Below are 56,903 nucleotides of genomic sequence, written 5' to 3' on the forward strand. Positions count from 1 at the left end.
GGAATCGAACCCCGGCTACCGCCGTGAAAGGGCGGTGTTCTAACCGCTAAACTATAGGGACTTTGGTGCACCCGGAGCGATTCGAACGCCCGACCCTTTGGTTCGTAGCCAAATACTCTATCCAACTGAGCTACGGGTGCAAAGCTGGCGTCCCCACGGGGAATCGAACCCCGGCTACCGCCGTGAAAGGGCGGTGTTCTAACCGCTAAACTATAGGGACGCTGTAGTGGTGCACCCGGAGCGATTCGAACGCCCGACCCTTTGGTTCGTAGCCAAATACTCTATCCAACTGAGCTACGGGTGCACTGTCTCAAAAAACGTTTTGTCTTTCGAGAGGGCGAACTATACAGATACGGATTTTTGGTGTCAACACTTTTGCACTATTTTTTTCGGCAGCCTAGTATACCTGCTGGGGGCTACTGTTGCAGGCGGCACAGCAATACCGGAATGGCTGCATCGGCAAAGCTGGTGGCACGGTGTAAGATGCGCGTTTGCCTGCCATGGCGCAGCTTGTCTTCCGGGCTGGCCGACCTTTGATGAATTTTCCGACGAGATTGCATGCTGTTTGATATTCCCTGGGCCATTGTCGACCTGGAAACCACCGGCGGCCATATCGGCCGCGATCGCATTACCGAAATCGGTCTCATCCTGCTGGATGGCGAGCAACTGCAGCGCTACCAGACACTGGTCAATCCCTTGCAGCCGATTCCGCCCTTCATCGAGAACATGACCGGCATCAGCAACGCTATGGTGCAGGATGCCGACCCGTTCTCCGTCATCGCCGCACAACTGCTGCCCATGCTGCAGGGGCGTTTGCTGCTGGCGCATAACGTCCGTTTTGACTATGGCTTTTTGCGCAATGAATTCCGCCGCGTCGGCTTGCGTTTGCAAAACGCTACGCTGTGTACGGTCAAGTTGTCGCGGCGTCTTTACCCCCAACACTTCAAGCACAATCTGGATAGCATCATCCAGCGCCATGGCTTGCAGTTGGCCGAGCGGCACCGGGCGATGGCCGATGCCGAAGCCTTGCAGCTATTCTTGCAGTCGGCCTGTGTCGAGCTGGGGGAAGAAGTAGTGCAGGAGGCTATCCGTCATGTGATGGCTCAACCCGAACTGCCGCCAGGAGTGGATGCCGCGCTGGTGGACGACCTGCCCGATCTACCCGGGGTGTACACCATTTGGGGTGAAGACGAACAGGCCCTGTATGTGGGCCGGGCCAGCAATGTACGTGGCAAGGTGGTGTCGCAACTGGCGCAGGATGGAAAGTATGGCAAGGAACCGGCCATCCAGCGCCCGGTCCGGCGTATCAGCTGCCAGGAAACCATTGGCGAGCTAGGGGCTGCGCTGCTGGAGCAGCAGTTGCTGCGTCAACTGAAGCCTTTTTACAATCATCGCAGCCGTCTGCTCAGCGAAGTCTGTTCCATTCAGCTGGATCACAGCCAGGGTGAGTTTGTGCTACCGGTCATCGTGCATGCCGATCAGCTGGATTTCAGCCGTACGGCAGACTTGTACGGCTTGTTCCGTAGCCCGAAGGAAGCGCGCAAGGTACTGGCCGAGATTGCCAGTGGCAACAGTTTGTGTCAGTCCGTACTGGGGGTGGAAGCAGTAACCAGTCGCAAGGGTGCGGGATGCATGGCGCTAAAGGGTGGACGTTGCCGCGGTGCTTGCGTGGGGCGGGAGCCGGCTCCTTCGCACAATATGCGGCTGATGCAGGCGCTGGCGCGTATCCGGGTGAAGGCGTGGGAATATCCCGGCCCGCTAGCAGTGGTGGAAAGTGATGAGGTGACTGGTGCGGCCATCGAGCATGTGTTTGACCGCTGGTGCTATCTGGGCTCGCGCAAGGTGGGCGAGGCTGGCTTGCAAGGCAGGCCCAGCTTTGATATCGATACCTACAAACTGTTGGATGCCTACCTGAAAAAACCGGCAGCAGGCAGCAGCCTGCGTTTGTTGCCGCCGGAAGATTTACCGTTCTGACGCTTACTCGTGCATCGCCTGGAAGCTGCGCAAGCGGCTTTCAATGATGCGCGGGTTCTCACCGTTGGCAATCGCCACCAGGCCTTCCACCACCATTTCCTTGAGGGCGATTTCAACCGCCACCAGATGCTTGAGCTTGTTGGCCACCGGCAGGAAAAACAGGTTGGCCGAGCCTACGCCATACACGGTGGCCACGAATGCCACGGCAATGCCGGCACCCAGCTTGGAGGGGTCGGACAGGTTTTCCATCACGTGAATCAGGCCCAGTACCGCACCCAGAATACCCATGGTGGGGGCATAGCCACCGGCGGATTCCCACACCCGTGCAGCTTGTTTGCGCGCATGCTCGAACATGCCGATTTCCACTTCCATCACGCCGCGCAGCACATCGGGTTCGGCACCATCCACCACCATTTGCAGGGCCTTTTTAGTGAACGGATCCTTTTGCTGGGTGACATAGCCTTCCAGTGACAGCAAGCCGCCGCGCCGCGCGGTCTGGCTCCAGTTCACCACTTCGCGGATCAGCCGTTCATTGTCCTGTGGCGGCGGCTGGAAAATCCACTTGATCATGCGCATGCCGGCAACAAACTGCTTGGGTGTGCTTTGCAGCATGACGGCGCTCATGGTGCCGCCAATCACAATCATGAAGGCAGTCAGTTGCAGCAGGGAGCCGATATTGCCCCCTTCGATGGCCTGGCCTGCAATGATGGCTGTCAGACCCATGACAATGGCGATGATGCTGATCTTGTCCACGCTTGATTCCGTTATCGTTATCCGGGCAGGCCGGTGGCTTTACAGCCATTCCTTCATCTTGGCCCTGATGCGGGCAATGGCCTGGGTGTGTAGCTGGCAAACGCGGGATTCCGACACTTCCAGTACGGCACCGATTTCCTTCAGGTTCAGTTCCTGCTCGTAATACAGCGCCATTACCAGTTGGTCGCGTTCCGGCAGGGTCTTGATGGCATCCACCAGTGCCTGGCGGAAATCGCCATCGGCCAGCACTTGTAGCGGATTGGGCGCATTGCTGTCTTCGATATTGGCAATGGCGTCGTTCAGGGTTTCGCCTTCGCCATCGGAAAAGTCTTCAAAGTGCACCAGGCTCAGGCCTTTGCAGTCGCCCAGCATGCTTTGATAGTCATCCAGTTCCACGCCCAGAGTGGCGGCGATTTCCGACTCTAGCGGCGCGCGGCCCAGCTGTTGTTCCAGCTTGTTGATGCTGTCTTCGATCTGGCGGGCCTGGCGGCGTGCTTGGCGCGGCAGCCAGTCTTCACGGCGCAGCTCGTCCAGCATGGCTCCACGTATGCGCTGGCTGGCAAAGGTTTCAAACTGCACTCCCTGCAGGGGATCGAACTGGCGGGCGGCATCGATCAGGCCGATGATGCCTACCTGGACCAGATCATCCATTTCCACCGAGGCGGGCAGACGGGCCATCAGCATGCCGGCCAGTTTTTTCACCAGCGGCAGGTGTTTCTGTACGTCGATTTCCGGTTGCGAGACTGCACCGGCATAGCCTTTGCGGCGTAGGGACGGTAATGTCATCGTCGTTTTGCTCCATCAGCCTCGGCCCAGTCGCGCGAGGTGGCGATCAGCATGTCCATGAAGCCAGTATCGTTACGTTCGGTTTCCGGGCTGTCCCATTGGGGTAGTACCGCAGCCAACTGGGCAAAGGCTGCCGCGGCTTCACTGTCGGGAAAGGCCTCCATCAGCGGGCGGCGCAGGGCCTGGCTGCGGCGCACTGCATTGTCGGCAGGAACGAAGCCGACCCAGCGCAGCGAGACACTGAGAAACTCGCTGGTGACTGCAGCCAGTCGGTTGAACAAATCGCGTGCTTCTTCCAGATGGCGCACCCGGTTGACCAGAACATTGAAGCGCTGCCGGCCAAAGCCACTGGACAGGCGCTTGATGTTGGCATAGGCAGTGGTCATGGAGTCAGCCGCCGGGCTGATCACCAGTATCAGATTGTCCGCCACGCTGGCCGGGACAGGATCGGTGGCGGTAACAGGCACGTCTATCATCAGCACGCTGCTGTCCCGTTCCAAGGCGGCAAATTCGCTGCCCAGACGCAGCCAGAGCTGGGCGGAAAACAGTGCGCGTTCTTCTGGCCGGGCATACAGGTTGATCAGCTGAATACCCTGGCGCGAGGTGGTCATCATTTCGTCCAGTCCGCCTACGCTGACCATCTGGCTTTCCAGCGTGGCGGTGGTAGGGGTGCCCAGCCTGCGTGCCTGCACCTGACCCAGGCTGCAGTCCACCACCAGCGGGCGATGGCCGGCATAAGCCAGTCCCAGCGACAGCTCGGTCACCAGGGTGCTGGCACCAGCTTTGTCCGAGCCGATGAAGGCAAAGCTGGGCGCCCTGCCGGCCTTGGCTGTCAGCCGGCGCAGACTGGCGGCCTGATCCTGTAGGGCGCTGTTCATTGCCAGCTGGCCTGTGCGGAGTTCAGGATGGACAGCTCATCACCCTGCAGGCTGAACGGCGAGCCTGGCTGTGGTGCGCGCAAGGCCCGGTCAACCAGGAAGGCTGCATTGGCTGAATGCAGGTCTTCAGGTACGCGCTGGCCATTGGTGATGTAAAACAGCTTGAGGCGGTTGCGGATGATGACATCCATGCTGGGCCCCATGCTGACGGCTTCGTCGATCTTGGACAGGATGCAGCCGGCCAGGCCATTGCCACGGTAGTGGCGCACCACGTCTTCCAGTGTGTGGCCGTCGGCATTGGCAGCCAGCAGCAGCAGGCGTTCCACCTGACGGCCAGCACCGCGGAACATTTCGATCTGGCCGGTGACGCGTGCGTCGCGCTGGCTCATGCCGACGGTGTCGATAAACACCAGATGGCGATTGGACAGGTCGGCCAGGGTCAGTTGCAGATCGCCTTCGTTCTGGATGGAGAACACCGGGATACCCAGAATCTTGCCGTAGATGCGTAACTGGTCCTGCGCACCAATCCGGTAGCTGTCGGTGGTGATCAGCGCCACATGCTGTGCACCAAAGCGCATGGTGGCATGGGCGGCCAACTTGGCCACCGTGGTGGTCTTGCCCACGCCGGTGGGGCCGACCAGCGCATACACACCACCCTTGTCCATGATGTCATGGTTGGCGTCGGCACATTTCAGGTTGTGCATCAACGCCGAACGTGCCCATTTGATGGCGATGTCGCCTTCGTACTGGGCTGGCATTTTTTCAATCAGCTGGCGGATCAGGTTGGCAGAGAAACCCATGGCCAGCAGATGCTTGAACAGCTCGATGCGGTTGGGGGTCTTGCCTTCCATGTCCGACCAGGCAAAGCTGGCCAGCTGGCTTTGCAGCAGGCTGCGCAGCAGCTTGATTTCATCACCGATCTGCTTGAGTTCCTGCGCCATGACTTCCGGCTCTTCTTCAGTCGGAGCCGGTTTGTTGCGTGGCGGCGTTGCATGGCCGTTGCTGGCTGGACCGGCTGCCACGGTCTGCATCTTGACCAGTGACTCCGGCACCATGCTGGCCGGAGCAGGGGCAGGACGTGAGGGTGGTGTCTGCGGGCTGACGTTGAAGCTGACTGGCGTACCATCTGCCAGTGATGGCTCGATGCGCTGCTGCGGGCGTGGCGGGGGGCTGTCGATGCGCGGTGGGGCCGGGCTCTCCAGCGGCTCCACCGGCATGGCATAGGTACGGGCAATGGCGCGGTTGGTCGCGCCCGCAGCCGGCGTCGGTGGCGCAACCGGACGGCTCACCGCCGGCGCATTGCGGGCCGGGTGCTTGCTGCCTGGGGTGGACAGATTGGTGGCCAGGTTGGCGACATCTGCATCCGCCACGGCCATGATCTCTACACCGCCCCCCATTGTCGGGCGATTGGACAAGATGAGGGCGTCGGCACCCAGTTCCTCGCGGACCTGTCTGAGTGCATCACGTGTGGTTTTTCCGAAGAATTTTTTTACCACCATTTGCTATCAGCCCTTGCTTCCCCCAATTACCGCAATTATACGAATGGATTTATTGTCAGGTACTTCATTATGCGAGATCACACGCAGTTGTGGGAGTGCTCTTCTCAAGAATCGTGCCAGAAGCGGCCTTAAACCCGGTGGTGTCAGCAATACCGGATTGTAACCCTGAATTTCCACCTGCTCGGCCTGTTGTGCTGCGCTCGATAGCAGGTTTTCTGCCAGACCGGGTTCCAGGCCGCCGCCAGTTTTGGAGTTGACCGCCTGCGACAGCACGTTTTCCAGTGCCGGGTCCAGCGTCATCAGCGGCAGTTCGGTTTCTCCGGGGAACAGCTGCTGCACGATCACCCGTGCCAGTGCGGTACGCACCGAGGAGGTCAGGTCGTCCACATCCTGGGTGGTGCTGATATGATCGGCCAGGGTTTCCAGGATGGTGCGGAAATCGCGGATGTGAATGCCGTCGGTCAGCAGCTGCTGCAGTACTTTTTGCAGAATGCCGATAGGCACCACCTTGGGGACCAGGTCTTCCACCAGCTTGGGTGATTCCTTGGCCTGGTGGTCTATCAGTGCCTGCACTTCTTCGCGGCCCAGTAGTTCGGCGGCGTGGGTTTGCAGCAGATTGGAAATATGGGTGGCCACCACGGTGCTGGAGTCCACCACGGTATAGCCCATCTGCTGGGCTTCTTCGCGCCGGGCAGCATCTATCCATACCGCGGGCAGGCCAAAGGCCGGATCGGTGGTGGGCGTACCCGGCATGGTGCCGTTTACCCGACCGGGGTTGATGGCCAGATACTGGCCGATATAGGCCTCGCCCTGACCGATTTCCACACCTTTGAGCAGGATGCGGTAGGCATTGGGCTTGATTTCCAGATTGTCGCGAATGTGTACGGCGGGTACCAGAAAGCCCAGTTCCTGGGCAATCTTTTTGCGAATGCCGCGAATGCGACGCAGCAGTTCGCCGTCCTGGGTGCGGTCCACCAGCGGAATCAGCCGGTAACCCACTTCCAGGCCCAGTGCGTCCACATGCTGCACGTCGTTCCAGCTGACCTCGGCCATGGGCTGGTCGGGCGGCGCGGCGGCCTGCGCCTGCTGCTGGCTGGCTTGCTCGGCTGCGGCTTTTTCCTTCTTGTCCATGGTCCAGCCCAGAAAACCCAACAGGCTGGCAATCAGCAGGAAAGAAAGGTGTGGCATGTTGGGAATCAGGCCGATCATGCCGATGACGGCTGAGGTGATATACAGCACTTGCGGTTTGGCAAACAGCTGGCCGAAAAACTGCTCCGACATGTCCTTGTCGGTACCCACGCGCGACACCACGATACCGGCCGCGGTGGAGATGATCAGCGCAGGGATTTGTGCGACCAGGCCGTCACCGATGGTAAGCAGGGTGTAGGTCTTGGCGGCGGTGCCGGCATCCAGATCGTGCTGGACCACACCCACGATCAGGCCACCGACGATATTGATCACGATGATCATGATGCCGGCCATGGCATCGCCACGCACGAATTTGGAGGCACCGTCCATGGAACCGAAGAAGTTGGCTTCCTCGGCAATGGTGGCGCGGCGCTTGCGGGCGTCATCCTCGCCGATCAGGCCGGCGTTGAGGTCGGCGTCGATTGCCATCTGCTTGCCGGGCATGGCATCCAGGGTGAAACGTGCGGACACTTCGGCAATCCGGCCGGCACCCTTGGTAATCACCACGAAGTTGATGATGGTGATGATGACGAAGACCACGATACCGATGGCAACGTTGTCGCCGATCAGGAAGTGGGCAAAGGATTCAATTACCTTGCCGGCGGCATCCGGGCCGCTATGGCCTTCCAGCAGGATCACCCGGCTGGAGGCCACGTTCAGCGATAGCCGCAGCAGGGTGGTAACCAGTAGCACAGACGGAAAGGATGAAAAATCCAGCGGCTTGCGCACATTGATGCCCACTAGCAGCACAATCACCGACACCGCAATGTTGAAGGTAAAGAACATGTCCAGCAGCACCGGCGGCAACGGCAATACCATCATCGACAGAATGAGGATGATGAGTATCGGGCCGGCCAGCTTGGTGACGTTGAACTGCTTCAACTGGGTGAGGAAATTATCCATCCGGAATTATGGTCTCGCTTTCGGGGCCGCATCTTGCTGGCGTTTGCTTTCCGGGTCAAGGTCGGCGGGGACTTCCAACTGGTCAGGGTAGACCGGTGCCAGGCCGCCATTGTACTCGTAGGCGCGCAACTGGTAGACGTAGGCCAGGATCTGCGCTGCGGCAGTATACAGCCTGGCGGGGATTTCCCGGCCCAATTCGCCATGGAAATACAGCGCCCGGGCAAAACTGGGCGAGCGCATCACAGTGACCTTGTGTTCCTTGCCGGTGGCGATGATCTTTTCCGCCAGCTTCAGTGTGCCCATGGCCACGATTTCCGGTGCCTGCATGCCTTCTTCGTACTTCAGTGCCACTGCATAGTGGGTAGGGTTGGTCACGATGACGTTGGCCTTGGGAATTTCCTGCATCATGCGCTTGCGGGCCGCCTCGCGCTGCAGCTGGCGGATACGGCCCTTGACCTCGGGCGAACCTTCCATTTCCTTGTATTCCTGCTTGATCTCTTCCTTGGTCATGCGCAGCTGCTTATGGTAGTTCCACAGCTGGAAGGGCACGTCGATCACCACCAGCATCAGCATGGCAGCGGTGACAATGAAAAAGGTGGTGATCAGCATGTCGGTCATCTTCAGGATGCCGGCTTCCAGTGGCATGGATAGCAGGCCAAGGATGTCGGTGCGCTCGCGCCAGATGATCCACACGGCCACGCCGCCAATCAGCATGCTTTTGAGAATGGCTTTCAGGCCTTCGGTAGCGGCGTTGAGAGAGAAGATGCGCTTGATGCCGCTGGCCGGGTTCAGCTTGGTCAGCTTGGGTTCCAGCGGGGCCAGGGTGAAGTTCCAGCCGCCGATCAGGATGGGCGTGGCCACGGCAACGATGGCAAGCCCCCCGAAAATGGGCAGCAACTGCCACAGCATGCCGAACATTGCTTCCTTGAAGCGGATGATGGCCGGTTCGGCTTGCTGCACGGTGTGCTGATCGAATATCAGCAGCTGTTTCATCATCACCATCATGGACGTGCCAAGCTTGCCCCCCTGTGCCATTAGCAGGGCAACTCCGGTCATGGTGACGGCGAAGGTGGACAATTCCCGCGAGCGCGGAATATTGCCATCATCCCGCGCGGTTTGCAGCCGTTTGGCTGACGCGGGTTCGGTCCGTTCGAGATCGGAATCTTCTGCCATTTAGCCCCTGTTTTCTGACGTTGTATTTTAAAGCGGATGGTAGCGTATGCCGGGGGCGGCAGGCCAGCCTCTTTTAGCTTGTGGTTATTGGTGTTGCCGGTAGGAAGGGCTGTGCTGTAGGGCAGGCTAAGGTACAATCTGCCGATTAATCTTGATGGATGGCAGCATGCAACAGTACCTCGATCTGATGCGCCATGTGCTGGAACATGGCCATGACAAGTCCGACCGCACCGGCACCGGCACCCGCTCGGTGTTCGGCTATCAGATGCGCTTTGATCTGCAGCAGGGTTTTCCGCTGATCACCACCAAGAAATGTCATCTGCGCTCCATCATTCACGAGTTGCTGTGGTTTCTCACTGGTGACACCAATATCCGTTATCTGAAGGAAAACGGGGTGTCGATCTGGGATGAATGGGCAGATGAGAACGGTGATCTGGGCCCGGTGTATGGCTATCAGTGGCGTAGCTGGCCGGCACCTGATGGCCGCCATATCGACCAGATCAGCAATGTGGTGGAGATGATCAAGCGCAATCCCGATTCGCGCCGTTTGATTGTGTCGGCCTGGAACCCGGCGCTGGTGGACGAAATGGCGCTGCCGCCTTGCCACAGTCTGTTCCAGTTCTATGTGGCGGACGGCAAGTTGTCCTGCCAGCTGTATCAGCGCTCGGCAGATATTTTCCTGGGCGTGCCGTTCAATATTGCCTCCTATGCCCTGCTCACCATGATGGTGGCACAAGTGTGCGGCCTCAAGCCTGGTGATTTCGTGCATACGCTGGGTGATGCCCACCTGTACAGCAATCACCTGGAGCAGACCCGTCTGCAACTGAGCCGCGAACCGCGCCCGCTGCCGCAGATGAAGATCAACCCGGCTGTGACCGACCTGTTTGCCTTCACCTTTGATGATTTCACACTGGAAGCTTACGACCCGCATCCGCACATCAAGGGAGCGGTGGCCGTATGAGCAAGCCTGTACTGACGCTGGTGGCGGCCAAGGCCCGCAATGGCGTGATCGGCATCAACAACACCTTGCCCTGGCATTTGCCGGAAGACCTCAAGCACTTCAAGGCGGTCACCTTGGGCAAACCGGTGCTGATGGGCCGTAAAACCTACGATTCGATCGGCCGTCCCTTGCCGGGGCGGCGCAATATCGTCATCACCCGCCAGTCAGACTGGCAGGCCGAAGGCGTGGAAGTGGCCCATTCGCTGGAGCAGGCGCTGGCCATGGCCGAGGGCGTGGCGGAAGTCTGCCTGATTGGTGGTGCCGATTTGTACCGTCAGGCGATGGCGGTAGCGGATTGTTTGCGCCTGACCGAGATTGACGCAGCCTTTGATGGCGACGCTTATTTCCCGGAGGTCAGTGCTGCCGACTGGCAGGAAGTGGCGCGTAGCAGTTTCACCAGCGACAAGGGGCTGCAGTATGCCTTTGTCGACTATCAGCGCATCGTGGGCTGAGTCTGCTTGCACATGTCCTTGCTCAGGGCGTGAGGTAAAAAAAGGCCGCAATCATTGCGGCCTTTTTTATAGGGAGTAGCAGGCTAGTGGCTGTTACCGGCCAAGGCTGCTGCCGATTGTTGTGCCAGCTTGCTGTAGTCCTGACCGAATTCCGCCACCATGATGCGCAGGCGGGTGGTGTCACGGGCAATGATGGTCTTGAGCAAGTCATTCAGGAATTGCTGGGTGCGATCCATCTGCGAGCGACCGGCGCGCAGGATGGCATACAGGCAGCGCTGGGTGAGTGGCAGCAGATCCTGCAGCGCCGCACTCATGTAGCGATTGCTGGAAAAATCGTACAGTGCCCGCAGAAATTCCACGCCGCAGTCGAAATAGGCGGGCATGTCATCCTTGCGATGGCATTCGTCCAGCGTGGACATCAGTTCGAAAAAACGGGCCAGATCGTCGTTTTTCCAGTTGCTGGCCAGATTGCACACCACCCGGTCCAGCAGCATGAACCACAGTTCGAAAAAGTCGCGCACGTCGGTGCTGGAAATGCTGGATACCATGGCACCACGCCGCGGGTAGATTTCCACCAGATGGCGGCGTTGCAGAATCAGCAGGGCTTCTCGTACCGAGCCACGGCTGACTTCCAGTTCGGCGGCAATGCGCAACTCCTGAATCCGTTCACCCGGTGCCATTTCACCCTGGATGATCTTTTTACCGAGGTATTGGGCGATTTGCTCGGTGAGCGAATCGTTGGCCTTGAACGTCATCAGTGTCTCCATTATCGAATATTATTATTTTCATATATATTGGCTGACTCGGCAATTGGAATGTGGAATTGTCTGGCAGTCAGTCTGTTGCGCATAGTGGGAGTGTAAGGAATTTACTGTTGCATTTTGTTGATGGATCTGACGGACTTCAGGGAAATTCCTTGTAATGATTTCTGATTTGGTTTTATTATTCGAACGCTTGTTTGAAAATCACTGACACGAGGAATGGGGCTTTCAAACTCGCACTGAGGCCAGCAGTGCTGCGTGTGTGTGGCAGTGTGTGTTCTCACAATCTAGCGGGTTGTTTACCGGTCCTGGACCGGGGGATGATTGGGGGCCTTCGCTGTGGCGAAGGCCTTTTTTTATTTGTGCGGCTGCTGGAAAAAGAAAACCCCTGGCCGGCATCAAGCAGGACAGGGGCAGGCTGAGGGTGGCCGTGCTTACAGGACTGCGCGGCGCGTCGCCATCAGGTAGTTGACCTGAGTGTCATCCCCCAGTGCATAAATCCGGGTGAGCGGGTTGTAGCTCATGCCGCTGACGTTGCTGATTTCCAGCCCGGCATTGCGTGCCATGCGTGACAGCTCGGACGGCTTGAGGAAGCGGGCATATTCGTGGGTGCCGCGCGGCAGCATGTTCAGCACGTACTCTGCACCGACTACCGCGAGCAGGTAGGCCTTGGCATTGCGGTTGAGGGTGGAGAAAAACACCCAGCCACCCGGCTTTACCAGACGGGCGCAGCTGCGCACCACGCTTTCCGGATCCGGCACGTGCTCCAGCATCTCCATGCAGGTCACCACATCAAAGCTGCCAGCGGCTTCCTCGGCCAGGTCTTCCACCGCAATGCAGCGGTACTCGACGTTGACACCGGATTCCAGACTGTGCAGCTGGGCCACTTTCAAGGATTTCTTGGCCAGGTCGATGCCGGTCACCTGCGCGCCGCGCTGTGCCATGCTCTCGGCCAGAATGCCGCCGCCACAGCCCACGTCCAGGACTTTCAGGTCCTTGATGCCGGCAAAGTCATCAATGTAATCCAGGCGTAGCGGGTTGATTTCATGCAGCGGCTTGAATTCGCTGTCCTTGTCCCACCACTTGTGCGCTAGCTGGCTGAATTTGTCGATTTCCAGATCGTCTACATTGCTCATTGCTTACCTCGCCAGAATACGGTTGCGCCACTCTTCGCCGCGCGTCTTGAGTGCGGTTTCATCCAAGGTGGTCAGTTGACGCTGTGTGAGCAGGGCGCGGCCCTTGACCCATACATGGCTGACCTGTTCTCGGCCCGCCGCATACACCACATGGGATACCGGATCGAATGCCGGAGCGGTTTCCAGTGCCGACAGATCGATGGCGATCAGGTCTGCCTGCTTGCCTACCTTGACCGAACCCACCTTGTCGGCAATGCCCAGTGCCTTGGCACCATTGAGCGTGGCCATGCGGATGGCGGTGGCTGCCGGCACTGCGGTCGGGTCCAGCGTGCCCACCTTGGCCAGCAGGGCGGCCAGACGGGTTTCGGCCAGCATGTCCAGCTTGTTGTTGGAGGCCGCGCCATCGGTGCCGATGCCCACGTTCACGCCTGCAGCCAGCAAGGCAGGTACCGGGGCAATGCCGGAGGCCAGCTTCATATTGGACGCCGGGTTGTGGGCAATGGAAATGCCATGACGGGCGGCGGCTTCAATTTCTGCGCTGTCCAGATGCACCATGTGCGCGGCAATCAGCCGCGGCGACAGCAGGCCCAGTTTGGCCAGACGGGCCAGCGGACGTTGCTGGTGTTCCGTCACGCTGCCGGCCACTTCGTCGGCGGTTTCGTGGATGTGGCAGTGAATCAGCATGTCTTCGCGTTCGGCCAGCTCCACCACCTGGCGGAAGGTGCTGTCGGATACGGTATAAGGCGCATGCGGAGCCAGGGTGAAGGTAATCAGCTCTTCGCCCAGGAAGGCCTTGCGTTCTTCCATGCCCTTGCTGATGTATTCATCTGCATTGCTGCCGTAATTGGTGGGGAACTCCAGAATGGAACAGCCAACAAAGGTACGCATGCCGGAGGCCACACCGGCACGGGCCATGGCAGCATGGTAGAAGTACATGTCGTTGATGGTGGTGGTGCCACCGCGAATCATTTCAGCCATGGCCAGGCTGGCACCATCGAACACGAAGTCATCACGCACATGCTTACCTTCGGCAGGCCAGATGTGGTTGTTCAGCCAGTCCATCAGTGCCTTGTCGTCAGCCAGTCCGCGCAGCAGGGTCATGGCGGAGTGACCATGCAGGTTGATCAGGCCCGGCATCAGCACGTGGTTGCCAAGGTCGATTCTTTCTGCGGCCTGCAGACTGGCGCACTGGGCGCTCGGCAGGATCTGGGCTATCCTGCCATCTTTGATGGCAATGGCATGGTTTTCCAGTACTTCGCCGTCCTGTTCAACGGTTATGATCCAGCGCGCTGAAATAAGGGTGTCATATTGCATGTGTGACATCAGAGGCAATTCCGGGTAATTCTGAATGGGGTGGATTGTAGGCTGCTGCCATGGGCATGGCAAATTGGCCTGCTGGCAGTCTCTTTCGTTGTAGAAACTGTCATTTGCATAAAAAAATCGCTTATAACTGAGTAATGTCTGCCTTATCATGCGGACAGTCCTCACTGCCCGCATTGCACAATAATTGAAGCACCGAATTTTGATAGCGGAATATTCCGCGCCATTAACGCATTTTGACCTCCAATACCGATGGCATCCCAAGAAGAAAAGAACCCAGTGACCTCAAGCCTCTCGCTCCGCGCGGTCTTCATGATCGCGGTGGTACTCGGCTTGCTCATTCCCGCCTCCATCATCAGCTATCTGAGTATCAATATTCAGCGGGACAATCTGACGGCCCAGCTGGAGACCGACGAGAAGCGCCTGCTGGACATCGTGGCGCTGGGGATGCAGGAACCGTTGTGGAACCTGAGTCGTCAAGCTGGCAGCCCGCTGATTTCTTCTGTGATGGAAGACGCGCGGGTGGTTTCCATCCGGGTGACCGATACCCAGTCCAACCAGGTTTTCCTGTCGGCACTACGTAGCGAACGTCGTGTGGGCGGCGTGTCCTTCGTGCAGAAGCCGGTGATTTACCGGGGTGAGGAAATCGGCCAGGTGACGCTGGAGTTCGACACCGAACATCTGGCCAATGCCCTGCACAATCAGGTGAAGAACATCCTGCTGATTCTGGTAGCCCAGCTGGTGCTGTCCATCTTGCTGATTATGAGCATTCTGCATTCGCGCTTTCTGCGACCGATGCATAGCCTTACCGAACAGGCTACCCAACTGGCAGAACTGAAGTTGGAGTCGCCTTTCTACTGGGCAAGGCGTGATGAAATCGGCAAGCTGGGCAAGCATCTGGAATGGACCCGCTCCGAACTCAAGCGTCTGATTGACGAATTGCGCGCCAAGACCCTGGCACTGGAGGCGGACATTGCCCGCCGCCGCGAGGTGGAAGATGCGCTGCGCCGTTCGGAAAACAAATATCGCGAATTGTTCTGGTCCAACCTGGACGGTATCGTCATCAGTTCGCTGGATGGCCAGGTGATGGATGCCAACCCGGCCTTCCTCAATCTGATGTGCTACAACCTGGACCAGCTCAAGCAGCAGAACTTCTGGTCGCTGGTGGGGCAGGAGAGCGAGGCGCTGGAGCGCTTCAATCTGGACAACAAGGTACTGCGGTTCGGTTATTGCGACGAGTTCGAAGCGGTATACATGAACCGCTTTGGCAATCATGTGCCGGTCAGCGTCAAGACCGTGGCCATGCGTGATGCCTTTGGCCGTATCAACGCGGTATGGCGCATGGTGCGCGACATTTCTGAAAAGCGCGCGGCAGAAGAGCGGGTGCAACTGGCGGCCAAGGTGTTCGAGAACACCGTGGAAGGCATCATGATTACCGACAGCGAAAAGCGCATTCGCAGCGTCAACAAGGCCTTTACCGAAATTACCGGTTACTCCCAGCAGGAAGTACTGGGACAGAAAACCAGCATCCTGTCATCCGGGCGGCATGATGAGGTGTTCTATGCCGGTATGTGGCAGGCAATCGACAATCAGGGCTCCTGGCAGGGGGAAATCTGGAACCGCCGCAAGAACGGCGAAATCTATCCGGAATGGCTGGCCATCAATGCGGTGCGTAATCCCTTGTCGGAAATCACGCACTATGTGGCCATTTTCAGCGATCTGACTGAACGCAAGGCGGCGGATGAGCGCATCCAGTTCCTGGCGCACTTTGACGTGCTCACCAGCCTGCCCAACCGCGCCCATATGCACGACCGTGTGGAGCTGGCCATTCATAATGCTTGCCGCGATAACGAGCAGATGGCCTTGCTGCTGCTGGACCTGGACCGCTTCAAGACAGTGAATGAGTCGCTGGGCCATTCCGCCGGCGACATCCTGTTGCAAGTGGCTGCCGACCGCATCAAGTCCTCCCTGGCGGCGGGCGAGACGGTGGCACGTCAGGGTGGTGACGAATTCATCATCCTGCTGCCGGCCATTTCCGACCCCAGCGAAGCCGCGCTGGCTGCCGAACGCATTCGTGAATCGTTTGGTGCCTCGATCGAGTTGCACAACCACACCATTACTATCACGCCATCCATCGGTATCAGTGTGTATCCGGATGATGGCCGCGATTTTGAAACCCTGGTGCGTAATGCCGATGCGGCGATGTATCACGCCAAGTCGTCCGGCCGTAACAGCTACAAGTTCTACACTGCCGACCTCAACGCCCGCGCCCGCGAGATTCTGGCGATTGAAAGCCAGCTGCGCTTTGCGCTGGAGCGCAATGAATTCATTCTGCATTACCAGCCGCAGGTGGCCATGGCTGATGGACGCATTACCGGTGCCGAGGCCTTGATCCGCTGGAATCACCCCTCACTGGGCATTCTGGGACCGGCGCGCTTTATCGAAGTGGCCGAGGAGCGCGGTTTCATCGTGCAGATCGGCAACTGGGTGATCCGTGAAGCTTGCCGTCAATTGGCTTTGTGGCATAGCCAGGGTCTGCCCAAAATGTCATTGGCCATCAATCTGTCTGCCTTGCAGTTCCGTCAGCAGGACCTGGCCGAGGTACTGGAAAAGGCCCTCAGCAGCCATGGCCTGTCTGCGGACATGCTGGATGTGGAAGTGACCGAAAGCGTGATCATGGAAGATGTCACCAGCACGCTACAGGCCATTGATACCATCAAGGGTATGGGGCTGCAGCTGTCGATTGATGACTTTGGTACCGGTTATTCCAGTCTTTCCTACCTCAAGCGCTTCAAGGCAGACAAGCTGAAGATTGACCGCTCCTTCGTGCGCGACATCCCGAATGATCTGGACGACTCAGCCATTGCCCGTGCCATCATCAACATGGCGAAGAACCTGAACATGCAGGTAGTGGCCGAAGGGGTGGAAACCATTGACCAATGGCGCTTCCTCAAACAGGAAGGTTGTGACTTGATCCAGGGTTATCTGCTGGCCAAACCGATGCCGCCGGAGGATTTTGCTGTTTTGCTGGCAAACGGAACGCTGTTGCCGGGAGAATAGTACGGGTTTGATAGCGTAGAGGTGGGTGACAAGAAAAACCGCAAGGAGGCAGTCCTTGCGGTTTTTTTTACGGCTTAGAATGCGTAGCCGATGCCTACGCGATAGATGCTGTTCTTGGTGGTGCTGTTCGGTTCGTAGTAGCCATAGCTATTTACACCACTGATGCCATAGGAATAGCTTTCGTGGCTATAGCTGATTTTGCCATGGAAGCGCTGACTGAAGGCATAGTCGGCACCGACCCCGTAGCGCTTGAAGGACGAGTTGCCCAGAGTCGCTTCCGTCAGGGTGTACTGATTGGTAGTCATCTTGGACTGGAAGGTGCGGCCATAGAACAGATCGGCATCCAGCACCAGCTTGCTGACCGGTGCAGTCTGCATCAAGAGACCGAAGCCGGCGTAATTGTGGCTGTAGGTTTCTTCCTGAGTTGCCGACAGGCCACGTTCCCAGCGGTGGTGTCCGATTTCGACATAGGGTGTCAGCATCGATTGCTTGAGCACACTGATGCCCTTGCCATAGCGGAAGCTGTAGTTGTAGATGTCGGCAGTGCTGCTGGAGACGAGCGAGCCATAGCCGGCATTGCTATTCAGGTATGAGCCGACATAGCCGGTATTGCCCGAGCTGTAATTGAAATCGAATTGGAAATAGTCATTGCCCAACCACAAGTCAGACATCGAGCTGGCACTCAGGCCAAAACCACCGACGTTACCGTTTTCCGTATCCAGCAGGCCCGGGGCTGCACCATGGCTGCCACCGGTTTCGGCATAGTCAACTTTGGTGTTTTGCAGATAGAGCGTGTATTGATTATTGGCTGCCAGAATATCGCTGGGGGCGGTGGAACTGCGGGCCGCAAATACAGGAGCAGACAGCAGGGCTGCAGCGCAAATAGACAAGGTAAAGTGCAGGGAACGCATACTTCACTTTCGCAAAGGGTGACTAGGTTGAATTGTTTGCATTACGTAAATTGCGTGGCAGCCCTGTTTTGGTAATCAGGATTCATCTGGCAACTGCCATGTAACTTCATGTCAATGCGCTTGGCATTTTATGGTATCTGATATATGCAGCTCAATTGCTATTGCTGCATATTTTATGAAGTCAGGCAAAAAAATGGCCTTGTCTTGCGACAAGGCCATTGATTATTGATAAGGCAAGTTTATAGACAGGCTTATTCCGGACGCATCTGCGGGAATAGGATGACGTCGCGGATGGACGGGGCATCGGTCAGCAGCATTACCAGACGGTCGATGCCGATACCGCAACCACCGGTCGGTGGCAGGCCGTATTCCATGGCGCGGATATAGTCGGCGTCATAGTGCATGGCTTCGTCGTCACCGGCGTCCTTCTGGGCCACCTGGGACATGAAGCGGGCGGCCTGGTCTTCCGGGTCGTTCAACTCGGAGTAACCGTTGGCGTGCTCGCGGCCCACGATGAACAGTTCGAAGCGTTCGGTGATGGACGGATCAGCATCGGAACCACGGGCCAGCGGGGAAACTTCCACCGGGTAGTCGATGATGAAGGTCGGATTCCACAGCAGGCCTTCCGCACATTCTTCAAACAGCGCCAGTTGCAGGCTACCCAGGCCCGGTGCCGGCGGCAGCTTGCCACCCAGACGCTTGATTTCGCTGGCCACCCAGGTGGCGTCAGCCAGTTGTTCGTCGGTGTACTGCGGGTTGTAGTGCTTGATGGCACCCACAATGGTAAAGCGGTCGAACGGTTTGCCCAGTTCCACTTCCTTGCCGTTGTAGCTGATGGTGGTACTGCCGCAGACGGTTTCGGCACAGCGACGGATGATGTTTTCGGTCATCTCCATCATGCGCTGGTAGTCGCTGTAGGCTTCGTAAAACTCGATCATGGTGAACTCGGGGTTGTGGCGTGTGCTCATCCCCTCGTTACGGAAGTTGCGGTTGATCTCGAACACACGTTCCAGACCGCCCACCACCAGACGCTTCAGGTACAGTTCCGGCGCAATGCGCAGGTAGAGCGGCATGTCCAGCGCGTTGTGGTGAGTAACGAACGGTTTGGCCGTGGCGCCGCCCGGGATGGGGTGCATCATCGGGGTTTCCACTTCCAGATAGCCTTCACCTACCATGACGTCGCGGATCTTCTGCACGATCTGCGAGCGCTTGATGAAGGTGGTGCGGCTTTCTTCGCTCATGATCAGGTCGGCGTAGCGCTGACGGTACTTTTGTTCCTGATCGGTCATGCCGTGGAATTTTTCCGGCAGCGGACGGATGTTCTTGGACAGCAGGCGCACTTCGCTGGCCTGAACCGTCAGTTCGCCGGTCTTGGTCTTGAACAGCACACCGCGGATGGCGATGATGTCGCCCAGGTCAAAGTGCTTGAACTCGGCATGGGCTTCTTCACCGACACCGTCATTGGCGATGTAAGCCTGAATGCGACCGCTGCCATCCTGCAGGGTGGCAAAGCTGGCCTTGCCCATGACGCGCTTGAGCATCATGCGGCCGGCAACGGCAACCTCGATCTTCTCGGCTTCCAGAGCTTCCTTGTCTTTACCCGCGTGTTTTTCCTGAAGATCCTTGGCAAAGTGGCTGCGTTTGAAATCGTTGGGGAAAGCGACGCGTTTTTCGCGGATGCTCTTCAGCTTCTGGCGGCGTTCCGCCATGATCTGGTTTTCGTCCTGACTCAGGGATGATGCTTGTTCACGTTCAGACATGATGACTCCGTTGACTACTGCGGTAAGGGCAGGGGGCCATTCCCCCGCCAGGCCTCATCGGCCAACAATTAAGGTTTTACGCTGCTGTAATGCAGGCCGGCAGTGCGTGCCGGCCCGGACGTTTACACGCCCTGTTTCAGACTGGCTTCGATAAAGCCGTCCAGGTCGCCATCCATGACGCCCTTGATATTGCCCACTTCATGGCTGGTACGCAGGTCCTTGATGCGGGACTGGTCGAACACGTAGGAGCGGATCTGGTGACCCCAGCCCACATCGGTCTTGGTGTCTTCCAGGGCCTGCTTGGCCTCGTTGCGCTTTTTCAGCTCCAGCTCGTACAGCTTGGCACGCAGCATCTGCATGGCTTCATCGCGGTTGCGGTGCTGCGAGCGGTCGTTCTGGCACTGCACCACGGTGTTGGTGGGCAAGTGGGTGATACGTACGGCAGAGTCGGTCTTGTTGATGTGCTGACCACCGGCACCAGAGGCGCGGTAGGTGTCGATACGCAAATCAGCCGGGTTGATGTCGATTTCGAAGCTGTCGTCCACTTCCGGGTACACGAATACCGAGGAGAACGAGGTGTGGCGACGGGCATTGGAGTCGAACGGTGACACGCGCACCAGGCGGTGTACGCCCACTTCGGTACGCAGCAGGCCGTAGGCGTACTCGCCTTCGATCTTCAGCGTGGCGCTGCTGATGCCGGCGACTTCGCCTTCGGATACTTCCAGCACGTCAACCTTGAAGCCCTTGCGTTCGGCATAGCGGGTGTACATGCGCAACAGCATGCCGGCCCAGTCCTGCGCCTCGGTGCCACCGGCACCAGCCTGGATGTCCAGGAAGCAGTTGTTCGGGTCCATCGGGTCGTGGAACATGCGACGGAATTCCATCTTGGCCACTTTGGCTTCGACTTCTTCCATGTCGGACTGCACGGCGAGAATGGTTTCGTCATCCTCTTCGCTCTTGCCCATTTCCAGCAGTTCACGGCCATCGGCAATGCTGGCATTGATGCTGTCCAGCACCAGTACCACGTCTTCCAGTTGCTTGCGTTCGCGGCCCAGTTCCTGGGCGCGCTTGGGGTCGTTCCAGATATCAGGGTCTTCGGTGAGGCGGCTTACTTCTTCCAGACGGTCTTTTTTACCGTCGTAGTCAAAGATACCCCCGAATATCGGCGGCGCGCTCGGCCAGGTTTTCAATCGTGGCCGCGATCTGGTTCAGGACTTCGACTTCAATCATGCTCTTGCTCCAGTGGCAGTCTGTATTAGTAAATTCAAATGTACTTGCTAGTATTGATCAAACACAAAAAGCGCACCAGTTGGTGCGCTTTTCGCTGATCTGGCTAGTGCTTAGCCAAACAGGTGAGCGACAGCTGCGCGCTCTTCTTCCAGCTCGGCCAGGGTGAAGTTCATGCGTTCGCGGCTGAACTCGTCCACTTCCAAGCCTTCGACGATCTTGTATTCGCCATTTTCGCATACAACCGGGAAGCCGTACATCACGCCTTCCGGAATGCCGTAGGAACCGTCAGACGGAATGCCCATGGTCACCCACTTGCCGTTGCTACCCAGCACCCAGTCGTGGATGTGGTCGATGGCGGCATTGGCAGCGGAAGCTGCAGAGGACAGGCCACGTGCTTCGATGATGGCGGCACCGCGCTTGCCAACGGTCGGCAGGAATACGTCACGGTTCCAGGCTTCGTCGTTGATCATGGCTTTTACCGATTGGCCATCGATGGTGGCGAAGCGGTAGTCGGCGTACATGGTGGGGGAATGATTGCCCCATACAGCCAGGTCCTTGATGGCGGAAACCGGCTTGCCAGTCTTGGCAGCGATTTGCGACAGGGCGCGGTTGTGGTCCAGACGCAACATGGCGGTGAAATTTTTCGGGTTCAGGTCCGGAGCGCTCTTCATGGCGATCCAGGCATTGGTGTTGGCCGGGTTGCCAACCACCAGAACGCGTACATTGCGGTCAGCGTGGTCGTTCAGTGCCTTGCCCTGAACGGTGAAGATGGCGCCGTTGGCTTCCAGCAGGTCCTTGCGTTCCATGCCTTTGCTACGCGGACGAGCGCCCACCAGCAGGGCTACTTGAGCGTCCTTGAAAGCGACGTTCGGATCGTCGGTGGCAACCATGCCGGCCAGCAGCGGGAAGGCACAGTCTTCCAGTTCCATCATCACGCCTTTAACGGCGGTCTGGGCTTGCGGCAGGTCGAGCAGTTGCAGGATGACCGGCTGGTCTTTGCCCAGCATTTCACCACTGGCGATACGGAACAGCAGGCTGTAGCCAATCTGACCAGCAGCGCCGGTAACGGCAACGCGAACGGGAGCTTTCATCGGTGGACTCTCCTTTAGATATCCGAGACTGTCTCAAATTGCAGATGTTGCTCTGCACTATAAGTGTGAAGCGAGTGTATCACGGAGTGTAGACCATGTGGGGCTGGAATCCCCATCAGAAATTCTGATATGCTGGCTTTACTCTTATGTCTTATATAAGACATGTCTTTACGCTTGATTTGTTTGATGATACAAAGCCACTACATGATTGCAAATGCCCCACGTCGACAGCCGCTGTATGTGCAGATCAAGCAGTTTTTACTGCGCCGTATCGCCGAAGGCGAGTGGTTGGAGCATGATGCCTTGCCCAGTGAGTGGGACTTGGCTGATGAGATGTCCGTCAGCCAGGGAACAGTCCGCAAGGCGCTCACCGAACTGGTTGCCGACGGTTTGCTGTATCGGCAGCAGGGCAAGGGTACTTTTGTTGCCCCGGTGCTCAGCGATTGGGGTAATGCGCTGTTGCAGTCGCCCGGCGTGTTTGACGAGGTGCCGGACAGGTTGAGCTGCGAGTTTCTGGCCATCTCGCGCATGAACGCCAGTGACGACATGGCCGTGGCCTTGCAGTTGCGCCGGCATGCGCCGATGTTCCGGGTGCGCCAGTTGTGGCGCGGGCAGGGCAGGCCGGTGGCGCTGGATGAGGCTTATCTGCCTGCCGAGCGTTTTGATGGCATGGAGGCACGCTGGTTTCGCTCCGGCATGGGCGTGTATGCCACCTTGCAACAGCGCTTCGGCGTGCGGGTGGTTGAGAGTCGTGAGCAGTACCGCGCCGTGATGTTGCCGCGTGAGGACGCCAACTTGCTTGGCTTGTCCGGGGCGGCGCTGGAGGAGCCGGTGTTGAGCTTGCTTCGCCTGTCTGTTTCCTCAGTTGGCGAGCGGGTGGAGTGGCGGCAGCGCTATTGCCTGAGTCGGGATCTGGCGTTGCTGCAAAAGGGCTGCTGATGTCGCCTGCCGACATGCAAATGTCGCTTGTCAGGCAAAAAACGGGCAGCAGCCGGGTGATTTTTGCTAGAATTTCCAGATCATATTGCCCTGCAGCATCGGGCAGCATGATGTTAAGTATTGAGGGGGACCACCCGGTTTCTACAAGGGCGGACCTTTCAGGCGGGCTTCCAGACAGGGGCCCGGAGATAACCACTTGGTTCAAATACATCCAAGGAAGCCATATGCAGAAGCAACGACCGAAGCACCTGGATCTGGCCACGATCAGACTGCCCATCCCGGGCATCGTCTCGATCTTGCACCGGGTCAGTGGTGTGGCGCTCTTCTTTTCCCTCCCGCTGTTGATCTACCTCCTACATGGTTCGCTCAGTTCAGCAGAGTCCTTTGAAACCTACCGTGCCGTAGTCGCGCACCCGCTGATGAAGATCATCCTCATCGGCTTGCTGTGGGCCTACATGCATCACTTCTGTGCCGGTATCCGTTTCCTGTTCCTGGATATCCATAAGGGTCTGGAACTGCAAACCGCTCGCGCTACCGCCAAGACTGTGGTGGTGGTGAGCCTGGCTCTGACGCTGATTCTGGGGGTAGCACTATGGTAAACCGCTCTGTCATTGGCGCTCACTACGGTTTGCGCGACTGGGTCATGCAGCGCGTGACGGCCACCATCATGGTGATCTATACCGTAGCACTGGCACTGTTCCTGCTGACCATGCCGTCCAGCTATGCAGGCTGGAAAGACTTCTTCGCACAAACCTGGGTGCAGGTACTGACCCAGACCACACTGCTGGCAGTATTCCTGCACGTATGGGTGGGGATTCGCGATGTGTGGATGGACTACATCAAGCCGACCGGCCTGCGCCTGGCGCTGCACTCCTTCACCATCGTGTGGCTGGTGTCCTGTTTCATCTATTCCGTTAAAGTTGTCTGGGGGCTGTAATGGGCGTACCTGTTCGTCATTTTGATGCAGTAATCGTTGGCGCAGGTGGTGCCGGCATGCGTGCCGCCCTGCAACTGTCCGAAGCTGGTCTGAAGACTGCCGTCCTGTCCAAGGTATTCCCCACCCGCTCGCACACTGTTGCCGCGCAAGGTGGTGTGTCCGCCTCCCTGGGTAACTCCGAGGAAGATCACTGGACCTGGCATATGTACGACACCGTAAAGGGTTCGGACTGGCTGGGCGACCAGGATGCCATCGAATTCATGTGCCGCGAGGCACCGAAGGTGGTGACCGAGCTGGAACACTACGGCATGCCGTTCGACCGTAACGCTGATGGCACCATCTACCAGCGTCCGTTCGGTGGTCACATGTCCAACTTCGGTGAAAAGCCGGTGCGTCGCGCCTGTGCTGCCGCCGACCGTACCGGTCATGCCATGCTGCACGCGCTGTACCAGCGCAATGTCCGTGCCAATACCCACTTCTTTGTGGAATGGATGGCACTGGACCTGATTCGCGATGCCGACGGCAATGTGCAAGGCGTGATCGCCATGGAAATGGAAACCTCGGAAATCGTGGTATTCCAGGCCAAGGCCACCCTGTTTGCCACTGGCGGTGCCGGTCGTATTTATGCTTCTTCCACCAATGCCTTCATCAACACCGGTGATGGCCTGGGCATGGCCGCACGTGCCGGCATCCCGCTGGAAGACATGGAGTTCTGGCAATTCCACCCCACCGGCGTAGCCGGTGCCGGGGTACTGATTACCGAAGGTGTACGTGGCGAAGGCGGCATTCTGCGCAACAGCGCAGGTGAACGCTTCATGGAACGCTATGCGCCGAATGCCAAGGATCTGGCTTCGCGTGACGTGGTATCCCGTGCCATGGTGACCGAAATCAACGAAGGCCGTGGTTGCGGCCCGAACAAGGATCACGTGCTGCTGGACATCACTCACCTCGACCCCGAAGTGATCATGTCCAAGCTGCCGGGCATCCGTGAAATCTCCATCAAGTTTGCCGGTGTTGACCCGATCAAGGCCCCGATCCCGGTGGTGCCGACCTGTCACTACCAGATGGGTGGCATTCCCACCAACTACCACGGCGAAGTCGTGGTGGAAGGCAAACCGGTACACGGCTTCTACGCTGCCGGCGAATGTGCTTGTGCTTCGGTGCACGGTGCCAACCGCCTGGGTACCAACTCCCTGCTCGACCTGCTGGTATTCGGCAAGAGCTCGGCCAACTCGATGATCGACTTCATCAAGACCCAGCCGCTGGAACTGCCGGAACTATCGACTGCCGACGTAGAGCGTTCGGTAGCGCGCGTGGAACGTCTGAACAAGCAGACCAATGGCGTGGCCGTGAACGATGCCCGTTCCGCAATGCAGCGCACCATGCAGGCTCACTGCGGCGTGTTCCGCTTCAAGGACATGCTGGCTGAGGGTGTTGAGAAGATTCTGGAAGTGGAAAAGATGGTCCAAAAGACCGAAATTTCCGACAAGTCCAGTGTGTTCAACATGGCTCGCATCGAAGCTCTGGAACTGGAAAACCTGATCGAAGTGGCCAAGGCCACCATGATCTCGGCCAATGCCCGTACCGAATCGCGTGGCGCTCACGTGCGTGACGATGCACCGGATACCGCGGAAACCCCGAATGGTCGTGACGATGCCAACTGGCTGAAACACACCTTGTGGAGCCGTGAAGGCAACCAGCTGAAGTACAAGCCGGTTAACCTGCAACCGCTGACTGTCGACACCATCGCGCTGAAGACACGTTCCTACTAAGGGCTTGAACAAGATGACTACTGAAACCGTCAAATTCCGCATCTACCGTTACGATCCGGACAAGGATGCCAAGCCCTACATGCAGGACATCAGCGTCGATCTGGACTCCACCGACCGCAAGTTGCTGGATGCGCTGACCAAGCTGAAGGTGAAGGACGACACCATCACCTTCCGTCGCTCCTGCCGTGAGGGTGTATGTGGCTCCGATGCCATGAACATCAACGGCAAGAACGGTCTGGCCTGTCTGACCGATTTCCGCGATCTGAAACAGCCGATTGAGCTGCGTCCGCTGCCGGGTTTGCCGGTGGTGCGTGACCTGATCGTGGACATGACCCAGTTCTTCAAGCAATACCACTCGATCAAGCCGTACGTGATCAACGACACGCCGCCGCCGGAACGCGAGCGCCTGCAAAGCCCGGAAGACCGCGAAGAGCTGAACGGCCTGTACGAGTGCATTCTGTGCGCCTGCTGTTCTACCAGCTGCCCGTCGTTCTGGTGGAACCCGGACAAGTTCGTTGGTCCGGCCGGTCTGCTTGCAGCCTACCGCTTCATCGCGGACACGCGTGACACCGCTATCAACGAGCGTCTGGACAATCTGGAAGATCCGTACCGTCTGTTCCGTTGCCACACCATCATGAACTGTGTCGATGTTTGCCCCAAGGGCCTGAACCCCACCAAGGCAATCGGCAAGATCAAAGACCTGATGGTCAAGCGTGCAGTATGACCGCCTACGATCCGATTGAACTCAAGCGGATCCGTTGGCGGTCCCGCCGGGGCTTGCTGGAGCTGGATCTGGTGCTGGAGCGGTTTTTTGCCCAGCGCTTCGATTCACTCTCCCCGGCGGAGATCGACGCCTACAAGCGTATTCTCGATTTGCCCGACACCGACTTCCTGGATGTGGTGAACGGCAAGGCTGACCTGGACGATCCGGAAGAAGCCGCCATCATCGAGATCCTGCGCTCGGTTTGAGTTGCAGGTTGCAGGGCCCAAAAACGATTACAACACCACAAAACTGACTGGGAGTATTGCTGTGGAAACTAACCGCAAAGTGACGCTCGCTTACAACGAGGGCAAGGACTCACTGGAAATGCCGGTACTGGCTGGCACTCTGGGTCCGGATGTCGTCGATATCCGTGCTTTCTCCAAGACTGGCATGTTCACCTTTGACCCGGGCTTCCTGGCTACCGCCAGCTGCGAGTCCGCCATCACCTTCATCGACGGTGATCTGGGTCAGCTCTACTACCGCGGCTATCCGATCGAACAGCTGGCTGAGAAGAGCGATTATCTGGAAGTGTGCTACCTGCTGCTGAACGGCGAAATGCCGACCGCAGCCCAGCGCAAGGAATTCGAACGTGGCGTGATGCGCCACAACATGCTGCACGACCAACTGATGAGCCTGTTCAAGGGCTTCCGTCGTGACGCACACCCGATGGCCGTGATGGTGGGTGTGGTTGGCGCGCTGTCCGCCTTCTACCACGACTCGCTGGACATCACCAATCCGGAACACCGTCGCATTTCGGCCCACCGTCTGGTGGCCAAGCTGCCGACCATCGCCGCACAAGCTTACCGTTACAACAAGGGCCTGCCGTTCTCCTACCCGAAAAACGGCCTGACCTATGCGGAAAACTTCCTGCACATGATGTTCTCCACCCCGTGTGAAGAATACAAGGTGAACCCGGTTCTGGCCCGTGCGCTGGATCGCATCTTCACCCTGCACGCTGACCACGAGCAGAACGCTTCCACCTCCACCGTACGTCTGGCTGGCTCCTCCGGTGCCAACCCGTTTGCATGTATCGCCGCCGGTATCGCCTGCCTGTGGGGTCCGTCCCACGGTGGCGCCAACGAGGCCGTGCTGAAAATGCTGGACGAAATCGGCAGCGTGGACAATGTGGCCGACTTCATGCAAGGCGTGAAGGACAAGCGTTACAAGCTGATGGGCTTTGGCCACCGCGTGTACAAGAACATGGACCCGCGCGCCGCCATCATGAAGAAGACCTGCGACGAAGTGCTGAACGAACTGGGCCTGCACAACGATCCTAAGTTCAAGTTGGCCATGGCGCTGGAAAAGATCGCTCTGGAAGACCCGTACTTCATCGAGCGCAAGCTGTATCCGAACGTAGACTTCTACTCCGGCATCGTACTGTCCGCCATCGGCATCCCGGTATCGATGTTCACCCCGATCTTCGCCCTGGCACGTACCGTGGGCTGGATCGCGCACTGGAGCGAGATGATCTCTGATCCGGCGATGAAGATCGGCCGTCCGCGTCAGCTGTACACTGGTGCTCCGCGCCGTGACATCGTGGATATCGACAAGCGCTAATCAGCAGTGACAGGTTGGCCGGACACGTTTCGGCCAACTTTTTGCTTTGTCTTACAGAATACAGTCAGCAGTTTCACGACAGACGCCGATAGAGCGCTGCGGAAAAAACGGAGACGGATTTGCCCCACAAGCCCTTCTTGCGTCTTTTCCACAACGCTTTCTCCACGCAGCAATGTAGCCAAACGTAGACACGTACGTAGATAACAAAGGGTCGAATAATGATGCAATCCATGTACAGTCATTCCTACCTGTTCGGTGGGAATGCACCGTTCATCGAGGAACTGTACGAACAGTACCTCGCTGATGCGAATTCGGTTCCGGCCGAATGGCGTGAATACTTCGACAAGCTGGCCCAGGCACCGGGCGCAGCCGAGCGCGATGTACCACACATGCCCATCCAGGAATCCTTCATTCAACTGGCCAAGAAACCGGCCAGCGGCCCACGCAACAGCAGCGGCGGCGAATGGGAAACCATGCAGAAGCAGGTGGGTGTGCTGAAGCTGATTTCGGCCTATCGCGTACTGGGTTCCCGTCAGGCCAACCTCGACCCGCTCAAGCGCATGGATCAGGAAACCCTGCAAGAGCTGGACCCGCACAAGCACGGTCTGACCGATGCCGACATGGCGGTGCAGTTCAATGTGGGCTCGCTGGTGGCCCCGCAAAAGCTGCCGCTGTCCGACATCCTGTCGCGTCTGAAGCAGACCTACTGCGGCAATATCGGTCTGGAGTTCATGCACATCACCAAGTCGGACGAAAAGCACTGGGTGCAGAAGCGCTTTGAAGGCGATCTGTCCACCCCGCGCTACGACGCCGGCAAGAAAATGCGCATCCTCAAGCAGATCACGGCGGCCGAGACCCTGGAACGCTATCTGCATACCAAATACGTCGGCCAGAAGCGCTTCTCGCTGGAAGGTGGCGAATCCACCATCGCTGCGCTGGATCACCTGATCCACAACGCTACCTCGGTGGGCGTGCAGGAACTGATCATCGGCATGGCCCACCGTGGCCGTCTGAACGTGCTGGTCAACACCCTGGGCAAGCTGCCGCGTGACCTGTTTGCCGAATTCGAAGGCAAGGCCGCCCAGCAGATGGCCTCCGGCGACGTGAAGTACCACATGGGCTTCTCTTCCGACATCCCGACTGCCAACGGCCCGATGCATGTGTCGCTGGCGTTCAACCCGTCTCACCTGGAAATCGTCAACCCGGTGGTGGAAGGTTCGGTACGCGCCCGTCAGGACCGTCGCAAGGATAACGAGCGCAAGTGCGCCGTGCCGGTGCTGATTCATGGTGACTCTGCCTTTGGCGGCCTGGGCGTCAACCAGGGTACTTTCAACCTGTCGCAGACTCGCGGCTACGGTACCGGCGGCACCATCCACATCGTGATTAACAACCAGGTTGGCTTCACCACCTCGGATACGCGCGACATGCGTTCCACGCTGTACTGTACCGATGTGGCCAAGATGGTTGAAGCGCCGATCCTGCACGTGAACGGAGATGATCCGGAAGCCGTCTGCTATGTAATGCAGGCTGCGCTGGACTACCGCATGCAGTTCAACAAGGACGTGGTCATCGACCTGGTCTGCTACCGCAAACTGGGCCACAACGAAGGTGATGATCCTTTCCTGACCCAGCCGATGATGTACAAGAAGATTGCCAAGCATCAGGGCGTGCGCGCCATGTATGCCGAGCGTCTGGTACAGGAGGGCGTGGTGAAGGCAGAGGAAGCCGAAGGCATGATCCAGGCTTACCGTGATGCGCTGGACAAGGGCGAGCACGTGGAGCAGACCGCGCTCACCAACTACAAGCGCGAACATGCCCTGGACTGGAGCCAGTATATGGGCACCCACTGGGCACACCCCACCGACACCTCGCTGCCGCGTGCCGACATCCAGCGCCTGACCGAGAAGTTCACCACCCTGCCCGAAGGCTTCAAGCTGCACCCCACCGTACAAAAGGTGCTGGCTGCACGCAAGGCCATGGCTGCCGGTGAACAGAATGCCGACTGGGGCATGGCCGAGACCCTGGCCTACGCTTCGTTGGTGACCAATGGTTTCGGTGTCCGCCTGTCCGGTGAAGACTCCGGCCGTGGCACCTTCTCCCACCGTCACGCCGTACTGCACGACCAGAACCGCGAACGCTGGGACCAAGGCTCCTACGTGCCGCTGCGTAATATGTCGGACAACCAGGCCGAATTCCTGGTGATCGACTCCATCCTCAACGAAGAAGCGGTACTGGCCTACGAATACGGCTACGCCTGTTCCGCTCCGGACCAACTGGTGATCTGGGAAGCCCAGTTCGGCGACTTCGCCAACGGCGCCCAGGTGGCGATTGACCAGTTCATTTCCTCCGGCGAAACCAAGTGGGGCCGTCTGTGCGGCCTGACCACCATCCTGCCACACGGCTACGATGGTCAGGGCCCGGAGCACTCCTCCGCCCGTCTGGAACGCTGGCTGCAACTGTGCGCCGAGCACAATATGCAGATCGTGATGCCGTCCGAGGCCAGCCAGATGTTCCACATGCTGCGCCGTCAGGTGCTGCGTCCGTACCGCAAGCCGCTGGTGATCTTCCTGTCCAAGCGCCTGCTGCGTTTCAAGGACTCCATGAGCCCGATCGAAGACTTCACCAACGGCAGCTTCCGCCCGGTGATCGGCGATGCCGTGGTGCAGGATCCGAAGAAAGTGAAGCGCGTGGTGCTGTGTGCCGGTCAGGTGTATTACGACCTGGCCGCCGGTCGCAAGGAAAAGGGCGTGGAAGACGACGTTGCCATCGTGCGTATCGAGCAGTTGTATCCCTTCCCGACCGAGCAGGTAGCCGCCGAGCTGGCACGCTTCCCGCAAGCCAAGGAAGTGATGTGGGTGCAGGAAGAGCCGCGTAACCAGGGTGCCTGGTACCAGATCCGCCATCGCCTGGAAGGTCTGTTGATCGGCAAGCAGTTCTTGTCGTTCGCTGGTCGTCCGTCCTCCGCTTCCCCGGCCGTAGGCTACATGAGCAAGCACGTTGCCCAGCTCAAGTCCTTCGTCGAAGAAGCCATGACGATTGCCAAGTAAATACACGCCATCACAACGATTACACTGACGGGGGCGGCAGGATGACCGCCCCGCTCTGGAGAAGAACATGATTATTGAAGTCAAAGTCCCCCAACTGCCCGAGTCCGTTTCCGAAGCCACGCTGATGACCTGGCACAAGAAAGCTGGCGATTTCGTCAATCGTGACGAAAACGTCATCGACCTGGAAACCGACAAGGTTGTGCTGGAACTGCCGGCACCGCAGGCTGGCGTGATTGTTGAAATCATCGAACAAGACGGCGCTACCGTAGTTTCCGGTCAGCTGATCGCCCGTATCGACACCGCCGCCAAGGCTGGCGATGCCCCGGCTGCCGTAGCTGCTGCCCCGGCTGCTGCCGCTCCGGCTCCGGTACAGGCTGCTCCGGCTGCTGCACCGGGTGGCGCTGCCATGCCGTCCGCTGCCAAGCTGGCTGCCGAAACCGGCGTGAACCTGGCCAATGTTGCTGGTTCCGGCCGTGACGGCCGTGTCCTGAAAGAAGACGTACAGGCTGCTGCCGCTGCTCCGTCGCAAGCCGGCCCGGTACTGGCTCATGCCGGCAATGCCGGCGTGGCCCTGGCTGCCACCCCGGCTGCCGTGAATGTGGCCGCCGTGCTGGGCGATCGTCCGGAACAGAGCGTGCCGATGTCCCGCCTGCGTCAGCGCGTGGCCGAGCGTCTGGTAATGAGCCAGCAGACCAACGCCATCCTCACCACCTTCAACGAAATCAATATGAAGCCGTTGATGGACCTGCGTGCCCGTTACAAGGACCGTTTCGAGAAAGAACACGGCGTGAAGCTGGGCTTCATGGGTTTCTTCGTCAAGGCCGTGGTTGCCGCGCTGAAGAAATACCCCATCGTCAATGCCTCCGTTGATGGCAACAACATCATCTACCACGGTTACTTCGACATCGGCGTGGCCGTTGGCAGCCCGCGTGGTCTGGTGGTTCCGGTCATCCGCAATGCCGACCAGCTGAGCCTGGCCGAGATCGAAAAGCAGATCGCCGACTTCGGCAAGCGCGCCCAGGAAGGCAAGCTGACCGTGGAAGAACTGACCGGTGGCACCTACACCATCTCCAACGGTGGTACTTTCGGTTCCATGATGTCCACCCCCATCATCAATCCGCCGCAATCCGCCATTCTGGGCATGCACGCCACCAAGGAGCGCGCCGTGGTTGAGAATGGTCAAGTTGTCGTGCGCCCGATGATGTACCTTGCCCAGTCGTACGACCACCGCATCATCGATGGTCGCGAAGCGGTACTGAGCCTGGTGGCCATCAAGGACGCCATCGAAGATCCGGCCCGCCTGATCCTGGACCTGTAATACCGGGTCTGTAATACCTGCTGGCCGCAAGCCTGCTTGCGGCCACTTTGAATAATGTGAACGGAGAAATGATGATTTTGCCTGACTGGCTTTATGCGGTAGCTTCCATCCTGGCCGGTGTGGCCATCGCGGTACTGACCTGGAAGAAGCATCAGCGCGGCATTCGCGAAGACCGCTACAGCCTGGTGGGCAAGCTCATCATCGCCGTGTTCATGATTGCTTTCGGGATCTTGCTGTTCAAGGTCGGCAAGTTCTGATCAAGGAAAATCAATGAGCCAACAGTTTGATGTCGTCGTTATCGGCGGCGGCCCCGGCGGTTATGTGGCTGCCATTCGTGCAGCCCAGCTGGGTTTCAACACCGCTTGCGTGGATGCCTTCAAAAACCCGGAAGGCAAGCCTTCGCTGGGTGGCACCTGCCTGAACGTGGGTTGCATCCCCTCCAAGGCACTGCTGCAGTCCTCGGAAAACTTCCACGCAGTACAACACGACTTTGCCAAGCACGGCATCACCGTGTCCGGTGCCAAGATGGACGTGGCCGCCATGCTGGAACGCAAGACCGGCATCATCACCAAGAACGCCGCTGGCATCAGCTTCCTGTTCAAGAAGAACAAGGTTGCCAACATCCACGGTCTGGCCGCACTCAAGGGCCGTCAGGGCGACAAGTGGCTGATCGAAGTTACCGACAACGGTGCCGTGGTTGACACACTGGAAGCCAGCAACGTCATTATCGCCACCGGTTCCAGCCCGCGTCAGCTGCCGGGCCTGGCCACCGACAACCACATGGTGCTGGACAACGAAGGCGCATTGGCGCTGACTGCTGTACCGAAGCGTCTGGGCGTGATCGGTGCCGGTGTGATCGGCCTGGAAATGGGTAGCGTGTGGAAGCGTCTGGGTGCAGAAGTCACCATCCTGGAAGCCGCTCCGACCTTTCTGGCCGCTGCCGACCAGCAGATCGCCAAGGAAGCCTTCAAGACCCTGACCAAGGACACCGGTCTGGACATCAAGCTGGGCGTGAAGATTGGTGAAATCAAGGCCACCAAGAAGCACGTTACCGTTCACTACGAGCTGAACGGCGAAGCCGTGGCTGCCGAGTTCGACAAGCTGATCGTCTCCATCGGTCGCGTACCGAACACCGCTGGTCTGGGTGCTGAAGCCGTTGGCCTGCAGCTGGACGAGCGTGGTTTTGTTGCCGTGGACGACCACTGCCACACCAATCTGCCGGGCATCTGGGCGATTGGCGACGTGGTACGTGGCCCGATGCTGGCACACAAGGCTTCCGAAGAAGGCGTTGCTGTGGCAGAACGTATCGCCGGCCAGAAGCCGCACGTCGATTTCGGCGTGATTCCGTGGGTGATCTACACCTCGCCGGAAATCGCCTGGGTGGGCAAGACCGAAGAACAGCTCAAGGCTGAAGGCATCGAATACAAGAAGGGCACTTCCGGTTTCGCTGCCAACGGTCGCGCGCTGGGCCTGGGTCAGGCGCAGGGCACGGTGAAGATCCTGGCCGACGCCAAGACCGACCGCATCCTCGGCCTGCACATGATCGGCCCGATGGTGTCCGAGCTGGTAACCGAAGGCGTGGTGTCGATGGAGTTCAAGGCGGCCAGCGAAGACCTGGCCCGCATTGTTCACGCCCATCCGAGCCTGTCGGAAGTGGTGCACGAAGCCGCACTGGCTGCCGACAAGCGCGCATTGCACGGCTAATTGCCGTGGGGCCGTGTACAATTCACACGGCCCGAAAGAGGGTATGGGGCAGGACCTGCCGCGAGAACAGGTTCGCCCCGATACATTAGGGTTGAGGAAGCGACCAAGGAATAGAGACGTTGGCCAGACAGGGCCCCGCCATCATTTCCACCGAAAGGAAACCATAGATGAACCTGCACGAATACCAAGCGAAAGAGCTGCTGGCCAAATACGGCTTGCCGGTACAACAGGGCATTCTGGCCACCACGCCGGAAGAAGCCGCTGCCGCTTATGACAAACTGGGCGGCAAGTTTGCCGTCGTCAAGGCCCAGGTGCATGCCGGTGGCCGTGGCAAGGCCGGTGGTGTCAAAGTGGTGAAAAGCCGCGAAGAAGCCGCTGAAGTTGCCAAGAGCCTGATCGGTATCAATCTGGTGACCTATCAGACCGACGCAGCCGGCCAGCCGGTCAACAGCGTATTGGTATGCGAAGACATGTACCCGGTACAGCGTGAACTGTACCTGGGCGCCGTAGTGGACCGTGGCAGCCAGCGCGTTGTATTCATGGTCTCCACCGAAGGCGGCGTGGAAATCGAAAAAGTAGCCGAAGAAACCCCGGAAAAGATCATCAAGATCGAAATCAACCCGCTGGTGGGCATGCAGCCGTTCCAGGCGCGTGATGCCGCCTTTGCCCTGGGTCTGTCCGGTTCGCAAATCGCTGCTTTCAGCAAGCTGATGCTGGGTGCTTACCAGGCTTTCGTGGAAAACGACTTCGCCCTGTTCGAAGTGAACCCGCTGGCACTGCGTGAAAACGGCGAACTGGCCTGCGTTGATGGCAAGATCAACCTGGACTCCAACGCCCTGTACCGTCACCCGGCCCTGCTGGCCCAGCGCGACAAGTCCCAGGAAAACGAACGCGAAGTGAAAGCTTCCGAATTCGACCTGAACTACGTGGCCCTGGAAGGCAATATCGGCTGCATGGTGAACGGTGCCGGCCTGGCCATGGCCACCATGGACATCATCAAGCTGAAGGGTGGCCAGCCGGCCAACTTCCTGGACGTGGGTGGTGGTGCTACCAAGGACCGCGTGATCGAAGCCTTCAAGCTGATCCTGGCCGATGATTCGGTCAAGGGCGTGCTGATCAACATCTTCGGCGGCATCGTACGTTGCGACATGATTGCCGAAGCCATCATCGCCGCGGTGAAGGAAGTGAACGTGACCGTGCCGGTTGTTGTGCGCCTGGAAGGCAACAACGCCGAGCTGGGCGCCAAGATTCTGGACGAATCCGGCCTGAAGCTGGTTTCCGCCCAGGGCCTGAACGACGCAGCCGAGAAGATCGTTGCTGCCGTTGCTGCGCTTTAATCACCTGCACCGCATAAGGATTTCAAAATGAGCGTATTGGTAAACAAAGACACCAAAGTGCTGGTGCAAGGTTTCACCGGCAAGAATGGTACCTTCCACGCCGAACAGGCGCTGAAGGTTGGCACCAAGGTAGTGGGTGGTGTAACTCCGGGCAAGGGCGGTTCCGAGCATCTGGGCCTGCCGGTGTTCAACACCATGAAGGACGCCGTGCGTCAAACCCAGGCTGATGCCTCGGTTATCTACGTACCGGCAGCTTTTGCCAAGGATTCCATCCTGGAAGCCATCGACAGCGGCGTGAAGCTGATTGTCTGCATCACCGAAGGCGTGCCCACCCTGGACATGCTGTACGTGAAAAAAGCCGTGGACGAAGCCGGCATCCGCCTGATCGGCCCGAACTGCCCGGGTATCATCACCCCGGGTGAGTGCAAGATCGGCATCATGCCGTGGCACATCCACAACCCGGGCCGCATCGGTATCGTGTCCCGTTCCGGCACCCTGACCTACGAAGCTGTGGCGCAAACCACCGCCCTGGGCCTGGGTCAGTCCACCTGCATCGGTATCGGCGGCGACCCGATCCCGGGTACCAGCCACATCGACGCCCTGAAGCTGTTCCAGGACGATCCGGATACCGACGCCATCGTGATGATCGGTGAAATCGGTGGTACCGCTGAAGAAGAAGCGGCTGAATTTGCCAAGGCCTACGTGACCAAGCCGGTTGTTGGCTACATCGCCGGTGTGACTGCTCCCAAGGGCAAGCGCATGGGCCACGCCGGTGCCATCATCTCTGGCGGCAAGGGTACTGCCGAAGAGAAGTTCAAGGCTTTCGAGAAGGCTGGCATCGCTTACACCCGCAGCCCGGCCGAAATCGGCAAGACCATGTTCGAACTGCTGAAAAGCAAGGGCATGATCTGATCGCAGGGTTCACTTGCTGCAGCAAAAACGCCACCTTCGGGTGGCGTTTTTTTATGGTCAGCCGCGGCATGCCATGCCGGACTGCTGTCAGCCGGCGATTTATGCTAGAACTTGGCATCTGCTGCCTGGTCGGACAGCAAGGGCAAGCAAGTGAACGAGGAAAGGAATGCGATGCGTAAATGGCTTTGTCTGTTGGTGCTGCTTACCAGCGCCTGCAGCAGTTTTCCCACGCGCGAGGGCTATGCACAAAAAGCGTATTACTGGCAGGGCAAGGACGCCAACGCCCTGTTGGCGCAATGGGGTGCCCCCAGCAAGAGCATGACCATGCCCAATGGCAATACGCTGTATACCTACAGCAAGTCTTATACCCAGCAGCAACCCTATTTTGACAACAACCGCTTTGAGCCAGGCCATCGCTTTACCGTGACAGAAAACGGCCAGAGCCGGGTGATCGAAACCCCGGGGCGCTGGGTTTACGATGGCAGCATCGGTGGTGGCGTCATGCACTTCAGCTGCACCACCAATTTCGTGGTCAATGCCCAGACCCAACTGATCGAGTCGGTCAGTTTCGATGGCAATGATTGTGTGGCAGTCCCGCGGCAATAAGAGCGGCTGACAAAATAGGGTAGCAGGCGCGCCGACGCAGATGGGATAAGGCCGCAGCAGCGATTTTTGCTGCTGTCAGGCTTTATTGTCCGGCCCGGTACGCTGTTCTGCCTGGCAGGAGCACTAGCCATTTGCCGCTTGGTGGCTGCCGTTGTGGCACCTTGACTGGTGTGGCCGATGTCCAATCTGGCATCGCAAGCGGCAGGCAATCTGGGGCAGGCGTACCGCAGGTGTTGTTTTCTCGCGGGTCTTGCTCAGTGCTCCAGCTTGCGCCCGTGTCCTTCCGGCATCAGCGCCATGCCCAGTACTGCAAGCAGGCCAGTGGCCGTCAGGTAGAGTGCGGGTGCGGCAGCACTACCACTGCTGGCAATCAGCCAGGTGATGACGAATTGTGTGGAACCACCGAAGATCGCCACGCCCACTGCATAAATGACCGACATGCCCAGAGCACGGATGCGGCCTGGCAGCAGCTCGGGAATGGCCACCAGGGAGGCGGCGCTGCTGAGTGCCCCCAAAGCGGCGAGCACGGCACTGGTGATGAGCAGCGCGATGGCATCGCCACGTGCTTCCATCCATAGGAAAGCCGGGTAGGCGATGAGCGAGGCAAGCACTCGCGGCCAGATCATCAGCGTCTTGCGTCCCCAGCGGTCGCAGAGCCAGCCTCCCAGTAGCGCGAAGGTAAAGGTCATCAAGCCCACCATCACGGTGGCCGCCATGGCAGTCGTCGCCGGGAGCTGCAGGGTGGTGATGGCAAAGGTGGTCATGTAATTGCTCACATAGGTTGCCACCGTGCCACCCAGTACCACCAGCATGGCCAACAGGATAAGCCGGCCGTGGCGACGCAGGTCAGCCCATGAAGCATTGCTGACTTCGGCATGCTGCTGCTGGGTTTCCGGCATGGCGCGCCGCAGGTAGAGCGCCAGCGGGATCAGCAGCAGGCCCAGTGCAAAAGGCAGGCGCCATCCCCAGGACTGCAGTTGTTCCTGGCTCAGACTGGTGCTCAGTCCCATCCCGAGCAGGCCCGCCACCAGGGTAGCCAAGCCCTGGCTGCCCAGCTGCCAGCTACCAAACAGTCCGCGGCGACCGGCAGGGGCGGCCTCGATCAGAAAGGCGCTGGACGGGCCGACTTCCCCGCCCAGAGCCAAGCCTTGCACCAGGCGACACAGCACCACAATGATGGGTGCGGCTATACCGATATGGGCATAGCCGGGGGTGATGGCCAGCCCCAGCGTGCCCACGGTGATCAGACCGATGGTCAGCAGCATGGCCGGGCGTCTGCCCACCCGATCGGCATAGGCACCGATCAGAACACCGCCGAGCGGGCGCGATACAAAGCCCACACCAAAAACGGCTACCGATAGCAGCAGGGTGGTCAGCCCGTCGGTAGCGGGGAAAAAGGTGCGGCCGATATAGACCGCAAAGAAGGCATAGGTGACGAAATCGTAAAACTCCAGCGCATTGCCGGCCACCGTGGCGGCCACCACTTTGCAGGATGGGCCTGCATGCTCGGCTTCATGGCAGGAGGGTGGGCAAGCAGGCACTTGACCTGCCGGTGTGGTGCCTGCTGCCGCTGATGGCAAACCGGGTGGTTGCGCTGACGGCAATGCAGCAGAAGCTGGTTCTTGAGTTTCTGACATCAATATCCCCAAATTGCTTAATTGGCATGGCCTGAGCAGTCCAATGTAATAAATTTGAGGCGATCGGTCCTTGCATGAAGGCTTCATCAGCCGGCCATTCCGGCTGGCTGGCAGTGATCTGGGCGAAAATCAGTTCTTTCAGCCAGGCTATGACTGCGGTTTCATCCTCGTTCCGGGCTGCGCTGACTGGTGCAAGGGGGCAAGCAGCCTGGCGGATGAGCAGTGCAGATGATTATCCAATTTGATTGGCTGGCAGAGCCTGTCACGCGGGATGAATGCCAAGCCCGGGCGCTGCGGTAGCGGGTCTGGTGCTCTGCCAGCCTGGGCGGGGACAGCTTCTTTCACTCGCCTGGCTGCTTGATTGTGCTGCGATCAGGGCAGTTTCCAGCTTCCTTGGCTGCTGAACGGCAGGCTGGCGATGCCTTGCAAGTCCTCCAGCCGGCCTTGCAGCTGGTATTCCAGTGTGCCATCGCCCTGCAATGCCTTGCCCAGTTGCTTCAGCCAGCTGCCCAGCGAGGTATGCACCCTGACCTTGATTTCGCTTTCGCCCAGCGCGGCTACATTGATGGCCTGATTGCTTACCCCGCTGGCCATGTGCTGGCCGGCTACGCTCAGGTCAAAACTGAGCCCGCTGGCACGCAATGGCACGGTGTTGGGGTTCTGCAAACGCAGGGTGAGGTCGAAATTCTGTTCCAGCAAAGTCGAAGCCGCCGGGCGGATATCCACCAGGCTGACTTGCGGTTTTTTCAGTCCAAAGGTGCCGCAGCCGGTCAGCCACAGGCAAAGTAACAGCGTGATCAGTCCTGTCAGGCCATGGTGCTTCATTGCAGTCCCCCCAGTACATCCTGCGTGACCGCAATCCAGGCCCTGGCAGCATGCGACAGATAGCCGCCCTGTTGCCAGATCAGTGCCAGGTGCCATATCAGCCAGGGGTTGGAGACCGGGATCACATCGTATTGGCTGCGGTCCAGCCGCTCCACTACCGAGCGTGGTAGCAGGGTGATGCCCAGTCTGGCATTCACCAGTTCGACAATGAAGTCCCAGTGCGCGCTGCGGCCGACAATATTGAGTGGCTTGCCCATCTCACGGAAGGCGTGGCTGATGCGGCTGGACAGGGTGAAGTCTTCCGGGTACAGCACAAAGTTCTGATCGGCGATTTCCGGCAGTGTGACGGTTGAGCGGCCATGCCAGGGCGAGCCGGCCGGTGCAATCAGGCATAATGGATCACGTACTACGGCAAATTGCTGGAAAAAGCTGTTATCTACCGGCAAAACCGCAACGCCGATTTCCAGCTCGCCGCTACGCACGCTGTTTTCGATGGCCAGCGCGCCGTCTTCCACCATCTTCAGTTCGATACCTGGGTAGCGTTCGCGAAACGCTCCCACCACCGGTGCAAAGAAAGCCACCCCCACCATGGGTGGCAGACCAACCACCAGTTCGCCGCGTGTCAGGCCGGCCAGATCGTTCAGCTCGTTCTTCAGCTGATTCATGGCCGACAGTACATCCATGCCACGTTCGAATGCTACCTTGCCGGCATCGCTCAGGCGAAAGCTGCGTCCTTCCCGAATGATCAGCGGCGTGCCCAGCTCTTCCTCCAGCTGCTTCACCATTTTGCTGATGGTGGGCTGGGTGACGAACAGGGCGTCGGCAGCCTTGGTAAAGCTGTGACGTTTTACCACTTCCACAAAATAGCGCAGTGCACGAATGTCCATCATCGATTCCTTTTGAGAATGAGTAGGATAATTTTAATTCATTTTTTGAATGAAATGCGTACGACTATACTCGGTACTCGTTGCTGCTGATGGAGCGAGCGCACCATGAAGAGCCTGTTCAATCCTGCCGTAAAGCAAAGCCTTACCACTGTTTTGCAAGTGTTGATGCTCTGCCTGGTATGGCTGCTGGCCAGTCGCTTGAGCCACGCTTATGTGCCGGAAATTCCGGCTGGTGTGCTGGGCATGTTTCTGGTACTGGCAGCGCTGGCCCTGGGCTGGTTGCCGTTGGCCTGGTGCAAGAGCGGAGCACGCTGGCTATTGGCGGAGATGCTGTTGTTTTTCATCCCGGCTACCGTTGCCGTGGTGCAGTATCCGCAGCTGCTGGGCAGTATTGGCCTGCGCATCGTGCTGGTGATCCTGTTGTCGACCGTACTGGTGATGACCGTGACCTCGCTGGTGGTGGATGCCGGCTACAAATTTGAAATCATGCTGAAACGTCGCAAACGACAGCATGGAGTGTTGTGAGATGGAAAACCTGCTGGCTTTTGGCTGTCTGGTGTTGACCCTGGCCTTGTACTGGCTGGCAAAAAAGCAGTATCGCCGTACCGGAAACTGGTGGACCGCACCCTTATTGGCGGTGCCCTTGCTGGTGATTGGCGCGGTGGTGGTGGGGCATATTCCTTATCACACTTATTTTCAGGATACGCATTGGCTGAGCTGGTTGCTTGGCCCGGCCACAGTGGCATTTGCCATTCCGATTTACGAGCAGCGCCAGGTCATTCGCAAGCATGCGCTGTCACTGAGCTGTGGCGTGTTGGTGGCCATGCCGGTGGCCGTGATGAGTTCGGTATGGCTGGCACGGGCTTTCGGTTTGTCCGAGCTGTTGCAGAAAAGCCTGGCACCACGCTCCATCAGTACACCGTTTGCCATGGCCACGGCATCGAGCATTGGTGCTCCGCCGGACCTGACGGCCGTGTTTGTGGTGATTACCGGTGTGGCCGGCATGTTGCTGGGCGAACTGATGCTGATGTTGCTGCCCCTGCGTTCGCGACTGGCCAAGGGGGCTTTGCTGGGAGCTGCCGCACATGGTGCCGGTACCGCCAAAGCCAACGAGCTGGGTGCTGAAGAAGGTGTGGTCGCCAGTCTGACCATGATGCTGGGTGGCATTGCCACCGTGTTTGCCGCCCCACTGATTGCCTGGTTCGTCTGAGACGAGCCGGATTGAAGATTTCTCTGTAGTAAGCCCATGCCATCGGGAGTGGTGTGTGGTGTCTCTCCTCTTGTTGTACTCCCAAAACGAGCGTTGTTCGGGCTGACCCTATCCGGTCAGCCCATTTTTTTTGTCTGGAAGGTATCAGGCAAAGGTGTCGATGCTGCTGCCTTTGCTGCTGTCTTGTTTGCCAGTGATGGCCGCGAAGATGGCCTTGGCGGTGGCAATGGCCGGATTGTTTTGTGCAGCCTGTAACTGTTGCTGCTGCTGTTTGTCGATGGCTGCCTGGGCTTCTTGTGCCATCTGTGTGGCTTCGGCAGCCACTGCGCGGTCCTGACCGGAAGGGTCAACCGGTGCCAGTGCCGCGGCCTCAACCTGTTTGGCATTGGCCAGGGTTTCCGCAGGGCTTTGCCCGCTGGCCAGCCGGATGCTGACCTCACCGCCGATGGCATATTGTTTGCCATCCGGCCCTTCCTGATAGCTGTAGTTGGCACCACCGCTAACCAGCGCACCGCCGGCTGCCATGTGGGCTTGCTCGTGCTGGCGGACATCGGTATCACGCGCGCGCAGTTCATCCAGTTGTTTTTGTTGGTCCGGGGTGAGTGTGCTGCCCTGGTAAATGGCAGAAGGGGAGGGGGTTGTCACGCCAGGCACTGGCGTGGCAACCGACGCCATGCGCGCGGCAGTGCAGGCCGCACAGGAGCAGTTGGGCCCGTGTTGCGACTGTGTGCTGATGCCATAGCCTGTATTGGCACTGATGGAGGATAGACTCATGATGTGCACGATCCGGATTGATTTGATTCTAGTGCAGCACTTGGCTTAATGCATTGAATGCAAACAGCTATTTTTGCAATTTCATCCGGGTTGGAAACTGGATGTGGCGTGCGGGCATGGGATGGGGCAAGCTTTGCCGGCCGTATCGGCCGCGACAGCATACGAGGACTGCGGCAGAATGAGGCCTATTCGCGTTCCCCGGCAGTGTTGGCCGGGAGAGCATTCTTGCAGCGTCACGCCGCCCGTGGCGCTGCCATGATGAATTTCAGGAAATCCATAGCATGCAACAACAGGTAAATCAGGAAAACCAGCGCGAACTGGTGATGTCGGTATTGATGATGCCGGATATGGCCAACTTCTCCGGCAATGTCCATGGCGGCGTGCTGCTGAAACTGTTGGACCAGGTGGCCTATGCCTGTGCCAGCCGCTATGCCGGCTGCTATGTGGTGACCTTGTCGGTGGACCAGGTGCTGTTCAAGCAGCCCATCCATGTGGGCGAGCTGGTGACCTTCATGGCCAGCGTGAATCATGTGGGGCGCACCTCGATGGAAATCGGCATCAAGGTGGTGGCCGAAGACATTCAGCAGCGCTCGGTGCGGCATACCAACAGCTGCTATTTCACCATGGTGGCTTTTGAAAACGGCAAGGCCGTGGCGGTACCGCCGCTGAGCCTGGAGACGGATGATCAGAAAAAGCGTTTCCGTGATGCAGAAATCCGCAAGAAACTGCGCATGGAAGCGCAGCAAAAAACCAGCGATCCGTGCTGAACGGGTAGAATCGCCGCCTTGCTCATGTCTTCCCGGTGCCCTGCCATGTTTACCCTGCTGCACAGCGACCCGCGCTTCTACCTGATCAACAAGCACCCTGGCGTGAGTTTCCACCGCGAGGGGGAGGAAGACGGCTTACTGGACGCGGTGCGGGCAGGACTGCAGGACGAGGCGCTATGGCCGGTACACCGGCTGGATCGCATCACCTCGGGATTGATCCTGCTGGCGCGCTCCAGCAGCGTGGCCAGCCAGCTGGGGGCGGCCTTTGCCGAGCATGTAGTGGAGAAATACTATCTGGCGCTGTCAGACCGCAAGCCGCAAAAGAAGCAGGGCCTGATCAAGGGCGATATGGAAAAAGGGCGGGGTGGCGCATGGCGCTTGCTGCCCACCCTGCAGAATCCGGCCATCACCCAGTTCTTCAGCTTTTCGGTACAGCCGGGGCTGCGCTTGTTTCTGCTGCGGCCACGCAGTGGCAAGACGCATCAGTTACGGGTGGCGATGAAGTCACAATCGGCCCCGATTCTGGGCGATAGCCTGTATGGCGGCAGCGCTGCCGACCGGGGCTATCTGCACGCCTATGCCTTGCGTTTCACGCTGGATGGCGAAGCTTTCAGTTTTGTCTGTCCGCCAGACCAGGGTGCGCATTTCCTCAGTCCGGCGCTGCAGGACTGTCTGCAGCGTGAGGCAGCCCAGCCTTGGGTCTTGCCCTGGCCACGCGTTTAAGACCCGATAACAAAAAACCGCTCCAGCGTTGCGCTGCCTTGCCGTACTCCATGTACTGTCTGCGGCGGCGCGCCTTGGCCCGGGTTCGCTACGCGGTTTTGTTCGCGGTTTTAAGCCCGGAACCTTCCAATCGCTATGCTGGCCTGCTGGCAGGCATCAGCAAACTCCTGACTGCCCAGATGGCAGTATTCCACCGCGCGCGCAGCGGCAATCGGGTCGCTGGCATCATCGGCGGGCAAGCCGGGGTGGCACATCATCAGGCCGCCATCCGGGCATGCGTGCAGCCATTGCTGCATCAGTCCGGCAAAACCGGCCTCCGGCTGTAGCGCATACAGGCCGGCAAACCAGCGGTTGCAGATCAGCCCCTTGTGCTCGACGGCAGCGGCAAAGCCACGGCATGCCTGTGTCAGTACCACGGCCTTCAATCGGCTGTCGCCAGGATGGCCCAGCCGGTCCGGCGCCCGCAGATAAGGTTTGCTGTTGTCAGCCCAGTGCAAAGAAATGGCATCGAACAGGGCATCACGGATGACCGGCAGCGCATGCACATGCTGATGGCCGTCGATGAAATCCGGCAGGCGACCCAAGTGCTGGCTGAACAGGTCGATCTGGCGTAGCAGGCTGTCGCGTAATGCCACACGTGGCAACAGGTGTAGCTGGCTGCACAGCAGCCAGTATGGCAGTGGCTTGCGTAGCGTATTCTGCTCGCCAAAATCATGTGTCAAATTGAAGTGCAGGCCGATATCCGCTTGCGGCTGCAGCTCGCGCAGCGGTGCCGCCAGCACCGGCCAGTGCGGCGACTGCGTCATCACGCTGGTGGCCGACAGGCGGCCACGCTGCAGCAGGTTCAGGATGCCCTGACTGATGGCGGGGGACTGGGCGAAGTCATCGGCACACAAGGTAAGGCGGCGTAATGTCATGCAGCCTGTTCCCGGTCAGAAAATGCCCACAGTTTGCTCAGCACAAAGGTGAACACGGCGACACTGGCCAGCACGATCAGCAGCGCCAGACGGTAATCCAGCGCGGTAAAGTGCAGCAGGACAAAGTACATGGCTTCGTTCAGGGCAAAGCTGAGGCAGGACACCATGAAAAAACGTGGCAGTGCCTGCCGGTGCGGTACGTGGGCGGCATCGAAGGTCTTGTGCCGGTGGCCCCAGTAGCTGACCTGAAATGCCAGCAGAAAGGCCACGACATTGGCCAGCAAGGGCGGCAGGCCGAATGGTACCAGTATCACCGCCACCAACAGGAAGTGTACCAGCATGGCACTGACGCCGATGATGCCGAACCATAACAGCTCGCGGTTCATTGCTTGTCCTGTGGAGTCCGGCTGATGCGGCTGACCAGGTAGATGGGGCGCTGCTTTACTTCGCTGAAAATGCGGCCGATGTATTCACCGAGGATGCCGATGGACAGCAGCTGCACCCCGCCCAGGAAAGATACCGCCACGGCCAGGGTCGGCCAGCCTGGTTGGTCGTTGCCGAACAGCAGGGTGTGCAGCAGCTCCCACGAGGCATATAGGATGGAAGCCAGCGAGATGGCGCTGCCGATCAGGGTCCAGATGCGTAGCGGCACATTGGAAAATGCGGTAAGACCGGTCAGCCCCAGATTGAGCAGACTGAAGAAGTTGAAGCTGCTTTTGCCGGCACGGCGTTCTTCGGTATGGGTTTCCACCGGCAGCTGGGTAAAGCCCACCCAGTTGTACAGGCCCTTCATGAAGCGATTGCGCTCCGGCATCTGGCGCAGCGCATCCAGCACGCAGCGGTCCATCACGCGGAAGTCCTGGGTGTTTTCCGGAATCTTGTGGCGCGCGCCACTGTTGAGCAGGGTATAGAACACGCGGGTAAACAGGCGCTTGCCCAGTGTTTCGCTATCGCGGCTGGAGCGCACGCTGTACACCATGTCGTAGCCGGCACGCCAGTGACGCAGGAATTCCGGCACCATGGCGGGCGGATGCTGGAAGTCGCTGTCAATCAGTACGGCAACATCGCCGTGGGCATTGTCGATACCGGCAGTCAGTGCCAGCTCCTTGCCGAAGTTACGCGACAGCTGGATCAGTGTGACCGGCAACTGGTCGATCTGGCTCATCACCTGCAGGACCGTGTCGTCGCGGCTGCCATCGTCTACCACGATAAGCTCATGGCGGAAACCGGCCTCACTCAGCAAACCATGCAGGGTCTGCAGCATGGGGACGATGTTTTCGCTCTCGTTGTAAGCCGGCAGAATGCAGCTGACCAGCGGGTTGGCCGGACGCTCGGCGGCGCGTTGCTGCAGTAGGAAGGTCGGCACGAAGGCGCTTGGTGGCGTAGTGGTCATCGGCGTCTCCTGTTCTTATGGTTGGCTGCTGCTGTTTTGTTCGCGCAATAGCAGCATGTGGTCCTTCATCACTTCAAAGCTGGCAATCGGCTGGAAGCGAGTCTTGATCTCGGCCGGCAGACTGGGCAGGTCGCGCTGCTCGGTGACGATGAAGTGACCGTGTTCCTTTGCCAGCCATTGTTGCAGCACGTTGGCCTTGTCGGTGGTGCGCACCTTGCCCTCGCTGTAAAACTCGGCGGAGAACTCGCGGCGGCTGTCCCAGAAGATTAGCGTACTGCCTGCAGCCGGATGTTGTTGCTGCCAGGCTGCAATCACCGGCTGCTGGGTGCGGAAATAGCGTTGACCCTGTGTCCACTGCAGGCCGACGGCCAGCAATAGCAGCAAGCCGGATGCCATGGCAAGCCAGGGCAGGCTGCTACCTTGTTGCGGCTGGCGTGCGCTGTGCCACAGGGTGGCAAACAGCAGGGCGCAGCCCGGCAGCATGGGCAGCGGATAAGGGAAAATGATGTTGCCGGAAATGGTGAAGAACAGCAGCGTCATCAGGCTCCACAGCAGCATGTACAGCCGCCAGCCGTCGGTGTCGGCACTGCGCTTGAGTATTTGCTTGCCATGGCGACCCAGCCAGACCAGCATGGCCAGCGACCAGGGGAAGATGGCCCCCAGCCAGTACAGCCAGATCATGCCGCGCGGCGTGGCATGGGCGTAGCCGTATTTGTCGCCCTTCCAGCCCGGGTCGAGGAAGCGGCTGACATGCTCGCCCATGATGAAGTAATTGAGGAAGCCCGGTGTACGGTATTCCGCCAGCAGATACCAGGGCATGGCAATCGCCAGCATCAGCAGGCTGCCGGTGATCCATGGCAGGTTTTGCCACATGGCTTTCCAGCCATTGCGCAGCAATACCCAGCAGAAGATGGGCATGCCCACCAGTACGATGGCCAATGGCCCCTTGGCCAGCAGACCCAGCCCCAGACCGGCAAAGAACAGATAGCCCCAGCGTTTGCCACGGCCTTGCATGGCATGCCAGAACGCTAGTTGAGACAGCGCAACGCAGAACATCAGCGCCGGGTCGGTCATTACCGTGCCGGCGGCACCGAAGAACAACAGGCTGCCGGCCAGCAGCAGGATGCTGGCCAGTGCAGCATCGCGGCCCAAGCGCTGGCGGGCTGCATCTGCCACCAGCCACAGTATGGCAATGGACAATAGCAGTGCAGGCAGGCGGGCTGCCAGCGGATTGACACCGAACAGCCCCATGCTGGCGGCGGAAGTCCAGGTGGATAGCGGCGGCTTGGCCCAGAAGGGGATGCCATAGTCGTGCCACAGCGTTACCCAGTTACCGGTTTCCAGCATTTTGCGGGCAATTTCCGCATAGCGTGCTTCGGTGGTATCGGTCAGCGGAATGGCCCACATCGCCAGCAGGCGGATCAGCAGCAGGGCGACCAGAACATAAGTGGCAAGGCGTTGCCATTGTGAGTTGGAGGACGGTTTCATGAGGTCCAGTCAGCACGCCAGGGCGGCCGGGCAAAGTCGGAAAAAACCCACACAGCTTACCATGCCAGCCTTGTTTTAGTCTTAAGCGCCACCGCGGATCCATGTAAAACGCCGCCCATGGGCGGCGTTGTATAGCGGCAAAGCCTGATGCTTATTGCAGGCCGTGTGTCATCTTTTTCAGCTTGCTGGACAGCAGGAACAGGATCAGCGCACCGATGCCTGCCATGGCAACGAATACCATGAAAAAGTCGTGCAGATTGTTGATGGTATAACCCAGCAGTTGCGGCGCTGGCTTGGCCGGGTCCGGGTACAGTTCGGACAGCGTACCGGCCAGTTTGTTGGCGGCGGCATTGGACAGGAACCATATGCCCATCATCAGACTGGTAAAACGTGCCGGTGACAGCTTGACCACCAGGGACAGGCCGATGGGCGACAGACACAGCTCGCCAAAGGTGTGCAGCATATACAGGCTGACCAGCCACAGCATGCTGACCTTGACGCCGGGCTCCAGCCCGTCAACGCCAAATGCGATCACCAGATAGCCGATAGCGAGGAACAGCAGGCCAAATGCCATCTTGGCCGGCGATGTCGGCTCACAGCCCCGCTTGCCAAGTGCCGTCCATAACATGGCAAACAAGGGGGCAAAAATGACCACCGAGATCGGATTGATGGATTGGAAGTAGGACGCCGGCACGGTAAAGCCCAGCAGATTGCGATTGGTCTGTTCTTCGGCAAAGAAGGTGAGTGAGGCCCCTGCCTGTTCGAATGCCGACCAGAAAAAAATCACAAAGGCCGAGACAATCAGGATGACCGCCAGACGTTCTTTTTCCACTCTGGTAAGTGGCGCATGGACAACTTTCTCACCGCTGGCGTGGTGGCGTTGTGGGGCCAGCCCAATCGGCTTGCCTTCCGGGGTGACCAAATATTTGTTCTTGAACAAACTGAAAACCAGCAGGCTGAGCAACATGCCGCAGCCAGCCGCCAGAAAGCCCCACTTGAAGTCGCCCGGGTGGCCGGTGTCGCCCAGTGTGCCGCAGATCAGCGGTGCAATCAGCGAACCGGCATTGATGCCCATGTAGAAAATGGTAAAGGCCGAGTCCACCCGCTTGTCATCCTTGGCGTAAAGCTGGCCGACCATGGAAGAAATATTGGGTTTGAACAGGCCGTTGCCGGCAATCAGCAGGCCCAGGCCGCAGTACAGCAAGCTGGACGCCATGGGAACGTTGCTGGCATGCAGGCTGCCAGAAAAAAACAGCAGAAACTGGCCACAGGCCATCAGCACACCACCAGCCAGGATGGAACGGCGATTGCCCCAGTAGCGGTCGGCAATGTAGCCACCAATCAGCGGCGTGAGATAAACCAGACCGGTATACGTGCCGTAGATGTCGGCGGCGTGGGCCTTGTCGAACAGCAGGGCCTTGATCATGAACAGGACAAAGATGGCGCGCATGCCGTAGTAGCTGAAGCGCTCCCACATCTCCGTGACAAAGAGCAGGTACAGCCCTTTGGGATGGGATCGGGTGGTCATAACGATTTCCTTGTGCAGCAGGGAAGCCAGATTGGTGCTGGCTTGTTGTAGTGTTTTATTGCCGGTATTTTCCGGCAGGCGGCGATAGTAGCGGCTAAAGCTGTTGTTGTGGAACTTTTTTTGCCTATTCTTACCGTTAAACTGAAGTATAAGAATTATTTAATATTCCATGTTTGATATTGGGCAAGTATTTCAATGGAAAGGGAATTTTTACGCTGACGCAGTAACTTGCGTAGCCATGGTCTGCACAGGAGCTGGCGTGATTGGGTTGAGTCAGACTATTCGCAGGCTAACCGCGCTGCAGGCGGTGGTGAACAGGCAAATGGGATTGCGGCTTTCACCGGGTGGAAGTGCCAGCGTGGCGGCATGGATACAGTGCAGAAGCTGTCTGGATGGATGATTGACAATCTGCTTGCGGGGAAAAATGGCAACAGGTAATCTGGCCGCGCCATCCGGCAATGATTTTACTAAGGTGTTTTCACATGAACACGTTGGCATGCTTGACCCGGACGGCTGCCAACCATGGTAGCCTGCCCAAAAACTGGTTCACCCTCGATATCGTGCTGGCCTACGACTTTCCCCGTCGCTGATCTCCCCGCGTAGCCTGCTTGTTGCGGCTGCGTACTGTTGCATTCAATTTTCCATTCTGAATCAAACGCTTTGGCCTTGTTGCGTCCACACTGCGCTGTTTCCTGCGCAGGGCGTAGGCATTTTTGCGGCCAGGGCAAAGGGAGTATTACGCATGGCACGACGCATTCCTGAACCTTTCCGTATCAAGATGGTAGAACCCATCAAGCAAACCACTCCGGAATATCGCCAAAAAGCACTGGCGGAAGCGGGTTGGAACCCCTTCTTGCTGCGTGGCGAGGATGTGTATATCGACCTCTTGACCGACAGTGGCACCGGGGCGATGTCCGACCGGCAGTGGGCTGGCCTGATGATGGGCGACGAAGCCTACGCCGGCAGCCGCAACTTTTTCCATCTGGCGGATACCGTCAAGGAACTGTTCGGCTATCAGCACACCATTCCCACCCACCAGGGGCGGGGGGCAGAGCAGATCCTGTTTCCTGAGCTGGTGAAACGCTGCCGTGGCGAGCGGCCGCTATTCATCTCCAACTACCACTTCGATACCACCAAGGCGCATGTCGAAATCGCCGGTGCCCGTGCCGTCAATGTGCTGACCCCCAAGGCGCTGGATACCGAGACCGCTTATGACTGGAAGGGTGATTTCGATTTGGGCCGGCTGGCAGATGTGATCGCCAGCGAAGGGGCGCAGAACGTTGCCGGTCTGATCATTACCGTCACCTGCAATAGCGCGGGCGGACAGCCGGTTTCCATGCCCAATATCCGTGCCGCCAGTACACTGGCCCGCCAGCATGGCATTCCGGTGATTATCGATGCCGCCCGTTTTGCCGAGAATGCCTGGTTTATCCAGCAGCGCGACCCGGACTATGCGGCGCACAGCATCGAAGCCATCGTGATGGAAATGTTCGGCCATGGAGACATGCTAACCATGTCCGCCAAGAAGGACGGGCTGGTGAATATTGGTGGCCTGTGCTGCTTCAAGGGGGATGTCGATCTCTTCCGCGCGGTACAGGTGCGCTGTGTGCCGATGGAAGGTTTTGTTACCTATGGCGGCCTGGCCGGGCGCGACATGGAGGCGCTGGCTATCGGGCTGAAGGAAGGGCTGGATGCGGCCTATCTTGGCTATCGCATCAGCCAGGTCGAGTATCTGGGCGAGCGCCTGCGGGCCGCTGGTGTGCCTATCCAGTACCCTACCGGCGGCCATGCGGTGTTTGTCGATGCCAAGCGCCTGCTGCCGCATATTCCTGCCGAGCAGTTTCCTGCGCATGCCCTGGCGTGTGAGCTGTATCTGGAAGGTGGCGTGCGTGGGGTGGAGATTGGCTCCCTGCTGTTGGGGCGCAATCCGCAAACCGGAGAACAGGAACCGTCGGCACTGGAACTGCTGCGCTTGACCATCCCGCGCCGTGTCTATACCAATGACCACATGGACTATATTGCCGACTGTCTGATTGAGGTGAAGGCGCGGGCAGCCAGCATAGTCGGCCTGTGTTTTAACTACGAACCGCCCATCCTGCGTCATTTCACCGCACGGTTGAAACCGCTGGGCTGAGGCTTGCCTGTCGGGGAAAACAAAAATGGCTGCCAATGGCAGCCATTTTCTTGTACGGCAGAAAAACTACTTGATCAGCTCGACTTCCAGCTGCGGCTGGCTGACAGCGAAGGCATTGATGTGGCCCACATTCTGTAGGCGCAGTTCGCCGTCAACAAATACCTGAGCCTGCAGGCTGTAACTGCCACCCGCCTGGATGGCATGCTTGTCGTAGCACAGCGAGAAGTTCAGCGGAAATGCCTTGGGCTTTTCCAGCGTCTGCTCTGCCAGTAGGCGGGCCGGCGCATCAGCCTGGCTGCTGTCATCCACCAGCCGGACCCGAACCAGGGTGGTGGCCAGTGGCAGCGACAGCGGCTGTTTCAGCGCCAGCTGGCCATTGAGATATTGCGGCTGGTAGCGCTGGCTGGCACAGCCTGCCAGCAGGGCAAGCAAGGACGCTGCCAATACTGGACGGAGCAGGGCGCGCATCACTCCACGGCCTCCAGCTTGGGCTGGCCCAGCATCACCACCGGGCCTTGTTCCGGCTTCCACTCGGCCTGTACTCGCCATTGATTGCCTTTGTCTTCCAGTTGTACATACCAGTGATTGGCCTTGACCAGCTCCTTGTTGAAGCTGCCACTGTACTGGTTGGCAGCCAGCTTGTGCAGCTCGGCATTGACGTCATAGTCGTCCTGTGCCGGGTGGATCAACTTAAGCGTCAGGGTGTCTGGCAATGCCTGTTTGCTGGTGGTATTGACCGTGACACTGCGACCATCGCTGCTAAGCATGACCTGGGCGGTAATGCCCAAGGCTGCGGCTGCCGTGTTGCGGCGCAGCTCCATATTGATGGCTTTGCCTTTGTTGTAGTAATCGTCGGTTACCAGACCATCGTCAGTCTTGATGGCGGTGGTGATGAAGCAAGAACCGACAATCACTGCGGCCAGCGGGAAGCTGATCAGGAACCAAACCCAGGGCTCTTTATACCAGGGGCGGGAAACGGGGCTGCTCAGTTGCATGACTTACTCTCCGATGAAGCTGGATTTTTCTTCCACGTGCAGAACCGGAGTGCTGACCGTTTCTACCTTGAAGTGGATCTCGTGGCTGCCCTTGGTGGCAACTTGCGGATCGGCCTGAACCCGTACGCCGAAGCTGTCGGTTTCGGTAGCCTTCACCTTGATCTGCTTGCTGTCGCTGACCAGTTTGAGGTCAGGCATGCCCTCTACCGAGATTTTAAACTCCTGATCGCGTTCTGTGGTGTTGATGATCTTGATGGTGTAGGCATTTTCCAGCAAGCCGGCATCGGTTTCCTTCACCAGCGAGGCGCGGTCACGCAAAATGTCCACCTTGAACGGTTTGCGCATGGCCAGGGAGCCCAGTGCAGCACCCAGCACGATCAGCAGCACAACGGTGTACATGATGACGCGCGGGCGGCGAAGATGCTTGACGATGTCTTTTTCTGGGTACTTACCTTCCAGGGCGTTTTCCGTGGTGTAGCGGATCAGCCCGCGCGGGTAGCCCACCTTGTCCATCACTTCATCGCAGGCGTCGATGCAGGCTGCGCAGCCGATACATTCGTACTGTAGACCGTTGCGGATATCGATGCCTACCGGGCATACCTGTACGCAGATGCCGCAGTTAACGCAGGAGCCCAGGCCCTGTTGCTTGAAGTCCACGCCTTTTTTGCGTGCACCGCGCGGTTCGCCGCGCGCTTCGTCATAGGAAATGATCAGGGTATCCGCATCGAACATCACACTCTGGAAGCGGGCATACGGACACATGTATTTGCATACTTGTTCGCGCATGAAACCGGCCAGCAGATAGGTAAAGCCGGCGTAGAAGAAGATCCAGAAGCTTTCCCACGGGCCGTAATCGAAGGTGGGCATGGCCTTGACCAGATCGCGGATCGGGGTGAAGTAACCCACCAGCGAGAAGCCGGTCCACAGGCAGAACAGGATCATCAGGCCGTGCTTGGTCAGTTTCAGCCTGGCCTTGCGCAAGCTCATTGGCTCCTTGTCCAGCTTGATGCGCTTGTTGCGGTCGCCTTCCACCAGCTGTTCGATCCACAGCATGACTTCGGTGTAGACCGTTTGCGGACAGGAATAACCACACCACAGGCGGCCCGCAATGGTGGTCCACACAAACAGGCCGAATGCGCAGCTCATCAGCAGTGCCGCCAGATAGACAAAGTCCTGCGGCCAGATGGTAAGGCCGAAAATATAGAATTTGCGGTTAACCATGTCAAAGAAGACGGCTTGCCTTCCGTTCCAGGTCAGCCAGGGCAGGCCAAGGAAAACCAGCTGAGTACCCAGTACAAAAAGAATACGCCAGTTGTTGAAGATACCCTTGACGCTGCGCGGGTAGATCTTTTTCTGGGCCTCGTACAAGGACACGGTCTCCGGACCGGACTTGGGGGAGGGCGGGGTGTGTTCTACTTTGACCGGGATATCTTTTAACGAATCAGACATGGTGTGTTCCTGAAGAGGATTTCGCAAAGTTCACTTTAGAGATGGACTTTGCGCAAGCATCTTGCAAGCCATTATATTATATGAATCAGTATAGTGTTTGATGTAAAGCATACTGCCCGCTTGCGCGGGCAGTATGTTGGCTAAGGCTTACTGTGCCTTGGCGTTATTGGACAACCCCCATACATAGGCTGCCAGCAGGTGAACCTTACCATCGCCCAGGAAGTCCTTCCAGGCCGGCATCTGGTTGTTGCGACCATTGGTAATGGTCTCGATGATGGTCTTTTCAGTACCACCATACAGCCAGATGTTGTCGGTCAGGTTCGGTGCACCCAGTTGCTGGTTACCCTTGCCATCCGGACCGTGGCAGGCCGCGCAGATGGTGGTGAAGGTTTCCTTGCCACGGGTGGCGCGTTCGGCATCATGCTTCTTGCCGGACAGCGACATCACGTAGTTGGCAACGTCCTTGACCTTCTCTTCACCCAGAGCGGAACCCCAGGCCGGCATCTGACCATGACGACCATTCAGGATGGTGGTTTCGATGGTTTTCGGATCGCCACCCCACAGCCAGTCGTTGTCGGTCAGGTTCGGGAAGCCCTTGGCACCGCGTGCGTCAGAGCCGTGGCACTGTACGCAGTAGGTCTGGAACAGGCGCTTGCCCATTTCCTGTGCCTTGGGATCAGCAGCAACCTGCTTCAGGTCTTCCTTCAGGTACTTGTCATACAGCGGCTGGTACTTGGCTTCCGCCTGGGCACGTTCTTCCTTGTACTGGCCTACGGAAGTCCAGCCACGGATACCTTGCCACTTGCCAAGGCCAGGGTAGAGCACCAGATAGCAGGCACCGAAGATCAGCGTGATGTAGAACATCAGCATCCACCAGCGCGGCAGCGGGTGGTTGTATTCTTCGAGGTCGCCATCCCATACGTGACCCATGGTTTCAACCTGCTCACCCTTCTTGACCGTAGTCTTGGATTGGGTGAACAACAGCAGGGTCAGGCCAACAAAACCTGCAACCACGATGGCCGTGATCCAGATGCTCCAGAAATCGCTTACGAAATCACTCATTGTTTTGCTCCGTTAGAAGCCGACTCATGGTTGTCGGCCTCCTGCACCTTGTCGTCGTCGAGAAAGGGCACATTGGCCGCTTCATCGTACCGGTTCTTTGAGCGTCGGCTGTAGGCAATGAACAACACCAGGATAAAGAAGGTGAAGCACATTACGGTGAAGGCAGAGCGCCCAATCGTTACCCAGTCCATGACTTAGCGAACGTTCTTCAGTGCGAGACCCAAGCCCTGCAGATATGCAATCAGGGCATCCATTTCCGACTTGCCTTCGACTTGAGCCTTGGCTTCGGCGATATCCTTGTCGGTATAGGGAACGCCTACAGTGCGCAGGGCTTCCATTTTCTTCGGCATGATTTCGGCATCGGCCAGGTTCTTCGACAGCCACGGGAAGGCCGGCATGTTGGATTCCGGCACCACGTCACGTGGGTTGGTCAGGTGAACACGGTGCCATTCGTCGGAATAGCGACCGCCTACACGAGCCAGGTCCGGACCGGTACGCTTGGAGCCCCACTGGAAGGGATGGTCGTATACCGACTCACCCGCAACGGAGTAGTGACCATAACGCTCGGTTTCGGCGCGGAAAGGACGGATCATCTGGGAATGGCAGTTGTAGCAGCCTTCACGGATGTAAATGTCGCGACCAGCCAGTTGCAGCGCGGTATACGGCTTGACGCCGGCAACAGGCTGGGTCGTGGACTTCTGGAATGCCAGCGGCAGGATTTCCACCAGGCCGGCAAAGCTGATCACGATCAGGGTGAACACGATGAGGTAACCAACGTGTTCTTCAATCAGTTTCTGGATCTTTTCCATGTTCTTCTACCTTTATCCGCTTAAGCGTGAGCCGATGCGTTGACAGCCGGGATCTTGGCGTCAACAGCCTTGCCACTGGCAACGGTGCGGAAGGTGTTGTAAGCCATCAGCAGCATACCGCTCAGGTACAGCGTACCGCCCAGGAAACGCACAAAGTGGTAGGGGTAGGTTGCTTTCACGGCTTCGACAAAGGCGTAGGTCAGAGTGCCATCAGCATTCAGGGCACGCCACATCAGGCCTTGGGTCACACCGGAGATCCACAGTGCGGCGATGTACAGTACAACGCCTACGGTAGCCAGCCAGAAGTGAGCCTCGATCAGCTTGGTGCTGTGCATGGATTCACGACCGAACAGGCGCGGCAGCAGGTAGTACATGGAACCGATGGTGATGAAGCCAACCCAGCCCAGGGCACCGGAGTGCACGTGACCGATGGTCCAGTCGGTGTAGTGCGACAGGGCATTCACGGACTTGATGGACATCATCGGGCCTTCAAAGGTGGACATACCGTAGAAGGACAGGGAAACCACCAGGAACTTCAGTACCGGGTCGGTACGCAGTTTGTGCCATGCGCCGGACAGGGTCATGATGCCGTTGATCATGCCACCCCAGCTCGGAGCCAGCAGCACAAGGGAGAACACCATACCGATGGACTGGGTCCAGTCAGGCAGTGCGGTGTAGTGCAGGTGGTGAGGACCAGCCCACATATAGGTAAAGATCAGGGCCCAGAAGTGAACCACCGACAGGCGATAGGAATAAACCGGACGACCAGCTTGCTTCGGCACGAAGTAGTACATCATGCCCAGGAAGGCGGCGGTCAGGAAGAAGCCTACGGCATTGTGGCCATACCACCATTGCACCATGGCATCCACGGCACCGGCGTACACGGAATAGGACTTGGTCAGGGAGACCGGTACGAAGGCACTGTTGACGATGTGCAGCAGGGCAACCGCCAGGATGAAAGCACCGTAGAACCAGTTGGCTACGTAGATGTGCTTGACCTTACGGATAGCGATGGTGCCGAAGAACACGATGGCATACACCACCCAGGTCACGGCGATCATCAGCTTGATCGGCCATTCCAGTTCGGCATATTCCTTACCGAAGGTGTAACCCAGCGGCAGGGTGATGGCAGCAAGGACGATAATCAACTGCCAGGCCCAGAAGGTGAAGGCCGCCAGTTTGTCCGAGATGAGTCGTACGTTACAGGTGCGCTGCACGACGTAGTAGGAAGTTGCAAACAGGCCGCAACCGCCAAAGGCGAAAATCACGGCGTTGGTGTGCAGCGGGCGCAGACGGCCAAAGTGGAACCAGGGCCCAAAATTGAGCTCCGGCCACACCAATTGGGCCGCAATGATGACGCCCACCAGCATGCCTACAATGCCCCATACTACGGTCATGATGGCAAACTGGCGCACCACCTTATAGTTATAAGTGGATTGCGTTTCCATTTAGGGTTTTCTCCAAGGTTGCTAACTTAGAACGTGACAAACCATGGCGACTTGATTTCCTGTCAACTGCCCCAACTGTAGGTGACAGGA

At 58.5% G+C, this 56,903-nt stretch carries 53 protein-coding genes and 3 tRNA genes; 23 read left to right on the forward strand and 33 right to left on the reverse strand.

Annotated features, from left to right (window positions below):
* Positions 1-63 precede the first annotated feature (63 nt).
* The 4 genes from QVF59_RS16010 to QVF59_RS16025 all read right to left on the reverse strand — a co-directional run bounded on the left by QVF59_RS16010 (position 64) and on the right by QVF59_RS16025 (position 560).
* Positions 64-140, reverse strand: a tRNA-Arg gene (locus QVF59_RS16010).
* Positions 141-145: 5 nt separating this feature from the next.
* Positions 146-220, reverse strand: a tRNA-Glu gene (locus QVF59_RS16015).
* Between the two features lie 7 nt (positions 221-227).
* Positions 228-304: transfer RNA gene (locus QVF59_RS16020), tRNA-Arg, on the reverse strand.
* Positions 305-416: 112 nt separating this feature from the next.
* Positions 417-560: a hypothetical protein gene (locus tag QVF59_RS16025; RefSeq protein ID WP_159879122.1), complete on the reverse strand. Its 144-nt coding sequence runs from the start codon at positions 558-560 to the stop codon at positions 417-419.
* On the opposite strand from QVF59_RS16025, the gene QVF59_RS16030 reads away from it, so the two are divergent.
* A complete protein-coding gene (locus QVF59_RS16030; protein WP_287881251.1) occupies positions 559-1,974 on the forward strand; it encodes an exonuclease domain-containing protein in 1,416 nt (471 codons plus the stop codon). The genes QVF59_RS16025 and QVF59_RS16030 overlap by 2 nt on opposite strands.
* Before the next feature lie 3 nt (positions 1,975-1,977).
* Here the strand turns inward: QVF59_RS16030 and QVF59_RS16035 are convergent, their stop codons facing one another.
* From QVF59_RS16035 to flhB, 6 genes are read right to left on the reverse strand one after another with little or no spacing between them, the layout of a single operon-like run.
* Positions 1,978-2,727, reverse strand: coding sequence for a flagellar motor protein (locus QVF59_RS16035; protein ID WP_159879118.1), 750 nt, complete (start codon positions 2,725-2,727; stop codon positions 1,978-1,980).
* 39 nt (positions 2,728-2,766) lie between these two features.
* Entirely contained in the window at positions 2,767-3,513 is a 747-nt protein-coding gene (locus tag QVF59_RS16040; protein WP_159879116.1) for an RNA polymerase sigma factor FliA, read from the reverse strand.
* On the reverse strand, positions 3,510-4,391 hold the full coding sequence (locus QVF59_RS16045) for a MinD/ParA family ATP-binding protein (RefSeq protein ID WP_287881254.1): 882 nt from the start codon (positions 4,389-4,391) through the stop codon (positions 3,510-3,512). Before QVF59_RS16045 ends, QVF59_RS16040 begins: the two co-directional genes overlap by 4 nt.
* Entirely contained in the window at positions 4,388-5,890 is a 1,503-nt protein-coding gene (gene flhF / locus QVF59_RS16050; RefSeq protein ID WP_287881256.1) for a flagellar biosynthesis GTPase FlhF, read from the reverse strand. The genes QVF59_RS16045 and flhF overlap by 4 nt, the downstream gene beginning before the upstream one ends.
* A 6-nt stretch (positions 5,891-5,896) precedes the next feature.
* Complete coding sequence (gene flhA, locus QVF59_RS16055; RefSeq protein ID WP_287881258.1) at positions 5,897-7,981, reverse strand: flagellar biosynthesis protein FlhA; 2,085 nt, start codon at positions 7,979-7,981, stop codon at positions 5,897-5,899.
* 6 nt (positions 7,982-7,987) lie between these two features.
* A complete protein-coding gene (gene flhB / locus QVF59_RS16060) occupies positions 7,988-9,154 on the reverse strand; it encodes a flagellar biosynthesis protein FlhB (protein ID WP_287881259.1) in 1,167 nt (388 codons plus the stop codon).
* A 166-nt stretch (positions 9,155-9,320) separates the two neighbouring features.
* Between flhB and QVF59_RS16065 the strand changes: the two genes are divergently transcribed.
* Together QVF59_RS16065 and QVF59_RS16070 are read left to right on the forward strand one after the other, a co-directional pair.
* Complete coding sequence (locus QVF59_RS16065) at positions 9,321-10,115, forward strand: thymidylate synthase (RefSeq protein ID WP_287881260.1); 795 nt, start codon at positions 9,321-9,323, stop codon at positions 10,113-10,115.
* Positions 10,112-10,606 carry a dihydrofolate reductase gene (locus tag QVF59_RS16070; RefSeq protein WP_287881261.1) on the forward strand — a complete coding sequence of 165 codons (495 nt, stop codon included), beginning with the start codon at positions 10,112-10,114 and terminating at the stop codon, positions 10,604-10,606. The genes QVF59_RS16065 and QVF59_RS16070 overlap by 4 nt, the downstream gene beginning before the upstream one ends.
* Positions 10,607-10,689: 83 nt before the next feature.
* Here the strand turns inward: QVF59_RS16070 and QVF59_RS16075 are convergent, their stop codons facing one another.
* The 3 genes from QVF59_RS16075 to QVF59_RS16085 form a co-directional block, all read right to left on the reverse strand.
* Positions 10,690-11,361 carry a GntR family transcriptional regulator gene (locus QVF59_RS16075; RefSeq protein ID WP_159879102.1) on the reverse strand — a complete coding sequence of 224 codons (672 nt, stop codon included), beginning with the start codon at positions 11,359-11,361 and terminating at the stop codon, positions 10,690-10,692.
* A 440-nt stretch (positions 11,362-11,801) separates the two neighbouring features.
* Positions 11,802-12,503, reverse strand: a complete 702-nt coding sequence (gene ubiG / locus QVF59_RS16080; protein WP_159879100.1) for a bifunctional 2-polyprenyl-6-hydroxyphenol methylase/3-demethylubiquinol 3-O-methyltransferase UbiG — start codon at positions 12,501-12,503, stop codon at positions 11,802-11,804.
* A gap of 3 nt (positions 12,504-12,506) precedes the next feature.
* Positions 12,507-13,826 (reverse strand): TRZ/ATZ family hydrolase, encoded by a 1,320-nt coding sequence (locus QVF59_RS16085; protein ID WP_287881263.1) that lies wholly within the window; start codon positions 13,824-13,826, stop codon positions 12,507-12,509.
* A 276-nt stretch (positions 13,827-14,102) separates the two neighbouring features.
* Between QVF59_RS16085 and QVF59_RS16090 the strand changes: the two genes are divergently transcribed.
* The gene (locus QVF59_RS16090) at positions 14,103-16,883 is read left to right on the forward strand and encodes a bifunctional diguanylate cyclase/phosphodiesterase (protein WP_287881264.1); all 2,781 of its coding nucleotides are present in this window, start codon (positions 14,103-14,105) and stop codon (positions 16,881-16,883) included.
* 74 nt (positions 16,884-16,957) lie between these two features.
* Here the strand turns inward: QVF59_RS16090 and QVF59_RS16095 are convergent, their stop codons facing one another.
* The 4 genes from QVF59_RS16095 to QVF59_RS16110 form a co-directional block, all read right to left on the reverse strand.
* Positions 16,958-17,794: a hypothetical protein gene (locus QVF59_RS16095; RefSeq protein WP_287881265.1), complete on the reverse strand. Its 837-nt coding sequence runs from the start codon at positions 17,792-17,794 to the stop codon at positions 16,958-16,960.
* Between the two features lie 251 nt (positions 17,795-18,045).
* Complete coding sequence (gene lysS, locus QVF59_RS16100) at positions 18,046-19,554, reverse strand: lysine--tRNA ligase (RefSeq protein WP_287881267.1); 1,509 nt, start codon at positions 19,552-19,554, stop codon at positions 18,046-18,048.
* Positions 19,555-19,676: 122 nt separating this feature from the next.
* Positions 19,677-20,784, reverse strand: a protein-coding gene (prfB, locus tag QVF59_RS16105) for a peptide chain release factor 2 (protein WP_131355459.1) whose coding sequence is annotated in 2 segments (ribosomal slippage) — positions 19,677-20,699 and positions 20,701-20,784 — 1,107 coding nt in all. Because the reading frame shifts where the segments join, the coding sequence is not laid out codon by codon here.
* A 110-nt stretch (positions 20,785-20,894) separates the two neighbouring features.
* Entirely contained in the window at positions 20,895-21,875 is a 981-nt protein-coding gene (locus tag QVF59_RS16110) for a malate dehydrogenase (protein WP_287881270.1), read from the reverse strand.
* Between the two features lie 204 nt (positions 21,876-22,079).
* Here QVF59_RS16110 and QVF59_RS16115 point away from each other — a divergent pair, with 204 nt between their 5' ends.
* The 14 genes from QVF59_RS16115 to QVF59_RS16180 all read left to right on the forward strand — a co-directional run bounded on the left by QVF59_RS16115 (position 22,080) and on the right by QVF59_RS16180 (position 36,767).
* Positions 22,080-22,814, forward strand: coding sequence for a GntR family transcriptional regulator (locus QVF59_RS16115; protein ID WP_159879058.1), 735 nt, complete (start codon positions 22,080-22,082; stop codon positions 22,812-22,814).
* Positions 22,815-23,038: 224 nt separating this feature from the next.
* Positions 23,039-23,413, forward strand: a complete 375-nt coding sequence (gene sdhC, locus QVF59_RS16120; RefSeq protein ID WP_045845607.1) for a succinate dehydrogenase, cytochrome b556 subunit — start codon at positions 23,039-23,041, stop codon at positions 23,411-23,413.
* Positions 23,407-23,751, forward strand: coding sequence for a succinate dehydrogenase, hydrophobic membrane anchor protein (gene sdhD / locus QVF59_RS16125; RefSeq protein ID WP_089085070.1), 345 nt, complete (start codon positions 23,407-23,409; stop codon positions 23,749-23,751). Before sdhC ends, sdhD begins: the two co-directional genes overlap by 7 nt.
* The gene (gene sdhA / locus QVF59_RS16130) at positions 23,751-25,523 is read left to right on the forward strand and encodes a succinate dehydrogenase flavoprotein subunit (protein WP_159879056.1); all 1,773 of its coding nucleotides are present in this window, start codon (positions 23,751-23,753) and stop codon (positions 25,521-25,523) included. The genes sdhD and sdhA overlap by 1 nt, the downstream gene beginning before the upstream one ends.
* Before the next feature lie 13 nt (positions 25,524-25,536).
* Positions 25,537-26,247: a succinate dehydrogenase iron-sulfur subunit gene (locus QVF59_RS16135; RefSeq protein ID WP_159879054.1), complete on the forward strand. Its 711-nt coding sequence runs from the start codon at positions 25,537-25,539 to the stop codon at positions 26,245-26,247.
* Positions 26,244-26,492, forward strand: a complete 249-nt coding sequence (locus QVF59_RS16140; protein ID WP_045845611.1) for an FAD assembly factor SdhE — start codon at positions 26,244-26,246, stop codon at positions 26,490-26,492. The genes QVF59_RS16135 and QVF59_RS16140 overlap by 4 nt, the downstream gene beginning before the upstream one ends.
* A gap of 61 nt (positions 26,493-26,553) precedes the next feature.
* Positions 26,554-27,843, forward strand: a complete 1,290-nt coding sequence (gene gltA, locus QVF59_RS16145) for a citrate synthase (RefSeq protein WP_287881274.1) — start codon at positions 26,554-26,556, stop codon at positions 27,841-27,843.
* Between the two features lie 218 nt (positions 27,844-28,061).
* Positions 28,062-30,890: a 2-oxoglutarate dehydrogenase E1 component gene (locus tag QVF59_RS16150; RefSeq protein WP_159879050.1), complete on the forward strand. Its 2,829-nt coding sequence runs from the start codon at positions 28,062-28,064 to the stop codon at positions 30,888-30,890.
* 67 nt (positions 30,891-30,957) lie between these two features.
* Positions 30,958-32,208, forward strand: coding sequence for a 2-oxoglutarate dehydrogenase complex dihydrolipoyllysine-residue succinyltransferase (gene odhB / locus QVF59_RS16155; RefSeq protein WP_159879048.1), 1,251 nt, complete (start codon positions 30,958-30,960; stop codon positions 32,206-32,208).
* A 71-nt stretch (positions 32,209-32,279) separates the two neighbouring features.
* Positions 32,280-32,465, forward strand: a complete 186-nt coding sequence (locus QVF59_RS16160) for a hypothetical protein (protein WP_103524279.1) — start codon at positions 32,280-32,282, stop codon at positions 32,463-32,465.
* A 13-nt stretch (positions 32,466-32,478) separates the two neighbouring features.
* The gene (lpdA, locus tag QVF59_RS16165) at positions 32,479-33,912 is read left to right on the forward strand and encodes a dihydrolipoyl dehydrogenase (RefSeq protein ID WP_159879046.1); all 1,434 of its coding nucleotides are present in this window, start codon (positions 32,479-32,481) and stop codon (positions 33,910-33,912) included.
* A 167-nt stretch (positions 33,913-34,079) separates the two neighbouring features.
* On the forward strand, positions 34,080-35,249 hold the full coding sequence (gene sucC, locus QVF59_RS16170; RefSeq protein WP_287881278.1) for an ADP-forming succinate--CoA ligase subunit beta: 1,170 nt from the start codon (positions 34,080-34,082) through the stop codon (positions 35,247-35,249).
* 27 nt (positions 35,250-35,276) lie between these two features.
* The gene (gene sucD / locus QVF59_RS16175) at positions 35,277-36,161 is read left to right on the forward strand and encodes a succinate--CoA ligase subunit alpha (RefSeq protein WP_045845617.1); all 885 of its coding nucleotides are present in this window, start codon (positions 35,277-35,279) and stop codon (positions 36,159-36,161) included.
* 171 nt (positions 36,162-36,332) lie between these two features.
* Positions 36,333-36,767, forward strand: coding sequence for a hypothetical protein (locus tag QVF59_RS16180; protein WP_287881281.1), 435 nt, complete (start codon positions 36,333-36,335; stop codon positions 36,765-36,767).
* 254 nt (positions 36,768-37,021) lie between these two features.
* Here the strand turns inward: QVF59_RS16180 and QVF59_RS16185 are convergent, their stop codons facing one another.
* The 3 genes from QVF59_RS16185 to QVF59_RS16195 all read right to left on the reverse strand — a co-directional run bounded on the left by QVF59_RS16185 (position 37,022) and on the right by QVF59_RS16195 (position 40,116).
* The gene (locus QVF59_RS16185; RefSeq protein ID WP_287881283.1) at positions 37,022-38,308 is read right to left on the reverse strand and encodes an MFS transporter; all 1,287 of its coding nucleotides are present in this window, start codon (positions 38,306-38,308) and stop codon (positions 37,022-37,024) included.
* Positions 38,309-38,776: 468 nt separating this feature from the next.
* Positions 38,777-39,229, reverse strand: coding sequence for an LEA/WHy family protein (locus tag QVF59_RS16190; RefSeq protein WP_287881285.1), 453 nt, complete (start codon positions 39,227-39,229; stop codon positions 38,777-38,779).
* Complete coding sequence (locus QVF59_RS16195; protein WP_159879040.1) at positions 39,226-40,116, reverse strand: LysR family transcriptional regulator; 891 nt, start codon at positions 40,114-40,116, stop codon at positions 39,226-39,228. The genes QVF59_RS16190 and QVF59_RS16195 overlap by 4 nt, the downstream gene beginning before the upstream one ends.
* Before the next feature lie 105 nt (positions 40,117-40,221).
* Here QVF59_RS16195 and QVF59_RS16200 point away from each other — a divergent pair, with 105 nt between their 5' ends.
* A complete protein-coding gene (locus QVF59_RS16200) occupies positions 40,222-40,641 on the forward strand; it encodes a CidA/LrgA family protein (RefSeq protein WP_287881287.1) in 420 nt (139 codons plus the stop codon).
* A gap of 1 nt (position 40,642) precedes the next feature.
* Positions 40,643-41,326: an LrgB family protein gene (locus tag QVF59_RS16205; RefSeq protein ID WP_287881288.1), complete on the forward strand. Its 684-nt coding sequence runs from the start codon at positions 40,643-40,645 to the stop codon at positions 41,324-41,326.
* A 144-nt stretch (positions 41,327-41,470) separates the two neighbouring features.
* Here QVF59_RS16205 and QVF59_RS16210 read toward each other — a convergent pair whose 3' ends face one another.
* Entirely contained in the window at positions 41,471-42,100 is a 630-nt protein-coding gene (locus tag QVF59_RS16210; RefSeq protein ID WP_287881290.1) for a putative metalloprotease CJM1_0395 family protein, read from the reverse strand.
* 281 nt (positions 42,101-42,381) lie between these two features.
* Between QVF59_RS16210 and QVF59_RS16215 the strand changes: the two genes are divergently transcribed.
* Both QVF59_RS16215 and QVF59_RS16220 read left to right on the forward strand, forming a co-directional pair.
* Positions 42,382-42,867: an acyl-CoA thioesterase gene (locus QVF59_RS16215; RefSeq protein WP_159879034.1), complete on the forward strand. Its 486-nt coding sequence runs from the start codon at positions 42,382-42,384 to the stop codon at positions 42,865-42,867.
* A 45-nt stretch (positions 42,868-42,912) separates the two neighbouring features.
* On the forward strand, positions 42,913-43,590 hold the full coding sequence (locus tag QVF59_RS16220) for a TIGR01621 family pseudouridine synthase (RefSeq protein WP_287881292.1): 678 nt from the start codon (positions 42,913-42,915) through the stop codon (positions 43,588-43,590).
* Positions 43,591-43,700: 110 nt separating this feature from the next.
* Here QVF59_RS16220 and QVF59_RS16225 read toward each other — a convergent pair whose 3' ends face one another.
* From QVF59_RS16225 to QVF59_RS16245, 5 genes are all read right to left on the reverse strand, one after another.
* Positions 43,701-44,507, reverse strand: a complete 807-nt coding sequence (locus QVF59_RS16225) for a ChbG/HpnK family deacetylase (RefSeq protein ID WP_287881293.1) — start codon at positions 44,505-44,507, stop codon at positions 43,701-43,703.
* Positions 44,504-44,893 (reverse strand): GtrA family protein, encoded by a 390-nt coding sequence (locus QVF59_RS16230; RefSeq protein ID WP_287881295.1) that lies wholly within the window; start codon positions 44,891-44,893, stop codon positions 44,504-44,506. Before QVF59_RS16230 ends, QVF59_RS16225 begins: the two co-directional genes overlap by 4 nt.
* Positions 44,890-45,900 carry a glycosyltransferase family 2 protein gene (locus QVF59_RS16235; RefSeq protein WP_159880870.1) on the reverse strand — a complete coding sequence of 337 codons (1,011 nt, stop codon included), beginning with the start codon at positions 45,898-45,900 and terminating at the stop codon, positions 44,890-44,892. Before QVF59_RS16235 ends, QVF59_RS16230 begins: the two co-directional genes overlap by 4 nt.
* Before the next feature lie 15 nt (positions 45,901-45,915).
* A complete protein-coding gene (locus QVF59_RS16240; RefSeq protein ID WP_287881297.1) occupies positions 45,916-47,388 on the reverse strand; it encodes an ArnT family glycosyltransferase in 1,473 nt (490 codons plus the stop codon).
* Positions 47,389-47,539: 151 nt separating this feature from the next.
* Positions 47,540-48,916 (reverse strand): peptide MFS transporter, encoded by a 1,377-nt coding sequence (locus QVF59_RS16245; protein WP_287881298.1) that lies wholly within the window; start codon positions 48,914-48,916, stop codon positions 47,540-47,542.
* Positions 48,917-49,658: 742 nt separating this feature from the next.
* Between QVF59_RS16245 and QVF59_RS16250 the strand changes: the two genes are divergently transcribed.
* Positions 49,659-51,050 (forward strand): tryptophanase, encoded by a 1,392-nt coding sequence (locus tag QVF59_RS16250; protein WP_287881300.1) that lies wholly within the window; start codon positions 49,659-49,661, stop codon positions 51,048-51,050.
* Between the two features lie 66 nt (positions 51,051-51,116).
* On the opposite strand, the gene QVF59_RS16255 is transcribed toward QVF59_RS16250, so the two are convergent.
* The 7 genes from QVF59_RS16255 to ccoN all read right to left on the reverse strand — a co-directional run bounded on the left by QVF59_RS16255 (position 51,117) and on the right by ccoN (position 56,813).
* Entirely contained in the window at positions 51,117-51,518 is a 402-nt protein-coding gene (locus tag QVF59_RS16255) for a YbaY family lipoprotein (protein WP_159879009.1), read from the reverse strand.
* A complete protein-coding gene (locus QVF59_RS16260) occupies positions 51,518-52,045 on the reverse strand; it encodes a FixH family protein (RefSeq protein ID WP_159879007.1) in 528 nt (175 codons plus the stop codon). Before QVF59_RS16260 ends, QVF59_RS16255 begins: the two co-directional genes overlap by 1 nt.
* A gap of 3 nt (positions 52,046-52,048) precedes the next feature.
* A complete protein-coding gene (gene ccoG / locus QVF59_RS16265; RefSeq protein ID WP_287881302.1) occupies positions 52,049-53,494 on the reverse strand; it encodes a cytochrome c oxidase accessory protein CcoG in 1,446 nt (481 codons plus the stop codon).
* Positions 53,495-53,641: 147 nt separating this feature from the next.
* A complete protein-coding gene (ccoP, locus tag QVF59_RS16270) occupies positions 53,642-54,556 on the reverse strand; it encodes a cytochrome-c oxidase, cbb3-type subunit III (RefSeq protein WP_287881303.1) in 915 nt (304 codons plus the stop codon).
* Positions 54,553-54,747, reverse strand: a complete 195-nt coding sequence (locus QVF59_RS16275) for a cbb3-type cytochrome oxidase subunit 3 (protein ID WP_045845631.1) — start codon at positions 54,745-54,747, stop codon at positions 54,553-54,555. The genes ccoP and QVF59_RS16275 overlap by 4 nt, the downstream gene beginning before the upstream one ends.
* A 3-nt stretch (positions 54,748-54,750) precedes the next feature.
* Positions 54,751-55,365 (reverse strand): cytochrome-c oxidase, cbb3-type subunit II, encoded by a 615-nt coding sequence (ccoO, locus tag QVF59_RS16280; RefSeq protein ID WP_159879001.1) that lies wholly within the window; start codon positions 55,363-55,365, stop codon positions 54,751-54,753.
* Between the two features lie 20 nt (positions 55,366-55,385).
* Complete coding sequence (gene ccoN, locus QVF59_RS16285; RefSeq protein WP_159878999.1) at positions 55,386-56,813, reverse strand: cytochrome-c oxidase, cbb3-type subunit I; 1,428 nt, start codon at positions 56,811-56,813, stop codon at positions 55,386-55,388.
* Positions 56,814-56,903 lie beyond the last annotated feature (90 nt).

It is taken from the genome of Aquitalea sp. (assembly GCF_030150775.1).
Taxonomy (GTDB): Bacteria; Pseudomonadota; Gammaproteobacteria; order Burkholderiales; family Chromobacteriaceae; genus Aquitalea; species Aquitalea denitrificans.

Coding starts and splice junctions, on each gene's coding strand:
- QVF59_RS16030 (WP_287881251.1), top strand. CDS start 559: ATGCTGTTTGATATTCCCTGGGCCATTGTCGACCTGGAAACCACCGGC.
- QVF59_RS16025 (WP_159879122.1), bottom strand. CDS start 560: ATGCAATCTCGTCGGAAAATTCATCAAAGGTCGGCCAGCCCGGAAGAC.
- QVF59_RS16040 (WP_159879116.1), bottom strand. CDS start 3,513: ATGACATTACCGTCCCTACGCCGCAAAGGCTATGCCGGTGCAGTCTCG.
- QVF59_RS16045 (WP_287881254.1), bottom strand. CDS start 4,391: ATGAACAGCGCCCTACAGGATCAGGCCGCCAGTCTGCGCCGGCTGACA.
- flhF (WP_287881256.1), bottom strand. CDS start 5,890: ATGGTGGTAAAAAAATTCTTCGGAAAAACCACACGTGATGCACTCAGA.
- flhA (WP_287881258.1), bottom strand. CDS start 7,981: ATGGATAATTTCCTCACCCAGTTGAAGCAGTTCAACGTCACCAAGCTG.
- flhB (WP_287881259.1), bottom strand. CDS start 9,154: ATGGCAGAAGATTCCGATCTCGAACGGACCGAACCCGCGTCAGCCAAA.
- QVF59_RS16065 (WP_287881260.1), top strand. CDS start 9,321: ATGCAACAGTACCTCGATCTGATGCGCCATGTGCTGGAACATGGCCAT.
- QVF59_RS16070 (WP_287881261.1), top strand. CDS start 10,112: ATGAGCAAGCCTGTACTGACGCTGGTGGCGGCCAAGGCCCGCAATGGC.
- QVF59_RS16075 (WP_159879102.1), bottom strand. CDS start 11,361: ATGACGTTCAAGGCCAACGATTCGCTCACCGAGCAAATCGCCCAATAC.
- ubiG (WP_159879100.1), bottom strand. CDS start 12,503: ATGAGCAATGTAGACGATCTGGAAATCGACAAATTCAGCCAGCTAGCG.
- QVF59_RS16085 (WP_287881263.1), bottom strand. CDS start 13,826: ATGTCACACATGCAATATGACACCCTTATTTCAGCGCGCTGGATCATA.
- QVF59_RS16095 (WP_287881265.1), bottom strand. CDS start 17,794: ATGCGTTCCCTGCACTTTACCTTGTCTATTTGCGCTGCAGCCCTGCTG.
- lysS (WP_287881267.1), bottom strand. CDS start 19,554: ATGTCTGAACGTGAACAAGCATCATCCCTGAGTCAGGACGAAAACCAG.
- QVF59_RS16110 (WP_287881270.1), bottom strand. CDS start 21,875: ATGAAAGCTCCCGTTCGCGTTGCCGTTACCGGCGCTGCTGGTCAGATT.
- QVF59_RS16115 (WP_159879058.1), top strand. CDS start 22,080: ATGATTGCAAATGCCCCACGTCGACAGCCGCTGTATGTGCAGATCAAG.
- sdhC (WP_045845607.1), top strand. CDS start 23,039: ATGCAGAAGCAACGACCGAAGCACCTGGATCTGGCCACGATCAGACTG.
- sdhD (WP_089085070.1), top strand. CDS start 23,407: ATGGTAAACCGCTCTGTCATTGGCGCTCACTACGGTTTGCGCGACTGG.
- sdhA (WP_159879056.1), top strand. CDS start 23,751: ATGGGCGTACCTGTTCGTCATTTTGATGCAGTAATCGTTGGCGCAGGT.
- QVF59_RS16135 (WP_159879054.1), top strand. CDS start 25,537: ATGACTACTGAAACCGTCAAATTCCGCATCTACCGTTACGATCCGGAC.
- QVF59_RS16140 (WP_045845611.1), top strand. CDS start 26,244: ATGACCGCCTACGATCCGATTGAACTCAAGCGGATCCGTTGGCGGTCC.
- QVF59_RS16150 (WP_159879050.1), top strand. CDS start 28,062: ATGATGCAATCCATGTACAGTCATTCCTACCTGTTCGGTGGGAATGCA.
- odhB (WP_159879048.1), top strand. CDS start 30,958: ATGATTATTGAAGTCAAAGTCCCCCAACTGCCCGAGTCCGTTTCCGAA.
- QVF59_RS16160 (WP_103524279.1), top strand. CDS start 32,280: ATGATTTTGCCTGACTGGCTTTATGCGGTAGCTTCCATCCTGGCCGGT.
- lpdA (WP_159879046.1), top strand. CDS start 32,479: ATGAGCCAACAGTTTGATGTCGTCGTTATCGGCGGCGGCCCCGGCGGT.
- sucC (WP_287881278.1), top strand. CDS start 34,080: ATGAACCTGCACGAATACCAAGCGAAAGAGCTGCTGGCCAAATACGGC.
- sucD (WP_045845617.1), top strand. CDS start 35,277: ATGAGCGTATTGGTAAACAAAGACACCAAAGTGCTGGTGCAAGGTTTC.
- QVF59_RS16180 (WP_287881281.1), top strand. CDS start 36,333: ATGCGTAAATGGCTTTGTCTGTTGGTGCTGCTTACCAGCGCCTGCAGC.
- QVF59_RS16190 (WP_287881285.1), bottom strand. CDS start 39,229: ATGAAGCACCATGGCCTGACAGGACTGATCACGCTGTTACTTTGCCTG.
- QVF59_RS16195 (WP_159879040.1), bottom strand. CDS start 40,116: ATGGACATTCGTGCACTGCGCTATTTTGTGGAAGTGGTAAAACGTCAC.
- QVF59_RS16200 (WP_287881287.1), top strand. CDS start 40,222: ATGAAGAGCCTGTTCAATCCTGCCGTAAAGCAAAGCCTTACCACTGTT.
- QVF59_RS16205 (WP_287881288.1), top strand. CDS start 40,643: ATGGAAAACCTGCTGGCTTTTGGCTGTCTGGTGTTGACCCTGGCCTTG.
- QVF59_RS16210 (WP_287881290.1), bottom strand. CDS start 42,100: ATGAGTCTATCCTCCATCAGTGCCAATACAGGCTATGGCATCAGCACA.
- QVF59_RS16215 (WP_159879034.1), top strand. CDS start 42,382: ATGCAACAACAGGTAAATCAGGAAAACCAGCGCGAACTGGTGATGTCG.
- QVF59_RS16220 (WP_287881292.1), top strand. CDS start 42,913: ATGTTTACCCTGCTGCACAGCGACCCGCGCTTCTACCTGATCAACAAG.
- QVF59_RS16225 (WP_287881293.1), bottom strand. CDS start 44,507: ATGACATTACGCCGCCTTACCTTGTGTGCCGATGACTTCGCCCAGTCC.
- QVF59_RS16230 (WP_287881295.1), bottom strand. CDS start 44,893: ATGAACCGCGAGCTGTTATGGTTCGGCATCATCGGCGTCAGTGCCATG.
- QVF59_RS16235 (WP_159880870.1), bottom strand. CDS start 45,900: ATGACCACTACGCCACCAAGCGCCTTCGTGCCGACCTTCCTACTGCAG.
- QVF59_RS16240 (WP_287881297.1), bottom strand. CDS start 47,388: ATGAAACCGTCCTCCAACTCACAATGGCAACGCCTTGCCACTTATGTT.
- QVF59_RS16245 (WP_287881298.1), bottom strand. CDS start 48,916: ATGACCACCCGATCCCATCCCAAAGGGCTGTACCTGCTCTTTGTCACG.
- QVF59_RS16250 (WP_287881300.1), top strand. CDS start 49,659: ATGGCACGACGCATTCCTGAACCTTTCCGTATCAAGATGGTAGAACCC.
- QVF59_RS16255 (WP_159879009.1), bottom strand. CDS start 51,518: ATGCGCGCCCTGCTCCGTCCAGTATTGGCAGCGTCCTTGCTTGCCCTG.
- QVF59_RS16260 (WP_159879007.1), bottom strand. CDS start 52,045: ATGCAACTGAGCAGCCCCGTTTCCCGCCCCTGGTATAAAGAGCCCTGG.
- ccoG (WP_287881302.1), bottom strand. CDS start 53,494: ATGTCTGATTCGTTAAAAGATATCCCGGTCAAAGTAGAACACACCCCG.
- ccoP (WP_287881303.1), bottom strand. CDS start 54,556: ATGAGTGATTTCGTAAGCGATTTCTGGAGCATCTGGATCACGGCCATC.
- QVF59_RS16275 (WP_045845631.1), bottom strand. CDS start 54,747: ATGGACTGGGTAACGATTGGGCGCTCTGCCTTCACCGTAATGTGCTTC.
- ccoO (WP_159879001.1), bottom strand. CDS start 55,365: ATGGAAAAGATCCAGAAACTGATTGAAGAACACGTTGGTTACCTCATC.
- ccoN (WP_159878999.1), bottom strand. CDS start 56,813: ATGGAAACGCAATCCACTTATAACTATAAGGTGGTGCGCCAGTTTGCC.